Source organism: Mycobacterium sp. (genome assembly GCF_047975165.1).
Lineage (GTDB): Bacteria > Actinomycetota > Actinomycetes > Mycobacteriales > Mycobacteriaceae > Mycobacterium.
This window is the reverse complement of sequence record NZ_JBKECZ010000039.1, coordinates 1-57,671: the sequence shown is the minus strand read 5'-3', so window position 1 is coordinate 57,671 and position 57,671 is coordinate 1. Positions and strand designations below refer to the sequence as shown.

49 protein-coding genes (1 of these 49 running past the window's edge) are annotated in these 57,671 nt (G+C 68.6%); 17 read left to right on the top strand and 32 right to left on the bottom strand.

The features are described 5' to 3' along the window. Positions 1 to 830 carry the 5' portion of an anthranilate synthase component I gene (locus ACK5M9_RS03785; RefSeq protein ID WP_416891861.1) on the bottom strand. It extends 706 nt beyond the left edge of the window, so the window shows 830 of its 1,536 coding nt (coding positions 1–830); its start codon is at positions 828 to 830; its stop codon lies beyond the left edge, outside the window. Between the two features lie 371 nt (positions 831 to 1,201). Between ACK5M9_RS03785 and ACK5M9_RS03780 the strand changes: the two genes are divergently transcribed. Then, positions 1,202 to 1,657, top strand: coding sequence for a peroxiredoxin (locus ACK5M9_RS03780; protein WP_416891860.1), 456 nt, complete (start codon positions 1,202 to 1,204; stop codon positions 1,655 to 1,657). A 95-nt stretch (positions 1,658 to 1,752) separates the two neighbouring features. On the opposite strand, the gene ACK5M9_RS03775 is transcribed toward ACK5M9_RS03780, so the two are convergent. Genes ACK5M9_RS03775 through hisD form a run of 9 tightly spaced genes read right to left on the bottom strand, consistent with a single transcriptional unit; the run spans position 1,753 to position 9,304 of the window. Continuing rightward, positions 1,753 to 2,907, bottom strand: a complete 1,155-nt coding sequence (locus ACK5M9_RS03775; RefSeq protein WP_416891859.1) for a calcium:proton antiporter — start codon at positions 2,905 to 2,907, stop codon at positions 1,753 to 1,755. Between the two features lie 10 nt (positions 2,908 to 2,917). Beyond that, positions 2,918 to 3,265: a phosphoribosyl-AMP cyclohydrolase gene (hisI, locus tag ACK5M9_RS03770; RefSeq protein WP_416891858.1), complete on the bottom strand. Its 348-nt coding sequence runs from the start codon at positions 3,263 to 3,265 to the stop codon at positions 2,918 to 2,920. Next, positions 3,262 to 4,050 carry an imidazole glycerol phosphate synthase subunit HisF gene (gene hisF / locus ACK5M9_RS03765; RefSeq protein WP_416891857.1) on the bottom strand — a complete coding sequence of 263 codons (789 nt, stop codon included), beginning with the start codon at positions 4,048 to 4,050 and terminating at the stop codon, positions 3,262 to 3,264. The genes hisI and hisF overlap by 4 nt, the downstream gene beginning before the upstream one ends. Then, on the bottom strand, positions 4,050 to 4,862 hold the full coding sequence (locus ACK5M9_RS03760) for an inositol monophosphatase family protein (protein WP_416891856.1): 813 nt from the start codon (positions 4,860 to 4,862) through the stop codon (positions 4,050 to 4,052). The genes hisF and ACK5M9_RS03760 overlap by 1 nt, the downstream gene beginning before the upstream one ends. 6 nt (positions 4,863 to 4,868) lie before the next feature. Then, positions 4,869 to 5,615, bottom strand: a complete 747-nt coding sequence (priA, locus tag ACK5M9_RS03755; RefSeq protein ID WP_416891855.1) for a bifunctional 1-(5-phosphoribosyl)-5-((5-phosphoribosylamino)methylideneamino)imidazole-4-carboxamide isomerase/phosphoribosylanthranilate isomerase PriA — start codon at positions 5,613 to 5,615, stop codon at positions 4,869 to 4,871. Positions 5,616 to 5,617: 2 nt separating this feature from the next. Beyond that, positions 5,618 to 6,238: an imidazole glycerol phosphate synthase subunit HisH gene (gene hisH, locus ACK5M9_RS03750; RefSeq protein WP_416891854.1), complete on the bottom strand. Its 621-nt coding sequence runs from the start codon at positions 6,236 to 6,238 to the stop codon at positions 5,618 to 5,620. After that, on the bottom strand, positions 6,235 to 6,861 hold the full coding sequence (gene hisB / locus ACK5M9_RS03745) for an imidazoleglycerol-phosphate dehydratase HisB (RefSeq protein WP_416891853.1): 627 nt from the start codon (positions 6,859 to 6,861) through the stop codon (positions 6,235 to 6,237). Before hisB ends, hisH begins: the two co-directional genes overlap by 4 nt. After that, positions 6,858 to 7,991, bottom strand: a complete 1,134-nt coding sequence (locus tag ACK5M9_RS03740) for a histidinol-phosphate transaminase (RefSeq protein WP_416891852.1) — start codon at positions 7,989 to 7,991, stop codon at positions 6,858 to 6,860. Before ACK5M9_RS03740 ends, hisB begins: the two co-directional genes overlap by 4 nt. After that, on the bottom strand, positions 7,988 to 9,304 hold the full coding sequence (hisD, locus tag ACK5M9_RS03735; protein ID WP_416891883.1) for a histidinol dehydrogenase: 1,317 nt from the start codon (positions 9,302 to 9,304) through the stop codon (positions 7,988 to 7,990). Before hisD ends, ACK5M9_RS03740 begins: the two co-directional genes overlap by 4 nt. Positions 9,305 to 9,409: 105 nt before the next feature. On the opposite strand from hisD, the gene ACK5M9_RS03730 reads away from it, so the two are divergent. Then, a complete protein-coding gene (locus tag ACK5M9_RS03730) occupies positions 9,410 to 9,823 on the top strand; it encodes a nitroreductase family deazaflavin-dependent oxidoreductase (RefSeq protein WP_416891851.1) in 414 nt (137 codons plus the stop codon). A gap of 25 nt (positions 9,824 to 9,848) precedes the next feature. Here ACK5M9_RS03730 and nadC read toward each other — a convergent pair whose 3' ends face one another. The 3 genes from nadC to nadA are packed head-to-tail and all read right to left on the bottom strand — an operon-like array spanning position 9,849 to position 13,386. Further along, complete coding sequence (gene nadC / locus ACK5M9_RS03725; RefSeq protein WP_416891850.1) at positions 9,849 to 10,706, bottom strand: carboxylating nicotinate-nucleotide diphosphorylase; 858 nt, start codon at positions 10,704 to 10,706, stop codon at positions 9,849 to 9,851. After that, positions 10,706 to 12,340, bottom strand: a complete 1,635-nt coding sequence (locus ACK5M9_RS03720) for an L-aspartate oxidase (RefSeq protein ID WP_416891849.1) — start codon at positions 12,338 to 12,340, stop codon at positions 10,706 to 10,708. The genes nadC and ACK5M9_RS03720 overlap by 1 nt, the downstream gene beginning before the upstream one ends. Continuing rightward, a complete protein-coding gene (nadA, locus tag ACK5M9_RS03715) occupies positions 12,337 to 13,386 on the bottom strand; it encodes a quinolinate synthase NadA (RefSeq protein WP_416891882.1) in 1,050 nt (349 codons plus the stop codon). Before nadA ends, ACK5M9_RS03720 begins: the two co-directional genes overlap by 4 nt. A gap of 46 nt (positions 13,387 to 13,432) precedes the next feature. On the opposite strand from nadA, the gene ACK5M9_RS03710 reads away from it, so the two are divergent. Beyond that, entirely contained in the window at positions 13,433 to 14,146 is a 714-nt protein-coding gene (locus ACK5M9_RS03710; RefSeq protein ID WP_416891848.1) for an NUDIX hydrolase, read from the top strand. Between the two features lie 218 nt (positions 14,147 to 14,364). Then, positions 14,365 to 15,714, top strand: a complete 1,350-nt coding sequence (locus tag ACK5M9_RS03705; protein WP_416891847.1) for a lipase family protein — start codon at positions 14,365 to 14,367, stop codon at positions 15,712 to 15,714. Here the strand turns inward: ACK5M9_RS03705 and ACK5M9_RS03700 are convergent. The 7 genes from ACK5M9_RS03700 to ACK5M9_RS03670 all read right to left on the bottom strand — a co-directional run bounded on the left by ACK5M9_RS03700 (position 15,680) and on the right by ACK5M9_RS03670 (position 21,868). Next, positions 15,680 to 16,378, bottom strand: a complete 699-nt coding sequence (locus ACK5M9_RS03700; protein WP_416891846.1) for a DUF2567 domain-containing protein — start codon at positions 16,376 to 16,378, stop codon at positions 15,680 to 15,682. The genes ACK5M9_RS03705 and ACK5M9_RS03700 overlap by 35 nt on opposite strands. Beyond that, complete coding sequence (locus ACK5M9_RS03695) at positions 16,375 to 16,632, bottom strand: hypothetical protein (RefSeq protein WP_416891845.1); 258 nt, start codon at positions 16,630 to 16,632, stop codon at positions 16,375 to 16,377. Before ACK5M9_RS03695 ends, ACK5M9_RS03700 begins: the two co-directional genes overlap by 4 nt. A 14-nt stretch (positions 16,633 to 16,646) precedes the next feature. Continuing rightward, positions 16,647 to 17,708: a biotin synthase BioB gene (gene bioB, locus ACK5M9_RS03690; protein WP_416891881.1), complete on the bottom strand. Its 1,062-nt coding sequence runs from the start codon at positions 17,706 to 17,708 to the stop codon at positions 16,647 to 16,649. 427 nt (positions 17,709 to 18,135) lie between these two features. After that, the gene (locus tag ACK5M9_RS03685; RefSeq protein WP_416891844.1) at positions 18,136 to 18,639 is read right to left on the bottom strand and encodes a 2'-5' RNA ligase family protein; all 504 of its coding nucleotides are present in this window, start codon (positions 18,637 to 18,639) and stop codon (positions 18,136 to 18,138) included. Further along, positions 18,639 to 19,412 (bottom strand): ATP-dependent dethiobiotin synthetase BioD, encoded by a 774-nt coding sequence (bioD, locus tag ACK5M9_RS03680; protein WP_416891843.1) that lies wholly within the window; start codon positions 19,410 to 19,412, stop codon positions 18,639 to 18,641. The genes ACK5M9_RS03685 and bioD overlap by 1 nt, the downstream gene beginning before the upstream one ends. Further along, a complete protein-coding gene (locus tag ACK5M9_RS03675; RefSeq protein ID WP_416891842.1) occupies positions 19,409 to 20,578 on the bottom strand; it encodes an 8-amino-7-oxononanoate synthase in 1,170 nt (389 codons plus the stop codon). Before ACK5M9_RS03675 ends, bioD begins: the two co-directional genes overlap by 4 nt. Before the next feature lie 6 nt (positions 20,579 to 20,584). After that, entirely contained in the window at positions 20,585 to 21,868 is a 1,284-nt protein-coding gene (locus ACK5M9_RS03670; protein ID WP_416891880.1) for an adenosylmethionine--8-amino-7-oxononanoate transaminase, read from the bottom strand. Positions 21,869 to 21,985: 117 nt separating this feature from the next. Here ACK5M9_RS03670 and ACK5M9_RS03665 point away from each other — a divergent pair, with 117 nt between their 5' ends. The 6 genes from ACK5M9_RS03665 to treZ all read left to right on the top strand — a co-directional run bounded on the left by ACK5M9_RS03665 (position 21,986) and on the right by treZ (position 32,070). Next, positions 21,986 to 22,390: a hypothetical protein gene (locus ACK5M9_RS03665; protein ID WP_416891841.1), complete on the top strand. Its 405-nt coding sequence runs from the start codon at positions 21,986 to 21,988 to the stop codon at positions 22,388 to 22,390. A 377-nt stretch (positions 22,391 to 22,767) separates the two neighbouring features. Beyond that, positions 22,768 to 23,535: an NlpC/P60 family peptidoglycan-binding protein RipD gene (gene ripD, locus ACK5M9_RS03660; RefSeq protein ID WP_416891840.1), complete on the top strand. Its 768-nt coding sequence runs from the start codon at positions 22,768 to 22,770 to the stop codon at positions 23,533 to 23,535. 76 nt (positions 23,536 to 23,611) lie between these two features. After that, complete coding sequence (locus tag ACK5M9_RS03655; RefSeq protein WP_416891839.1) at positions 23,612 to 25,783, top strand: acyltransferase family protein; 2,172 nt, start codon at positions 23,612 to 23,614, stop codon at positions 25,781 to 25,783. Between the two features lie 61 nt (positions 25,784 to 25,844). Next, entirely contained in the window at positions 25,845 to 28,031 is a 2,187-nt protein-coding gene (glgX, locus tag ACK5M9_RS03650; RefSeq protein ID WP_416891838.1) for a glycogen debranching protein GlgX, read from the top strand. A gap of 3 nt (positions 28,032 to 28,034) precedes the next feature. Next, complete coding sequence (gene treY / locus ACK5M9_RS03645; RefSeq protein WP_416891837.1) at positions 28,035 to 30,335, top strand: malto-oligosyltrehalose synthase; 2,301 nt, start codon at positions 28,035 to 28,037, stop codon at positions 30,333 to 30,335. After that, positions 30,328 to 32,070, top strand: coding sequence for a malto-oligosyltrehalose trehalohydrolase (treZ, locus tag ACK5M9_RS03640; RefSeq protein ID WP_416891836.1), 1,743 nt, complete (start codon positions 30,328 to 30,330; stop codon positions 32,068 to 32,070). Before treY ends, treZ begins: the two co-directional genes overlap by 8 nt. A 179-nt stretch (positions 32,071 to 32,249) precedes the next feature. On the opposite strand, the gene ilvA is transcribed toward treZ, so the two are convergent. The 4 genes from ilvA to fadD11 are packed head-to-tail and all read right to left on the bottom strand — an operon-like array spanning position 32,250 to position 37,828. Continuing rightward, positions 32,250 to 33,533: a threonine ammonia-lyase IlvA gene (ilvA, locus tag ACK5M9_RS03635; RefSeq protein ID WP_416891835.1), complete on the bottom strand. Its 1,284-nt coding sequence runs from the start codon at positions 33,531 to 33,533 to the stop codon at positions 32,250 to 32,252. Positions 33,534 to 33,566: 33 nt separating this feature from the next. Further along, positions 33,567 to 34,004, bottom strand: a complete 438-nt coding sequence (locus tag ACK5M9_RS03630; protein WP_416891834.1) for a nitroreductase family deazaflavin-dependent oxidoreductase — start codon at positions 34,002 to 34,004, stop codon at positions 33,567 to 33,569. 57 nt (positions 34,005 to 34,061) lie between these two features. Then, on the bottom strand, positions 34,062 to 35,954 hold the full coding sequence (locus ACK5M9_RS03625) for a lysophospholipid acyltransferase (RefSeq protein ID WP_416891879.1): 1,893 nt from the start codon (positions 35,952 to 35,954) through the stop codon (positions 34,062 to 34,064). Positions 35,955 to 35,968: 14 nt separating this feature from the next. Further along, entirely contained in the window at positions 35,969 to 37,828 is a 1,860-nt protein-coding gene (fadD11, locus tag ACK5M9_RS03620) for a fatty acid--CoA ligase FadD11 (RefSeq protein WP_416891833.1), read from the bottom strand. A 147-nt stretch (positions 37,829 to 37,975) separates the two neighbouring features. Between fadD11 and ACK5M9_RS03615 the strand changes: the two genes are divergently transcribed. Continuing rightward, positions 37,976 to 38,281, top strand: coding sequence for a hypothetical protein (locus ACK5M9_RS03615; RefSeq protein WP_416891832.1), 306 nt, complete (start codon positions 37,976 to 37,978; stop codon positions 38,279 to 38,281). An 8-nt stretch (positions 38,282 to 38,289) separates the two neighbouring features. Beyond that, the gene (locus tag ACK5M9_RS03610; protein WP_416891831.1) at positions 38,290 to 38,589 is read left to right on the top strand and encodes a type II toxin-antitoxin system PemK/MazF family toxin; all 300 of its coding nucleotides are present in this window, start codon (positions 38,290 to 38,292) and stop codon (positions 38,587 to 38,589) included. Between the two features lie 48 nt (positions 38,590 to 38,637). Here the strand turns inward: ACK5M9_RS03610 and dnaE are convergent, their stop codons facing one another. The 5 genes from dnaE to lspA all read right to left on the bottom strand — a co-directional run bounded on the left by dnaE (position 38,638) and on the right by lspA (position 45,719). After that, a complete protein-coding gene (gene dnaE, locus ACK5M9_RS03605; protein WP_416891830.1) occupies positions 38,638 to 42,183 on the bottom strand; it encodes a DNA polymerase III subunit alpha in 3,546 nt (1,181 codons plus the stop codon). 119 nt (positions 42,184 to 42,302) lie between these two features. Beyond that, a complete protein-coding gene (locus tag ACK5M9_RS03600; RefSeq protein ID WP_416891829.1) occupies positions 42,303 to 43,106 on the bottom strand; it encodes an SDR family NAD(P)-dependent oxidoreductase in 804 nt (267 codons plus the stop codon). Between the two features lie 4 nt (positions 43,107 to 43,110). Then, positions 43,111 to 44,127 carry an SDR family NAD(P)-dependent oxidoreductase gene (locus ACK5M9_RS03595; RefSeq protein ID WP_416891828.1) on the bottom strand — a complete coding sequence of 339 codons (1,017 nt, stop codon included), beginning with the start codon at positions 44,125 to 44,127 and terminating at the stop codon, positions 43,111 to 43,113. An 87-nt stretch (positions 44,128 to 44,214) separates the two neighbouring features. Continuing rightward, a complete protein-coding gene (locus tag ACK5M9_RS03590) occupies positions 44,215 to 45,141 on the bottom strand; it encodes an RluA family pseudouridine synthase (RefSeq protein WP_416891827.1) in 927 nt (308 codons plus the stop codon). Then, complete coding sequence (lspA, locus tag ACK5M9_RS03585; RefSeq protein WP_416891826.1) at positions 45,138 to 45,719, bottom strand: signal peptidase II; 582 nt, start codon at positions 45,717 to 45,719, stop codon at positions 45,138 to 45,140. The genes ACK5M9_RS03590 and lspA overlap by 4 nt, the downstream gene beginning before the upstream one ends. 233 nt (positions 45,720 to 45,952) lie before the next feature. Between lspA and ACK5M9_RS03580 the strand changes: the two genes are divergently transcribed. Continuing rightward, a complete protein-coding gene (locus tag ACK5M9_RS03580; RefSeq protein ID WP_416891825.1) occupies positions 45,953 to 46,885 on the top strand; it encodes an asparaginase in 933 nt (310 codons plus the stop codon). On the opposite strand, the gene ACK5M9_RS03575 is transcribed toward ACK5M9_RS03580, so the two are convergent. Continuing rightward, positions 46,850 to 48,241, bottom strand: a complete 1,392-nt coding sequence (locus ACK5M9_RS03575) for a DNA polymerase IV (protein ID WP_416891878.1) — start codon at positions 48,239 to 48,241, stop codon at positions 46,850 to 46,852. The genes ACK5M9_RS03580 and ACK5M9_RS03575 overlap by 36 nt on opposite strands. 58 nt (positions 48,242 to 48,299) lie before the next feature. Between ACK5M9_RS03575 and ACK5M9_RS03570 the strand changes: the two genes are divergently transcribed. The 3 genes from ACK5M9_RS03570 to ACK5M9_RS03560 all read left to right on the top strand — a co-directional run bounded on the left by ACK5M9_RS03570 (position 48,300) and on the right by ACK5M9_RS03560 (position 50,038). Then, entirely contained in the window at positions 48,300 to 48,872 is a 573-nt protein-coding gene (locus tag ACK5M9_RS03570; protein ID WP_416891824.1) for a class I SAM-dependent methyltransferase, read from the top strand. Between the two features lie 285 nt (positions 48,873 to 49,157). Then, entirely contained in the window at positions 49,158 to 49,511 is a 354-nt protein-coding gene (locus tag ACK5M9_RS03565; RefSeq protein WP_416891823.1) for a helix-turn-helix transcriptional regulator, read from the top strand. Continuing rightward, entirely contained in the window at positions 49,508 to 50,038 is a 531-nt protein-coding gene (locus tag ACK5M9_RS03560; protein WP_416891822.1) for a hypothetical protein, read from the top strand. Before ACK5M9_RS03565 ends, ACK5M9_RS03560 begins: the two co-directional genes overlap by 4 nt. Positions 50,039 to 50,337: 299 nt before the next feature. Here ACK5M9_RS03560 and ileS read toward each other — a convergent pair whose 3' ends face one another. Together ileS and ACK5M9_RS03550 are read right to left on the bottom strand one after the other, a co-directional pair. Continuing rightward, on the bottom strand, positions 50,338 to 53,535 hold the full coding sequence (gene ileS, locus ACK5M9_RS03555; protein WP_416891821.1) for an isoleucine--tRNA ligase: 3,198 nt from the start codon (positions 53,533 to 53,535) through the stop codon (positions 50,338 to 50,340). Between the two features lie 341 nt (positions 53,536 to 53,876). Further along, complete coding sequence (locus ACK5M9_RS03550; protein WP_416891820.1) at positions 53,877 to 55,631, bottom strand: AMP-binding protein; 1,755 nt, start codon at positions 55,629 to 55,631, stop codon at positions 53,877 to 53,879. Between the two features lie 395 nt (positions 55,632 to 56,026). On the opposite strand from ACK5M9_RS03550, the gene ACK5M9_RS03545 reads away from it, so the two are divergent. Further along, positions 56,027 to 57,671 (top strand): beta-ketoacyl synthase N-terminal-like domain-containing protein (locus ACK5M9_RS03545; RefSeq protein WP_416891877.1); only part of this gene is annotated, 1,645 nt, incomplete at its 3' end.

Genomic DNA, 57,671 nt, shown 5'->3' with positions numbered 1-57,671 from the left:
TTGGTCACCCGCAGCATGCGGTACACGTCGATCGGGTCGACGGCGGTGTCCATCTCGAACCGTTGCGAGGGCACCACCTGAAACGCCTCACCGGCTCCGATTTGTTCCACCAAGTGGTCGACGATCCCGCTGTACTCCTCGATGGTGCGCTGTGACCGATAATCCGGTTCGGGTCTGCTGAAGGTGGCGACCGTCGACGGCAACGGCTGGCCCAGGGCGGTGGTCATCACGTCGAGGCGTGCGACGGCGTCGTCGTAGGCCTCGTCGACACGCGTGGCCGTGCCGTTCCAATTCACCGCGTTGGCGATCAGGGTTATCGTGCCCTCGTGGTGGTCGACGGCAGCCACATCGGTGGCCAGGAGCAACAGCATGTCGGGTAATCGCAGGTCATCGACGGCCAGCGCGGGTAGGCGTTCGAGTCGCCGCACCATGTCGTAGGCGAAGAAGCCGACCATGCCGCCCGACAGCGGTGGCAGGTCCGGCATCGGCGCGGTGGCCAGCACGTCCAGCGTCGAGCGCACTGCTTCCAGCGGATCTCCGCCGGTCGGAGCGTCCTTGGGAGCGGCGCCCAGCCATCCGGCATGCCCGTCGCGCACCGTCAAGGCGGCCGGCGCACCCGCTCCGATGAACGACCAGCGTGACCAGGAGCGGCCGTTCTCCGCCGATTCCAGCAGAAACGTTCCCGGACGGTTGGCGGCGAGCTTGCGGTAGGCCGAGAGTGGAGTTTCGCTGTCGGCCAAGACCTTGCGCGTCACCGGAACCACCCGGTGCTCCGCGGCCAGCACGCCGAAATCCTCCCGCGTGGTGGTGGCAGCGAGGTTGGCGGGCACCGAACCATCCAATCAGATGCCCCGCGGCGCACTCCCGCTGCTGCGCCGGGCCTTCCCGCCGAGTGTGCCTCCACAGTCACGTTGGACGCTCAACGCGACTGTTTGGACGCCGACCGCGACTGTGCAGTCACGTTGGACGCCCAACGCGACTGTGCAGTCACGTTGGACGCCGAGCGCGAGTGTGCCTCCACAGTCACGTTGGACGCTCAACGCGACTGTTTGGACGCCGAGCGTGACTGTGCAGTCACGTTGGACGCCGAGCGCGACTGTGGAGGCACGCTCGGCGGAGGGAGGCAGTGGGCAGTGGGCAGTGGGTAGTGGGCAGTGGGCAGTGGGCGGCGGGGGCGGGGTCCGGGGCGTAGCGTGGCGGCATGAGAACCGGTGACACCGTGGCCGACTTCGAGCTCCCCGACCAGAACGGCACTCAACGCAAACTCAGCGACCTACTTTCGGCCGGGCCGGTCGTGCTGTTCTTCTACCCGGCCGCGATGACGCCGGGCTGCACCAAGGAGGCCTGCCACTTCCGGGACCTGGCCGCCGAGTTCGCCGCCGCCGGCACCCAGCGGGTCGGTATCAGCACCGACGCGGTGGACAGGCAGGCCCAGTTCGCCGAAGCCCAGAAATTCGACTACCCGCTGTTATCCGACGGCGACGGCGCCATCGCCACCCGGTTCGGCGTCAAGCGCGGGCTGCTGGGAAAATTGATGCCGGTCAAGCGCACCACGTTCGTCATCGACACCGACCGCACGGTGCTCGACGTGATCTCCAGCGAGATCAGCATGGACACCCACGCCGACAAAGCCCTGGAAACACTGCGCAACCGCTGAGGTCGTGCCCGAAGGCCGAAGGCCGATGACGGGGGCTGGGGGCTGGGGGCTGGGGGCTGGGGGCCAGGATTCGCGGGCCGGGAGCCGATACGGTGCTACGGGCTGATCGCCATGAAGAAGAACGCGGCCAGCACCACCAAGTGTACTTCACCCTGCAGCCGCGTCGCCCGGCCCGGAACCACGGTCAGCATGCTGACCACGACGGTCAACGTCAACAGCACCAGTTGCATGGGGCCCAGACCCAGCACCAGCGGCCCGGGACTCCACGCCGACGCCAACGCGATGGTGGGGATGGTGAGTCCGATGCTGGCGATCGCCGACCCGTAAGCCAGGTTGAAGCTGATCTGCATGCGACCGCGCCGCGCCGCGCGCACGGCGGCAATCGTTTCCGGCAGCAACACCAGCGTCGCGATCACCAGGCCGACGAACGAATGCGGGAAGCCGGCCGCGGCGACCATGCGTTCGATGATCGGCGACTCCACCTTGGCCAGCCCCACCACGGCGACCAGGGCGACGAACAGCATCCCCAGGCTGAACAGCGCAGGTGTGGCGGCCGGCCGGCCGGCGTGGTTCTCTCCGGCGGCACCGTCTGCCGGAGTCCGGTCCCCCGCGGCCCGGTGCTCGGCGGCCCCGCCCGCAGCGGCGTCGTCTTCGGCGGCCATCGCCGGCGCCACCGGCAGGAAGAAGTCGGGATGCCGGGTGGTCTGGGTCAACACGAACATCAGATAGAGAGCCAGCGAGGCCACTGCCGCGAACACCAGCTGGCCTGGTGAAAACCGGGGACCCGGATGGGTGGTGGTGAAGTTGGGCAGCACCAGGCTCAGCGTTGCCAATGTGGTGACGGTCGCCAGTGCCGAGCCGCTGCCGTCGGCGTTGAAATGCGTTACGCCGAAGCGCCGGGAGCCGACCAGAAGCGACAGACCCGCGATCCCGTTGGTGCTGATCATGACGGCCGCGAAGACGGTGTCGCGGGCCAGCGAAGCGGCCTTGTCTCCGCCCGAGGCCATCAGCGTGACGATCAGCGCTACTTCGATGAGCGTCACGGCGACCGCCAGCAGCAGCGATCCCAGAGGTTCGCCGACCCGGTGGGCTACCACTTCGGCGTGGTGAACGGCGGCCAGCACTGCCCCGGCGAGCAGCAGCGCCTCGACGGCGCCCACCACCGGACCGATGTCCTCACCCCAGGTGAACACCAGCGAGACGACGGCGAACAGCGGCACCGCCACGTTCCACGGAATCCGGTTGTGCATCAGCCGAGCCTCACACTTCGGGCTCGAGCAGCACGGCGGCATCGAAGCAACTGTGGTCGCCGGTGTGGCAGGCCGCACCCACCTGATCGACGGTCACCAGCACGGTGTCGCCGTCGCAGTCCAACCGCACCGAGCGCACATGCTGGGTGTGCCCGGACGTCGCGCCCTTGATCCACTGCTCGCCGCGAGATCGCGAAAAATACGTGGCCTCACGGGTTTCCAGAGTCCGGGCCAGTGCGTCGTCGTCCATCCACCCCACCATCAGCACCTCTGCGCTACCGTGTTCCTGCACGACGGCCGCGATCAGCCCGTCGGAATTGCGCTTGAGCCGCGCGGCGATCTGCGGGTCGAGGGTCATCGCACCGTGATTCCTTCCGCGGCCATCGCCGCCTTCACCTGGCCTATCGTCAATTCCCGGAAGTGGAAGACGCTGGCCGCCAACACCGCGTCGGCGCCGGCAAGGACCGCCGGCGCGAAATGTTCCAGCGCCCCGGCCCCACCGCTGGCGATCACCGGAACGGCTACCGCGGCGCGGACCGCACGCAGCATCGCCAGGTCGAATCCGGCCTTGGTGCCATCGGCCTCCATCGAATTGAGCAGGATCTCCCCCACGCCGAGCCCGGCGCCGCGTGCGGCCCATTGCACGGCGTCGACACCGGTGCCGCGGCGGCCCCCGTGCGTGGTGACCTCCCAACCCGACGGGGTCGGGGCCGAGCCGGCCGGCACCGCGCGCGCGTCGACCGACAGCACGATGCACTGCGAACCGAATTGCCGTGCCAACTCGGCCAGCAGGTCCGGGCGGGCGATCGCGGCGGTGTTGACCGAAACCTTGTCCGCGCCCGCACGCAGCAGCACGTCGACATCGGCCACGGTGCGCACGCCGCCCCCGACCGTCAGCGGGATGAAGACCTGTTCGGCGGTGCGCCGCACCACCTCCAGCATGGTGGCCCGGCCCGACGAGGACGCCGTCACGTCGAGGAAGGTCAGTTCATCGGCGCCCTCGGCGTCATAGGCCGCCGCCAGCTCGACGGGATCGCCGGCGTCCCGGAGGTTTTCGAAGTTCACCCCCTTGACGACGCGCCCGCCGTCGACATCCAGGCACGGAATCACCCGCACCGCAAGGTCATCGGGATTGTTCAACATCAGTACTCCCCCGGCTCCCCCGCGGTGCGCAGGATCTCCAACATCTCCTGGTGCACACCCGGGGCGGCGGCCAGGGCCGAGCGGGATGACGGGGTCCATGGCCGGCCCGCCAGGTCGGTGACGATGCCGCCGGCCGCCCGCACCAGCACTGCGCCGGCGGCGTGGTCCCAGGCGTATCCGCCGAAACATACGGCGCCACCGAGGATCCCATCTGCCACGTAGGCCAGGTCGAGTCCGGTGGAGCCGTGCATACGCAACCGGGAAGACACCCGGCTGAGGTTCTCCAGAACCGCCAGGCGATACCGGCCGGGGAAACGGCCGCGGCCGTCGGCGCTGAAGGACCCGGCGCCCACCAGCGAGTCGGCGAGCCTGGCGGGGGCAAGGGCGGGCTGCGCGACACCGTTTTTGAGCAGCGCGCCACCAGCAACCGCGGTGTACCGCTGGTCGAGAAACGGTAGCCAGGTCAGGCCGGCCACCGGTTCGCCGTGGTGCAGCAGGCCCAGCAGGATCCCGGCCATCGGCGAGCCGGCGGCGTAGTTGAAGGTGCCGTCGATCGGATCCAGCACCCACACCCACTGTGCGTCGAAGCCGGGGCCGCCGAAGTCCTCGCCGTGCACCTCGATCCCGGTCGCCGCGACCAGCGCGTCGACCACCTGGCGTTCGATGGCGAGGTCGACTTCGGTGGCAAAGTCGTTGCCCTTCTTGCGCACCGCGGAATCCGCGCGGTGCCCGGCCAGGAACTGCTCACAGACCTTGTCGAGGATGGCCGACGCCTGCTCCACCAGCGGACCCGCCACGCTGTCCAGATCCATGCCGCGCTACTCCCGTACGGCGGCAAGCGCTTGCGGCAACGTGAACCGCCCCGCGTAGAGGGCTTTGCCGACGATGGCGCCCTCGACCCCGCTGCCGGTCAGCGTCGCGATGGCACGCAGGTCATCGAGGCTGGACACGCCACCGGAGGCGATCACCGGCGCCTCGGTGCGGTCGGCTACCCGGGCCAGTAGGTCGAGGTTGGGGCCGCCTAGCGTGCCGTCCTTGGTGACGTCGGTGACCACGAAACGCGAGCATCCTTCGGCGTCGAGGCGATTGAGCACCGGCCACAGGTCGCCGCCGTCGGTCTCCCAACCGCGTCCGCGCAACCGGTAGCCGCCCTCGCCCGCACTCGGGTCGACCAGCACGTCGAGACCCACCGCGACCCTGTCTCCGTGCTCGGCGATCGCGCGGGCACACCACTGCGGATTCTCCAGCGCCGCCGTGCCCAGGTTGACCCGGTTGCAGCCGGTCGCCAGCGCTGCGGCCAGCGATTCGGAGTCACGGATTCCGCCGGAGAGCTCCACCTGCACGTCGAGCCGGCCGACCACATCGGCCAGCAGCTCCCGGTTGGACCCACGCCCGAAGGCCGCGTCCAGGTCGACCAGGTGAATCCAGTCGGTGCCGTCGCGCTGCCAACCCAGCGCCGCATCCAGGGCCGAACCGTACTCGGTTTCGCTTCCGGCCCTGCCCTGAACCAGGCGAACGGCGCGACCGGAGACCACATCGACGGCCGGCAGCAGAATCAGCGACACCGCTACAGCCCCTCGACCCAGTTGCGCAGAACGGCGGCGCCGGCGTCGCCGCTCTTCTCGGGGTGGAACTGGGTCGCCGACAGCGGCCCGTCCTCGATGGCTGCCAGAAACGGCACCTGATGCGTTGTCCACGTCAACATCGCCTCTGCTGGGCCTTCCCACCGCTGGGCGGCATAGGAGTGTACGAAATAGAACCGGGTGCCGGGGCTCACGCCGCGGAAGAGACCACTGTCGGGCGGGGTGTGCGTCACGTTCCAGCCCATGTGCGGGATTACCGGCGCCTTCAACTTGGTTACCGCACCGGGCCATTGGCCGCAACCCGTTGTCTGCACACCGAATTCGACACCGTGCGTGAACAGGATCTGCATGCCCACGCAGACACCCAGCACGGGGCGGCCGGCGCCGACGCGTTCGGCGATGATCCGCTCGCCGCCGATGGCCCGCAGGCCCGCCATGCAGGCCTCGAAGGCGCCCACACCGGGCACCACCAGCCCGTCCGCCGCCCGCGCGGCATCGGCATCCGAGGTCAACTCGACGTCTGCTCCGGCCCGTTCCAGGGCGCGCTGAGCCGACCGCAAATTGCCCGAACCGTAGTCCAGGACCACCACCGATTTACCCGTCACAGAACACCTTTGGTGGACGGCACCCCCGAGACCCGCGGATCGGGCTCCACGGCCTGACGCAGCGCGCGGGCCACCGCCTTGTACTGCGCCTCGGTGATGTGGTGAGGATCGCGGCCGTAGAGCACCCGGACATGCAGCGCAATCCGGGCGTTCATGGCCAGCGACTCGAACACGTGCCGGTTGATCACGGTGTGATAGGGCACCGAGCTACCGGCGATCGTGCTGTGCCGCAGGTGATCCGGTTCCCCGGTGTGCACGCAGTAGGGTCGTCCGGAGACGTCGACCGCAGCATGCGCCAGTGTCTCGTCCATGGGGATGAATGCGTCACCGAACCGGCGGATACCCGTCTTGTCGCCCAGCGCCTGCGCCAGGGCCTGCCCCAGAGCGATAGCGGTGTCCTCGACACTGTGGTGTGCTTCGATGTCGACGTCGCCCTGGGTGCGCACGCTCAGATCGAAGCTGGCGTGGCTGCCCAGTGCGGTGAGCATGTGGTCGAAGAACGGTACGCCGGTGGCGATGTCGACTTTTCCGGTGCCGTCGAGATCGAGTTCGACTACGATGTCGGATTCGCGGGTGCGCCGTTCGATGCGGGCACGCCGGTCGGGTAATTCGGCTGCTGTCACGATGCTCCTATCGGACTGGAAGTGACCGGCGCCAATTCGGTGGTGGCCACCTGGGCGCTGGCACGCAGGAAGACGTCGTTCTCGTCGGCCAATCCGGTGGTGGCGCGCAGGTGGCCGGGGATGCCGACGTCGCGGATGAGCACGCCGGCGTCCAGATACTGTTGCCAGGCAGCCTGCGCATCGGCGAATTCTCCGAACAGCAGGAAGTTCGCGTCACTGGGGACAACGCGAAAACCCATGCCGGCCAATGCCGCCGATACCCGTTGGCGTTCGGCTATCAGGGTGGCAACGCTAGCCAGGGTGTCGTCGGCGTGCCGCAAGGCCGCACGGGCGGCGGCCTGGGTGACTGCCGACAGGTGATACGGCAGCCGCACCAGCAGCATGGCCTCGATCACCGCGGGGGTGGCGACGAGGTACCCGAGCCGTCCGCCGGCGAACGCGAACGCCTTGCTCATGGTGCGGGTGACGACAAGCCTGCCGGGGTACTCCCCGACCAGTGCCACCGCGCTGGGTTGCAGGGAGAATTCGCCGTAGGCTTCGTCGAGGATCAGGATTCCCGGAACTACATCGAGCAACCTCCGCAGATCCGGCGGTGAAACGCTCTGTCCGGATGGGTTGTTGGGACTGGCGATGAACACCACGTCGGGTTTGTGTTCGACGACGGCGGCAACCGCGGCGTCGATGTCGAGGCTGAAATCACCGGCCCGGCGGATCTCCAGCCATGCGGTGCGGGTGGCATCGGCGATGATCGGATGCATCGAGTACGACGGCGCAAAGCCGATCGCGGTGCGGCCGGGGCCGCCGAAGGCCTGCAGCAGCTGCTGCAGAATCTCGTTGGAACCGTTTGCCGCCCAGATATTGTCCAACCGCACCCCGATGCCAGTCTGCGATGTCAGATAGGCGGCCAGGTCGGTCCGCAACGCCATCGCATCCCGGTCGGGATAGCGATTCAGCCCGGCGGCCGCTTCCCGCACCGAGCGGACAACGTCGTCGACGAGTGCCGGGGTCGGCGGGTGCGGATTCTCGTTGGTGTTCAACCGCACCGGGACATCGAATTGCGGTGCCCCGTAAGGCGATTTACCGCGCAGGTCCGCACGCAGCGGAAGGTCGTCGAGCGTGGGCCGGGTCATTGCTCGAACCTCCGCCGCACCGCTTCCCCGTGCGCGGGCAGGTCTTCGGCGGTGGCCAGTGCGATCACGTGGCCGGAGACATCCTTGAGCGCCGCCTCGGAGTAGTCGACGACGTGGATGCCCCGCAGGAAGGTCTGCACCGACAGCCCGCTTGAATAGCGGGCGGAACCCGCGGTGGGCAACACGTGGTTGGAGCCCGCGCAGTAGTCGCCCAGGCTGACCGGCGCGTACGGGCCGACGAATACCGCACCGGCCGAACGGATCCGGCGGGCAATGGCGGCCGCGTCGGCGGTCTGGATCTCCAGGTGCTCGGCGGCATAGGCGTTGACCACCCGCACGGCGGCGTCGAGGTCGTCGGTCAGGATGATCGTGGATTGCGGACCGGTCAGTGCGGCGGTCACCCGGTCGCGGTGAACGGTGGTCGGCAGCTGTCGGGCCAGCTCGGCGTCGGTGGCGTCGGCCAGCTCGGGGCTGGGGGTGACCAGGACGCCGGCCGCCATCTCGTCGTGTTCGGCCTGGCTGATCAGGTCGGCGGCCAGGTGCGCGGGGTCGGCGGTGTGGTCGGCCAGGATGGCGATCTCGGTCGGGCCCGCCTCGGCGTCGATGCCGGCCCGGGAGCGGCACAGCCGCTTGGCGGCGGTGACATAGATGTTGCCGGGGCCGGTGATCATGTCCACCGGGGTCAGCTCGGCGCCGTCGAGGTCGGTTCCGCCGTAGGCCAGCAGCGCCACCGCCTGCGCTCCGCCGACCGCCCAGACCTCGTCGACATCCAGCAGCTTGGCCGCGGCCAGGATGGCGGGGTGGGGCAGCCCGCCGAACCGGGCCTGGGGTGGACTGGCGACCACCAGCGACCCGACGCCGGCGGCCTGGGCGGGCACCACGTTCATCACGACGCTGGACGGGTACACCGCGTTGCCGCCGGGCACGTACAACCCGACCCGGTCGACCGGCACCCAGCGTTCGGTGACCGTGGCGCCGGGACCCAGGGTGGTCGTGGTGTCGGTGCGGCGCTGACTGGCGTGTACCGCCCGGGTGCGCTCGATCATCACTTCCAGCGCGTCGCGAACGTCGCCGTCGAGCCCGTCCGGTGCGGCCTCCAGGTCTGCCCGGGGCACCCGCACGGCGGGCGGGCGCACCCCGTCGAACGATTCGCCGTAGTCCAGCGCGGCTTCGGCGCCGCGCTCGGCGACGGCCTGCACGATCGGGCGGACCTTCGGCAGCACGGAGTCCACATCGACGCCCGAACGCGGCAGCACCGCACGTAGCCGCGCGGCCGTCAACTCGCTGCCCCGCAGATCAAGGCGGGTCAATATCGGCGCGTTCGTCACTGCACCATTGTTCCAGAGCTGCTCAAGTCAATATCGGCCCGGTACAGTCGATCGGGCAAGAGGACGGCGCTACCGCGGAGGAGCCAGGCAATGCCCGCACGGGATCAACACCCCAACAACGCCCCAGGTGTTCCGATGCTCTTTCCGGTGTGGTTCGAGAATATTCAAGTCAAATACCTCAACGCGGTTCTCAAACCGTTCGCCCGTTTCCTGCCCGGCACCGCGACCATCGACCATCGCGGCCGCAAGTCGGGAAAGCCGTACAAGACGATCATCACCGCTTACCGCAAAGGCGATGTGCTGGCGATCGCGCTCGCTCACGGAAAGACCGACTGGGTGAAGAACGTGCTGGCCGCCGGCGAGGCCGACGTGCATTTCCTGCGCACGTCGGTGCACATCACCAATGTCCGGATCCTGCCGGCCGGCTCCGAGGGCGAAGGTCTGCCCAGGATCGCGGGGACGCAGCTGCGGCGGATGGCGGTGTTCGTCGGCGAGATCGCCTGACGTCCCGAAGGCCGATGCGCGTCCGCTACACATCCAGGCCGACGTCGAGCACCCGCACCGAGTGCGTCAGCGCACCGACGGCGAGATAGTCGACACCGGTTCCGGCGTAGGTTGCGGCGGAGTCCAGGCTCAGCCCGCCGGAGGATTCCAGCAGGACCTCCGGCGCCTGCGCGTCTCGCCGCTGCACCGCGGCCTGGGTCTGCCACACCGCGAAGTTGTCCAGCAGGATCAGCTCGGGCTTCTCCGGAAGCACCGAATCCAGCTGCTCCAGCGAGTCCACCTCCACCTCGCAGGACAGCTCCGGTGCTGCCGCGCGTACGGCGCGCAACGCCGCCACCACCGACCCGGCTGCGGCGACGTGATTGTCCTTGATCAGCGCGGCGTCCCCCAGGCCCAGCCGGTGGTTGACACCGCCGCCGACCCGGACCGCATACTTCTGCAGGGTGCGCAGGCCGGGCAGGGTTTTGCGGGTATCGCGGATGCGGGCCTCGGTGCCGCTGACGGCCGCCACCCAGGCTGCGGTGGCCGTGGCGATGCCCGACAGATGGCACACCAGGTTGAGCATGGTCCGTTCGGCGGTCAACAGGCCGCGGGTGGGGGCCCGAACAGTGAGCAGTGGTGCGTCCGGGCCCACCGGAGTTCCGTCTTCGACGCGGTGCAGCACCCGGTAGTCGCCGTCACCGATCACCTCATCGAGCACCAGCAATGCCACCTCAACACCGGCGGCCACCCCGTTCTCGCGCGGCACCATCGACGCGGTGACGACCGCGCCGGCCTCGACGGTCGCCACCGTGGTGGCGTCGGGTCCGTAGCGCAGGTCCTCGGTGAGGCCGCGCCGGATGACCTCGCGGGCGTCGGTGCGCTCGGAGTCGTCCAGGAACATCAGCCCACCGCCGCGGCCGCCGGCGCCAGCGCCCGCACCACCACCGTGTCGCCGGCGCTCTCGCCGGCGCCGGCGTCGTGCACGGCGAGCCGACCCAGGTTCGGGCGGGCCCGGGCCGGGTCGGCCGACGGAAAATCGGCGCGGTGGTGGCAGCCGCGGCTCTCGGAGCGGGTCAGCGCCGCGGCGGTCAGCGCCCGCGCGGTCAGCGTCAGCGCCACGTCCTCGGCATCCCGACGGGACGTGACCCGGAGCACCGGTGCGGCCTCGAGGATGCCGGCCAGCCGGTGCAGGCCAGCGGCGTCGCGGACCACGGATGCGTCGCGGCTGACGGCGCCCCGCAGCTCGGCCCGCGGCACGGCGGTGTGGACGATGGGCTCGGGCATGGCGGCTCGCGGATGGCCCGCCTCGGTCGCGTGCAGCGATGCCGCTGTACCCGCCCGGCCTCCGACCACCAGGCCTTCCAGCAGGCTGTTGGACGCCAACCGGTTGGCGCCGTGCATCCCGGTGCGGGCCACCTCGCCGGCCGCGAAGAGGCCGGGCAGTTCGGTGCGGCCGTGCACGTCGGTGACGACGCCGCCGCAGCTGTAGTGCGCGCCCGGGACGATCGGAATGGGCTGCCGGACGGGGTCGATGCCGGCCGCCCGGCAGGCGGCGGTGACGGTGGGAAACCGGGATTCGAACCCGGCGATGCCGCGAGCATCAAGGTAGGCGCACCGGTCGCCGGTGGCCTTGAGCCGGGCGTCGACGGCGGCCGTGACGACGTCGCGGGGGGCCAGGTCGCCCAGTGGGTGCACCCCGGCGGTGATCGAGTCTCCGCGGCTGTCGATCAGGACCGCGCCCTCGCCTCGAATGGCCTCGGTGATCAGCGGCCGCCGGCCGTCGTCGCGACCGTGCGGGCCGGAATGGAGCATCGTGGGATGGAATTGGACGAACTCCAGGTCCGCCACCGGCAGACCGGCCCACAATGCCAGCGCGATGCCGTCCGCGGTGGAACCGGCGGGGTTGGTGGTCGCACCGTAGAGCTGCCCGAGGCCCCCGGTGGCCAGGATCACCGAAGCGGCGCTGATGATGCCGGGGCCGTCCGGGCCGGCCACCAGCACACCGCTGACGGCCGGGGTTCCCAGCGCGTCGTCGTGCAGCACCCGCAGCGCGACGTGGCCGGCGCGGATGTCCAGGGCTCGGGCCGCGCGGTCGAGCGTGCGCTGGATCTCGGCCCCGGTGGCGTCGCCGCCGGCGTGCACGACGCGCCGGCGGGAGTGGCCGCCTTCGCGGGTGACGTCCCATCGGCCGGGGGCCGCTTGGTCGAATCGCGCTCCGGACCCGGCCAATCCGGACACGGCACGGTAGCCGTCGGCGACGATCGAATACACCGCGTCGGGGTCGCACAGGCCCGCGCCGGCGGCCAGGGTGTCCGCCACGTGGGCGTCGATCGAGTCGTCGCTGTCCGGCAGCACCACCGCGATACCGCCCTGGGCGTAGTGAGTTGCGGTCACCTCGCGGGTCCGGGCCGCCTTGTTGAGGACGACGGTGCGCCATCCCGCGCGATGTGCCGCCAGGGCGGCGGTCAGACCGGCGACACCCACGCCGACCACTACCACATCTGCGCGGTCGGACCAGACCGGCGCCATCGTCATTCGCCGCCGCCCGGCTGCCCGATTTCGATCATCCGCGCCACGCTGCGCCGAGCCGCTGCGGCGGTGTCGGGATCGACGTGCACCTCGTCGGCCCCGTCGACGAGGCAGCGCAGCAGGGCCGCCGGGGTGATCATCTTCATGTACTTGCACGACGCACGGTCGTTGACCGCCTGGAACTCGACTTGCGGTGCGGCCCTGCGTAGTTGGTGCAGCATACCGACCTCGGTGGCTACCAGTACCTTTTGCGCGTGTGTGTGGCGCGCTGCGTCGAGCATGCCGCCGGTGGACAGGATCTTGACCCGGTCGTCGGGGAACGCCCCTTCGCCGGCCAGGTACAAAGCAGAAGTGGCACAGCCGCATTCGGGGTGGACGAACAGGTCGGCATCGGGATTGGCGCGCGCCTGGTCGCGCAGTTCGTCGCCGTTGATCCCGGCGTGCACGTGGCATTCGCCGGCCCAGATGTGCAGGTTCTGCCGGCCGGTCACCCGGCGCACGTGGGCGCCGAGGAACTGGTCGGGGCAGAACAGCACTTCGCGGCCGGGATCGATGGACGCCACCACGTCCACCGCGTTCGACGACGTGCAGCAGATATCGGTGAGCGCCTTCACCTCCGCGGTGGTGTTCACATAGGAGACGACGACCGCCCCCGGGTATTCGTCCTTCCACGCGCGCAGCTCTTCGGCGGTGATCGAATCGGCCAGCGAACAGCCGGCCCGCTGATCGGGAATCAGCACCGTCTTGTCCGGGCTGAGGATCTTGGCGGTCTCGGCCATGAAATGCACGCCGCAGAACACGATGGTGTCCTCGGGGGCTTCGGCCGCGATCCGGGACAGCGCCAGCGAGTCCCCGACGTGGTCGGCGACCCCCTGGATCGCCGGCAACTGGTAGTTGTGGGCCAGCACCGTGGCACCGCGCAAGCGGGCCAGCCGGCGGATCTCGCCGGCCCACTGCTCGTCGCCGTCGACGCCGGTGTAGCCGGTGGGTGTGTCGACGACGCGGGCCGACAGCTCCCCGGCGAGCGTATCCGTGGGATTCGCGACCGACATGGCGGGTCCTTTCACGCCAGCAGGTTTTCGACTTATAATCGAAAACATGCCCAATGGTAGCACTCGCCACGAAGTGCTCGCCGTCGTATTCCAGGTTCGCCCCGATGCCGCGGCGGCCGGCGGACGGGGCGCAAACAAACCGCGGCTGCACGTGCTGTTGTGGCAACGGGCCCGGGCTCCGCACAGGGGGGCCTGGGCGCTGCCGGGCGGCCAGCTGCGCACCGACGAGGACATGAACACCTCGGTTCGCCGCCAGCTGGCCGAGAAGGTGGATCTGCGCGAGCTGGCCCACCTGGAACAACTCGCGGTGTTCTCCGACCCTCGACGGGTGCCGGGCGCGCGGGTGATCGCCTCGACCTTCCTGGGGCTGGTGCCCTCCCCCGCCCGGCCGGAACTGCCCGAGGACACCCGCTGGCATCCGGTCGGAGCGCTGGGGGACATGGCCTTCGACCATGCACCGATGGTGACCCACGCGCACGCTCGACTGGTCGCCAAGATGTCCTACACCAACATCGGATTTGCCTTAGCCCCAAAAGAATTCGCATTGTCGACCCTGCGTGATATTTACGGCGCCACGCTGGGACACCAGGTGGACGCGACCAATCTGCAACGGGTGCTGGCCCGTCGCAATGTCATCACCGCGACCGGCACCATCGCGCGGTCGGGTCGCAGCGGCGGACGTCCGGCGGCGCTGTACCGGTTCACCGACTCGCACCTGCGGGTCACCGACGAATTCGCCGCCCTGCGTCCCCCCGGCTGATCCGCGCCGCTGTGCGGCCGGACCCGGTTGTGACCGGAAGCACGTGGTGCCGCACCTTCAAATCGCAGCTCAGACCCTGTACCTTATGTCTAAGAGTTAACTAAGAAGCTTCGGTATGCGGAAAGTTCCTCCGAAGCCGTGTCATGACCGGCTCCGGTGGCAACATGAGCGTCGGGCAGGGAGTTCGCCGGAGCGGGGAGACCCCGAAGGGATTCGTGATGGCAGAAATTGCCAAGACGGCAGACGCGACGAGCGCGGACGGGCTGCGCTGGATCGGTGCGGCCCCGCACGAGGAAATGCAGCGCAAAGTACGCCCGCTGTTGCCGTCGGACGACCCGTTCTACCAGCCGCCGAGCGGTTTTCAGCATGCCGAACCCGGAACCGTGCTGCGCTCCCGGGAGGTCGAACTGGCGTTCCTGGGCGTGATCCCGCAGTCCATGACCGCCACCCAATTGCTGTATCGGACCACCGATCTCAACGGCAACCCGGAGGCGACGGTGACCACGGTGATCATGCCCGTGGAGGTGGCCCCCGGCAGCGCCCTTCCGCTGCTGTCGTACCAGTGCGCGATCGATGCCATCGCATCGCGCTGCTTCCCGTCGTATGCGCTGCGGCGCAGGGCGCGGGCCATCGGCTCGCTGACCCAGCTGGAGCTGGTGCTGATCACCGCGGCGGTGGCCGAGGGCTGGGCGGTGTCGGTTCCCGACCACGAAGGCCCGCAGGGGCTGTGGGGCGCACCGTATGAACCCGGGTACCGGATCCTGGATGGCATCCGGGCTGCCCTGACGTCGGATCGCCTCGGGTTGTCTTCGGCGGCGCCGGTCGGCCTGTGGGGTTATTCCGGCGGCGGGCTGGCAAGCGCGTGGGCGGCCGAAGTCTGCAGCGAATACGCACCCGAGTTGAACATCGTCGGCGCCGTGTTGGGGTCACCGGTCGGCGACCTGGGGAACACCTTCCGCCGGCTCAACGGTCGCCTGTTCGCCGGTCTGCCGGCGCTGGTGGTCGCAGCCCTGACCCACGTCTATCCCGGACTCAACGAGGTGATCAAAGGGCACACCAGCGATGAGGGGCTCGACCTGCTTGCCCGACTGGAGCAGATGACCACCGCCGAGGCGGTGGTCCGGATGGCGCGCCTGGATATGGGCGACTACCTCGACGAACCCCTGGAGGAGACCTTGGCCCGGCCGGCGGTCGCCGAGGTGTTCGAGAGCATCAAGCTCGGGACCGCCGCGCCGAGGCCGCCGGTGTTGCTGGTGCAGGCCGTCCACGACTACCTCATCTCGGTCGACGACATCGACGAGTTGGCCCATACCTACATCGCCGGCGGGGCGAACGTGACCTACCACCGGGATGCGTTCAACGAGCACATGGCCCTGCACCCGCTGTCGGCGCCGATGGCGCTGCGCTGGCTCATCGACCGCTTCGCCGGCCGTCCGCTGACCGACCACATGGTCCGCACCACCTGGCCGACCGTGTTCAACCCGGTGACCTACAGCGGGATGGCGAGGCTGATCGCAATCGCGGCCAAGGTTGTCACCGGCCGGAGGATCCACCGTCGGCCGCTGTGACGTCCTGCGGTGCGCTTGCCGGCGCCGACCGGGTCTGGGGCGGGTAACCACCCAGATCGTCCCGTGCCGTCCCGGCGGTCAGCAAGGCGTAGATCATTGATGCGGCGGCCGCGGGAGACAACAGTGCGGCGACGATCTGCAACGGTGCGTGACTGAAGAACACCGGTGGCGCCTGCACCACATAGGTTGCCGAATGCTCTCGGGACGACAATGCGACGGTATCGAAATCCAGTGTGCCATAACGTATTATGACCAATAGTGCGCCGACGGCCGCGGCTGCGGCGGCAGCGCCGATCAGCCCCGCCGAGAGTCCGGCCGCCATCCGTGGACCCCGGTGGTCACGCCACTGCCAGACGGCCACCGCCGCCACTACCGCCAGTACGCCGAGGAATCCCAGCAACATGAACGGCGCGATGAAGAAGTTCTGCGACTCACCGCCCAGGTAGTCGTGGACGCGCTCGCCCTTGCGGGAGACCGCGACTATCGCGTGAACCGGCGGCGCGATCCATGCCCACAGCGCGCCGACCGCCACACCGGCGACCGTCAGGCCGGCAACCACGATGCGGATCGCCCGTCGCCGCGGTGTGCGCGGGGCGTGCGCGGGCACGGGGACCCGGGCCGGATCGTCCGGGGCGCCGACGTTGGGCGGCGTCTCCTCGTTCATCGTCGCGCCTCCAGGTCGGCCGAATCGGCCTCACCGTGCCGCGAGCACCGCGCCCGCCAGCCGTCGGGGCGGACCTGTACGACCATCCGGCGTCCGCATTCGGCGCAGAACCGGGGTGGCTCCAAACCCAGCCGGGCCGCAGTTGGAGTGGCCGATCCCGCCGGTTCGCCGGTGTAGACGTTGTAGATACCCGCGCCAACCGGTCCCCCCCGGCCACGGTCCCCGGCACCCGCGCCGCCCGGCCGTTGCGTCACGATTCCCGCTGTACTCACAGGCTTGCGTTGAGCGCCTTGAGTGGCATCTGCACGTCGTCCAGCAACTCCAGATCCGCCTCGGCGGGCCGGCCCAGGGTGGTCAGGTAATTGCCGACGATGACGGCGTTGATGCCGCCGAGGATGCCCTGCCTGGCGCCGAGGTCCCCCAGGGTGATCTCGCGGCCGCCGGCGAACCGCAGAATGGTGTGCGGCAGCGCGAGCCGGAACGCGGCGACCGCTTTGAGCGCTTCGGTGGCCGGTAATACCTCCAGGTCGCCGAACGGGGTACCGGGGCGGGGGTTGAGGAAGTTCAGCGGCACCTCGTCGGGCCCCAGCTCGGCGAGTTCCGCGGCGAACTCGGCCCGCTGCTCCAGCGTCTCCCCCATGCCGAGAATCCCGCCGCAGCAGACCTCGATTCCCGCGTCGCGCACCATTGACAGTGTTTGCCAGCGCTCTTCCCAGGTGTGGGTGGTGACGACGTTGGTGAAGAACGAGCGGGAGGTCTCCAGATTGTGGTTGTAGCGGTGCACGCCCATGGCAGCCAGTTGCGCCACCTGCTCGGCGCTGAGCATCCCAAGTGAGCAGGCGATGTTGATGTCGACCTCGTTGCGGATCGCCTCGATACCAGCGGCGACCTGGGAGAGCAGGCGCTCATCCGGCCCACGGACCGCGGCCACGATACAGAATTCGGTCGCCCCGGACTTGGCGGTCTGCTTGGCCGCCTCCACCAGGCTGGGCACATCCAGCCAGGCGCTGCGCACCGGGGACTGGAAGAGACCGGACTGCGAGCAGAAGTGGCAGTCCTCCGGGCAGCCACCGGTCTTGAGGCTGATGATGCCCTCGACCTCGATCTCGGGACCGCACCAGCGCATCCGGACCTCGTGGGCCAGCCCCAGCAGTTCCTCGAGCCGATCCTCCGGGAGTTGCAGCACCTGAAGTACCTGGCCCTTGCTCAACCCCTCGCCCTGTTCGAGCACCTGGTGCCGAGCCAGGGCCAGAATGTCGGCGGGGCCGGCCGACGTCGCCGTGCCGTCCCGGCCGGTGCGGCCTGTGGGTCGAGTTGGTGCTTGCGCCACCGGGTACTCCTGCGTCATCGCTGAATCGTTCCTGCGTCGTTGTCGTGTCCGGCGTTGCCGGACCACACTTACCTGCCCGGCGGCGCGCATCGGGCAGCCGGGAATCGGTTGTTCTTCAGGTTAGGGTAGCCGCCGGCAGCCCCCCGCACGGTCCTTGGCTGCCCCGTCCGCCCGTAGGACCTCGTCCGGCTCGCTCGGCGGGGCGTCGATTGTGAGGTCAGGGCGTCGACTGTGAGGTCAGGGCGTCGACTGTGAACACAGGGCTTTCACTGTGAGTCCAGGGCGGAGTTTTCGTCCAGATCGCGCCCTGTGTTCACAGTGAAAGCCCTGTGTTCACAGTGAAAGCCGTGTGTTCACAGTGAAAGCCGAAACGCAATACCGGACCCCGGCGCTCACCCCCGAGAACGATGCGCCTATCGAGCTGCCGTCATTCCAACAGGTACTCGGCACGATTGTCGCCGTCCCACCGGCGCAGGCCGGTGAAGCTGCCGCCGATCCGGCCGGGGTGTCCGGCGATCCGCACCGCGGGGGCCAGGCGCCCCATACCTACCCGGCGGGCCAGTGTGACGTGCGGTGTCCACTGGCCCGGGAGGCTGTTGGGCATCGGCTTGAGGTACCCCCGGCAAAGCCGGTGCACCTCGGTGTGGAAGTCCAGCAACTCGCTGCTGGGGACCACCAGCCGGGCCAGTATCGCGCCGGTGTGGCCGAACAGCACCGGGGCGCCGACCACGCACGGAAGCGGTAGCCGCCGCGCAAACCGGGTGAGCACCTCGTCGATCCCGCTGTCGATGTGCTCGGAGGCGACCAGTGTGACGTGGGGGCGGCCCACCGCCGCCCTGCCGGACAGTCCGGCCCTGCCGAGTTCGGCCCAGATGCGCCGCACCGCGTCCTCGGTCCGGTCATCGAAGAGCAGTTCGAGCGAATGCGCCATCAGTGCACCAGGGTCCGCACCCAATCGCGGTCAAAGGCCGCAGCGCTCATGGCCGCGAAGCCGGTCATCGAGCCGGCTCCGGCGGGCAGCGCGGCCCGCACCGGGGCCATCCGTTCCAGTGCCACCCGGTTGGTGGTTTCCACCGGGCCGGGGCACTGCGGCCAGCTGCCGATCACCAGGCCTGCACAGGCGACCCCGCGAGCCGCAAGAGCTTCCAGTGTCAGTGCGGTGTGGTTGAGGGTGCCCAGTCCGGCGCGGGTGATCACTATCGCGGCGGCACCCAGGTCGACGGCGATATCGCGCAGGGTGACACCTCCGGCGGCGAGCTCGACCAGTAGCCCGCCGGCTCCTTCGACCAGTGTCAACCGTCCCGGACGATCCAGCTCCCGGATCAGGCGCACCACTTCGTCGCGGCCGGGCAACTCCAGCCCGGCCTGCTCGGCGGCAGCCGCGGGTGCCATCGTCAGTGGATAGCGGGCCAGCCCGGCCAGCTCGGTCTGCCCTGCCCCTCCTGCCCCTCCTGTCCCTCCTGCCGCCCCTGCAAATCCCATCAGCCGGCCGACTTCGGCGAGATCGTCGTCGCCCGAGCCGTCCACCGAGCTGTCCACCGAGCCGTCCCCCGAGCCGTCCCCCGAGCCCTCCGCGGTGCCGGTCTGGGCGGGTTTGCACACTGCGACGCCGAAACCCGCCTGCCGGGCGTGCGAGGCCAGCGCGGCCGTCGCCACCGTCTTGCCGACGCCGGTGTCCGTTCCGGTAATCACCAGGACGGTCAACGGCGCCTCTCCGCGAGGTTGCCCAGCACCCCGGCCAGCACCCGCCGGGCGAGCTCCAGCTCCACGTCGCCCAGCGACGCCCGCGCGGTCAGGCGCAGCCGTGAGGTCCCGGCTGGGACGGCGGGCGGCCGGAAGCAACCCACCTTCACCCCGGCGTCCAGGCATGCGGTCGCCGCGGCCAGCGCCACATCGGGCTCGCCGAGGATCACCGACACCACCGCCGATTCCGGGACCCGTGGCACGCCGCAGGCCTGTGCCAGCTCGGCGGCGTGGGCCAGCACAGCTTGCGGCCGCCACGGTTCGGCCCGCAGGACACCCAGCGCGGCGAGTGCGGCGCCGACGGCCGCGGGCGCCAGTCCGGTGTCGAAGATGAACGGACGCGCCGCATCGATCAGGTGCGCCCGCACCGCCGCGGGTCCGAGCACCACGCCGCCCTGACTGCCCAGGGCCTTGGACAGCGTCGTGGTCATCACCACGTCGGGCGAGCCGGCCAGCCCCACCTCGTACAGCAGCCCGCGTCCCCCGCCGCGTACCCCGAGGCCGTGCGCCTCGTCGACGATCAGCAGGGCGCCGCGGCGGCGACACACCTCGTGCAGCTCGCGCAGCGGCGCCAGCGTCCCGTCGGCGCTGAATACCGAGTCGGTGACCACAACCGCGCGCCGCTCCGAACGCGCGGTCAGTGCCTCCTCGACCGCGCCGATGTCACGGTTGGGGGTCACCACCACCCGTGCGCGCGACAGCCGGCAGGCATCCACCAGCGAGGCAGGCGAGCAGGCGTCGGACACCAGCAGCGAACCCGGACCGGACAAGCCGGCGACCGCGCCGAGGTTCGCGGTATAGCCGGAGGAGAACACCAGCCCCGCGGCCGCGCCGACGTAGCCGGCCAACTCGGCCTCGAACTGCCCGTGCAGTTCGGTGTCCCCGGTGACCAGCCGGGACCCGGTGGTCCCGGCGCCCCACACCCGCAACGCCTGCACACCGCCTTCGATGACACCGGGATGTTGCGAAAGGCCGAGATAGTCGTTGGAGGCCAGGTCCAGTTCTGTGCTCACCGGTGACCGCGGCCGCAGCGAACGGCGCAGCCCGGCCTTGCGGCGCTCGGCCTCCACCGACTCCAGCCAGGCCAGCGGCGAGTCCCGGATCGGCGACTTCGGGGAAGCCTTCATGGGGTTTCAGCCTACGAGGCTCGCGACCTGCACCATCGCCGAGGTTATCCGTGCGATTTCCGCCGGCGTGCAGATGTAGGGCGGCATCGCGTACACCAGGTTGCGGAACGGGCGCAACCAGACGCCGCAGTCCAGCGCGGCGGGCGTGGCCACCGCCAAGTCGACGGGCCGCCGGCATTCGATGACGCCGATGCCGCCGCATACCCGCACATCCGCCACCGCTGGAAGTGCGCGGGCCGGTTGGAGCCCGGCAGTCAAACCGGCGCCGATCCGCGCGATCCGGGCGCGCCAGTCCTGCCCCAGCAGCAACTCGATACTGGCCGCCGACACCGCGCAGGCCAGCGGGTTCGCCATGAAGGTGGGGCCGTGCATGAGGGCGCCGGGCCGGCCGCCGCTGATTGTGCCGGCGATGCCGGCGGTGCACAGAGTCGCGGCCAGGCTGAGGTATCCGCCGGTGAGCGCTTTGCCGACGCACATGATGTCCGGGGTCACGCCGGCGTGGCCGGCGGCGAACAGTTCCCCGGTGCGGCCGAAGCCGGTGGCGATCTCGTCGAAGATCAGCAGCACGTGGTGGCGGGTGCAGATGTCGCGCAGGTCGGTCAGGTAACGCGCATCGTGGAATCGCATCCCGCCGGCGCCCTGCACGAGGGGTTCGACGACGACGGCGGCCAACTCGCCGGCGTGGGCGGCCAGTTGCTCCTCGAACGCCGCACTGTAGGCGGGGTCGTAGTCGCGGGGTACCTGCGGGGCGAAGACCTGAGCGGCCAGGATGTCGGTCCACAGCGAATGCATGCCGCCGTCGGGATCGCAGATGCTCATCGGTGTGAAGGTGTCGCCGTGATAGCCGCCCCGCCAGGTCATCAGCCGGTGTTTGCCGGGCCGGCCCGCGCTGCGCCAGTACTGCAGGGCCATCTTCACCGCGACCTCGACCGCCACCGACCCGGAGTCACTGAAGAAGACCGTTTCCAGCCCCGCCGGGGTGATGTCCACCAGCAGCCGGGCCAGCCGGGCCGCCGGCTCGTGGGTCAGGCCGCCGAACATGACATGGTTCATGGTGTCCAGCTGGGAGGTCATCGCGGCGTCCAGCACCGGGTGGCCGTGACCGTGGATCGCGGTCCACCACGAACTCATCGCGTCGAGCACCTCGATCCGGCGCCCGTCGCTGATCAGGCTCAAGGTGGCGCCGCGGGCGGCAACCGCCACGACGGGAGCCAGCGCTTCGGCGCCGATGGTGCTGTAGGGATGCCAGAGATGCGCCTTGTCGACGGCGAGGATCTGCTCGGGAGTCATCCCGGACTCCGGCACTGCAGACGCTGGCACGAAATTCGACAGTAGCCCAGCGCGTCGCCGGCAAGACCGTAGCGTTGCGGTCGCGCGATGCCGGCCCATCGGGGAGCATGTGAAGCCATGACCTGTCCCTCCCGGCCCGAGGATTCGCCACCGATGTCCGACGACGAGGTGCGGGTCATCCGGTTGCGGATGGTCCCCTGGGATGTGGCTGCCACGATCGTGCTGCTGGGCGCCCTGATCCTGCTGCTCACGACCACCAGCTGGCCGTCGCGGCTGTTCGCGTTCGTCGACGGCCTGTGCGTGGACGGCGATTGCCCGCCGGCAGCCTTCGGCGCCAACTACTACGTCTACCCGGTGATGTACGGCGGTATCGGTGCGGCCGTGGCGGCCGCCACGCTCGGTCCGCTGGTATCGCTGGTGAAGGGGTGGCTGATGTTCTTCTGGCCGATCGTCGCCGCCGGTGTCCTCACCGTGGCCTCGGTGCTGGGCTATACCCTGGCCGGTGTCGCCCAGATCCGCTGAGCCGCCGTAGCTCCTGCCCCGGCGCGTGCCGGGCAATCAGCACCGCGCCGACGGGTACCCCACGCCCGGCGATGAAAACCGCAATGCGACCCAAATCACAACTGCCGCCCCAGGATTGACCGCCCCAGTCACCGTCCGGTCACGGTACGACAAATAATGCCCCCCAGGTCTGGCGGCCGGTCATCGCTGTTGTCAGAGTGTCCATAGTGACTGGTGTGAATAGTTCGGTATACCCGACCGATTCACCTACCACGAGTCATCCAGCGGCGCGCAGCCGGCAACAGGGCCCGCGCGTGCGGCCTGGAACGGCTGCGAAGGCGCGCGGTCACCGCGTCGACGCACAGACGGGGCACCTGCCCCAGGAGGTGAAGGAACCAATGAGTAGATGGCATCGCGTCTACGCCCTCGCGATCGGTCTCGCCGTGGCGGTAGCGCCGATGGCGACGGCCACGGGCACAGCGTCCGCCGACCCGTCGATCCGGCCGATGGACTACCAGCAGGTTACCGACGTCGTGGTCTCCCGCGCCCTGGCGCAGCGCGGTGTGCCGTTCTCCTGGGCCGGCGGCGGTGTCACCGGACCGACTCGCGGCACCGGCGAAAGCATCAACACCATTGGATTCGACGCCTCGGGCCTGATCCAGTACGCCTATGCCGGCGCCGGGCTCAAGCTGCCGCGGTCCTCGGGCCAGATGTACAGGGTCGGCCAGCGGGTCCTGCCCGCGCAGGGGCGCAAGGGCGACCTCATCTTCTACGGGCCCGAGGGCACCGAGTCCGTCGCCATGTACCTGGGCGACGAGAAGATGATCGAGGTTGGCGACGTGGTCCAGGTCTCGCCGGTGCGCACCAAGGACATGGCCCCGTACCTGGTCCGGATCCTGGGTTCCCAGACCGTACCCGGGGCGCCGGCCCAGACGGTGCCGTCCCAGCGGTTGCCGCTGCAGCAGCTGCCCCGGCAGTATCCGGCTCAGCAGGCCCCGGTGCAGCGGGCCCCGGTGCAGACCCTGCTCCCCCAGCAGGTGCCGACGCAGCAGATCCCGACTCAGCAGGCTCCGGTTCAGCAGGCCCCGGTTCAGCAGGTCCCGACCCAGACGGCGCCGTTGCAGCTGATTCCGGTAGTCCCGCCGGTGTCCATCACAACCCCCTGACGACCCCTTACCGAAAACCGCCGTCCGCTCCGAATTGGGGAGCGGACGGCGGTTTTCGGTAAGTTGTGCGGTGATCATGCTGACCCTGACTCGTTCCACGGCACCGGCATCGCCGCTGACCGGGCAATATCCGGTTGCCGCGACGCGGCCCACCGGCATGGGAACGCGCACGTCGGGCTTCTACCGGCACGACCTCGACGGCCTGCGCGGCATTGCGATCCTGCTGGTAGCGGTGTTTCACATCTGGTTCGGCCGGGTGTCCGGCGGCGTCGACGTCTTCCTTGCCCTGTCGGGATTCTTCTTCGGCGGCAAGATCCTGCGCGCCGGACTCAACGGGTCGCTGGCTCCGCTGACCGAACTGAGCCGGTTGGCCCGGCGGCTGCTGCCCGCGCTGGTCGTCGTACTCGCGGGGTGTGCCCTGCTCACCATCCTGATCCAACCGGAGACCCGGTGGGAGTCGTTCGCCGACCAGAGTCTGGCCAGCCTCGGCTACTACCAGAACTGGGAGTTGACCAACTCGGTCTCGGACTACCTGCGCGCCGGCGAAGCCGTCAGCCCGCTGCAGCACATCTGGTCGATGTCGGTGCAGGGCCAGTTCTACGTGGCGTTCCTGTTCCTGGTCGCCGGATGCGCATATGCGTTCCGGAGACGGCTCGGTACGCACCTGCGGACGCTGTTCATCGTTGTGCTCAGTGTGCTGACGGTGGCGTCGTTCTGGTACGCCGTGATCGCCCATCAGGCCAACCAGGCGACCGCCTACTACAACAGCTTCGCCCGCGGCTGGGAGTTGCTCCTGGGTGCGCTCGTCGGCGCGGTGGTGCCCTACGTGCGCTGGCCGATGTGGCTGCGCACGGTGGTCGCGACGGTGTCGCTGGCGGCGATCCTGTCGTGCGGGGCGTTGATCGACGGTGTCAAGGAGTTCCCCGGCCCCTGGGCGCTGGTGCCGGTCGGTGCGACCATGCTGATGATCCTGGCGGGAGCGAACATCGCCGCCGATCCGGGCAGCCGCGATCACATGCCGCCGCCCAACCGCCTGCTGGCGGTGGGGCCGCTGTTCACGCTGGGCGCGATGGCCTACTCGCTGTACCTGTGGCACTGGCCGCTGCTGATCTTCTGGCTGTCCTATACCGGCCACAAGCACGCCGGCTTCGTCGAAGGAATGGGTGTGCTGGCGGTGTCGGGGCTGCTGGCCCACCTCACTACCCGCCACGTCGAGGATCCGCTGCGTTATCGGGCGTCGTCGCGGCCGGTCGCACAGATCCCGTGGCGCCAGCGGCTTCGCCGGCCGACGATCGTGCTGGGCTCGGGGGTGGTGCTGCTGGGTGTGACGCTGACCGCTACGTCGTTCACCTGGCACGAGCACCTCGTCGTGGAGCGCGCCGCCGGCAAGGAACTCAGTGGGCTCAGTGCGGCCGACTACCCCGGGGCCCGGGCGCTCACCGCGCACGTACGGGTGCCCATCCTGCGGATGCGGCCGACGGTTCTGGAGGTCAAGGGGGACCTACCCTCCTCCACCCGTGACGGCTGTATCAGTGACTTCACCAATCCCGCCGTGGTCAACTGCACCTACGGCGACAGCGACGCTCCGCGGACGATCGCCCTGGCGGGCGGCTCGCACGCCGAACACTGGCTGGCCGCACTGGACCTGCTAGGCCGCCAGCATCGGTTCAAGGTGGTGACATACCTGAAGATGGGCTGCCCGCTGTCCACCGAGCAGGTTCCGTTGATCATGGGCAACAACAGGCCCTATCCGCAGTGCCGCAGCTGGGTCGACAAGACGATGGCCAAGCTGGTCGAAGATCGTCCGGACTACGTGTTCACCACCTCGACGCGGCCGTGGAACATCAAACCCGGTGACGTGATGCCGGCGACCTACATCGGAATCTGGCAGACACTGTCGGACAACGACATTCCGATCCTGGGGGTGCGGGACACCCCGTGGCTGGTCAAGGACCGCCGGGCATTCAATCCTTCGGATTGCCTGGCGAAGGGCGGCAGCGGGCAATCCTGCGGGATAGAACGCTCCGCAGTGCTGTCCGACCGCAACACCACGCTGGACTTCGTCAAGCGGTTCCCGCTGCTCAAGCCGCTCGACCTGTCCGATGCGGTCTGCCGCCCCGACTACTGTCGCGCGGTCGAGGGCAACGTGCTGATCTACCGCGACACTCATCACATGACCTCGACGTATGTCCGGACCTTGGCCCCGGAACTGGGCCGCCAGATCGCTGCGGCCACCGGCTGGTGGTAGCCGGCCGGTAGCGGCCCGTATCGCCGCCGGCGGCCGGACCCGGCACCGATAGGGTTGCCGGATGGCTGGGACCGGCACCGAGGGTGCCTTCGACGGTGCCGACGACTCCCCGTCGCTGGCCAGGGTGTGGCCCGGCGCGCCGTATCCCCTCGGCGCCACCTACGACGGCGTCGGCACCAATTTCTCATTGTTCTCCGAGGTCGCCCAACGCGTCGAGTTGTGCCTGATCGACCGCGACGGCGTCGAAAGCCGAATCGAACTCGAAGAAGTCGACGGTTATATCTGGCACGGCTACCTGCCGACCGTCACCCCCGGTCAGCGCTACGGGTTCCGGGTGCACGGGCCGTTCGATCCGGCCGCCGGTCACCGCTGTGACCCGAGCAAGCTGCTGCTCGACCCCTACGGCAAGTCCTTCGTCGGCGACTTCTCGTTCGACCAGGCGCTGTACAGCTACGCCCGCGAGGATCTCGCCGAGAGCTCCGCGGGCAACGGCATTCTCCCGATGGTCGACTCGCTCGGGCACACGATGACCAGCGTGGTGATCAATCCGTTCTTCGACTGGGTCTCGGACCGGGCGCCGGCCACCCCGTACCACGAGACGATCATCTACGAGGCACACGTCAAGGGGATGACCCAAACGCATCCGGGTATTCCCCAGGAACTGCGCGGCACCTATGCCGGGCTGGCGCACCCGGTGATCATCGAGCACCTACAGTCGCTCAACATCACCGCCATCGAGCTGATGCCGGTCCACCAGTTCCTGCACGACGAACGACTGATCGACATGGAGCTGCGAAACTACTGGGGGTACAACACATTCGGATTTTTGGCTCCGCACTACCAGTACGCGGCCACCCGCACACCCGGCGGTGCCGTCGCAGAATTCAAGTCGATGGTCCGAACGTTCCACGAGGCCGGCATCGAGGTCCTGCTCGACGTGGTCTACAACCACACCGCCGAGGGCAACCACCTCGGGCCGACGATCAACTTCCGCGGTATCGACAATGCGGCCTACTACCGGCTGGAGGACCCGGACCTCAGTCAGTACAAAGACTTCACCGGAACCGGTAACAGCCTCAATGTGCGGCACCCGCACACCCTGCAGCTGATCATGGACTCGCTGCGCTACTGGGTGCTGGAGATGCATGTCGATGGCTTCCGGTTCGATCTGGCGTCCAGCCTGGCGCGCGAATTCTACGATGTCGACCGGCTTTCGGCGTTCTTCGACCTGGTGCAACAGGACCCGGTGGTCAGCCAGGTCAAGCTGATCGCCGAACCGTGGGATGTCGGCGAGGGCGGTTACCAGGTCGGCAATTTCCCGGGTCTGTGGACCGAATGGAACGGCAAGTACCGCGACACCGTGCGCGACTACTGGCGGGGCGAGCCGGCGACCCTGGGCGAGTTCGCGTCCCGGCTGGCCGGCTCCTCGGACCTCTACGAGGAAACCGGGCGACGCCCGAGTGCCAGCATCAATTTCGTCACCGCCCACGACGGCTTCACCATGGCCGATCTGGTGAGCTACAAAGACAAGCACAACGCGGCCAACGGCGAAGACAACCGTGACGGCGAAAGTCACAACAGGTCCAGTAATTACGGCGTCGAAGGCCCCACCGACGACCAGGACATCACCGAGCTGCGCGCTCGGCAGGTGCGCAACTTCTGGGTCACCCTGATGGTCAGCCAGGGTACCCCGATGGTTTCCCACGGCGACGAGATCGGGCGTACCCAGTTGGGAAACAACAACGTCTACTGCCAGGACTCCGAACTGGCCTGGATGGACTGGTCGCTGGCCGAACAGAACGCCGGCCAGTTGGCGTTCGCCCGCAGGGTGACGCAATTGCGCCGCGATCATCCGGTGTTCCGGCGCCGTCGCTTCCTCACCGGCCGGCGAGTGCACAGCGATGCCGCGGTACGCGACATCGCCTGGTTCACACCGGCGGGGCACCAGATGACAACAGCGGACTGGGACAACGACTTCGGTAGGGCCATGGCCGTATTCCTCGATGGACAGGCGGTGGCCGAACCCGACCGCCGGGGGGAACGCGTGGTCGACGATTCATTCCTGCTGTGTTTCAACGCCCACGACGAGGAGGTCACCTTCGTCATGCCGCACGACGCCTATGCCCGGCAGTGGACGATGGAGTTGGACACCGCCAACCCGGCTGCCGAGGTCGAACAGACCGTCAACGCCGGCGAACAGCTTGTGCTACCCGGCCGCTGCGTGTTCGTACTCCGCAAGACCCAGTGACACATGGGTTTTCCGGTGTCGGCCACCTACCGGCTGCAGCTGCGCGGCGCGGCCAGTGGGTTCGCGTTCACCCTTGCCGACGCCGAGAACCTGCTTGACTATCTCGACGACCTCGGGGTGTCGCACCTGTACCTATCCCCGGTCCTGACCGCCGTCAGCGGGTCGTCCCACGGTTACGACGTCACCGACCCGACGACGGTGTCGGCCGAACTCGGCGGCCCGGATGCACTGGCCCGATTGGCGTCCGCGGCCCGGGAGCGTGGGATGGGGCTGATCGTCGACATCGTGCCCAATCACGTCGGTGTCGACAAGCCCCGGCAGAACCCCTGGTGGTGGGATGTGCTTCGGCACGGGAAGGCGTCGCCCTACGCCCGATTCTTCGATATCGACTGGAACCTCGACGATTCCGGACGAATCCTGCTGCCGCTACTGGGTTCGGCCGAGGACGTGGCAGGGCTGAACGTCGACGGCGACGTGCTGCGGCTGGGTGACCTGGAGCTGCCGATCGCGCCGGGAACCGGAGCGGGCAGCGGATCCGAAGTGCATGACCGCCAGCACTACCGGCTGGTGGGCTGGCGTGACGGTGTGTGCGGGTACCGCCGTTTTTTCTCCGTCACCTCGCTCGCCGCGCTGCGCCAGGAGGATCCCGCGGTGTTCGCCGCAAGCCACGTCGAGGTGGCCCGCGGGTTCGCCGAGGGACTCGTCGACGGCGTGCGTATAGACCATCCCGACGGATTATCCGATCCCGTGGGCTATTTGGGCCGGCTTCGGGAACTGTTGGGGCACCGAGCCTGGATCGTGATCGAGAAGATCCTGGCGGCCGGCGAAGCATTGGAGCCGACCCTGCCGATCGCCGGTAGCACCGGCTATGACGCGCTGCATGAGATCGGTGGACTTTTCGTCGATCCTTCCGGCGAGCAGGCCCTCACCGCGCTGGCCGCCTCCGCGGGCCTGGACTACAGCGCGCCGCCCGAGACCGCGCGCGAGCTGAAGATCCGTGCCGCCACCGACACACTGGGCAGTGAACTGGCCCGGCTGCGACGCAGCATCGTGGCGGCTGCCGGCGTCGACGATGAGCTGCTGCCGGACGCGATCGCCGCCCTGTTGACCCACATCGAGGTATACCGTTGCGACTATCCCGGCCTGGCCGCGACCCTGCCATCGGCCCTGGCGAAGACGCAGACGGCCCGACCGGAGTTGGGGCCGGCGTTGCAGGTGCTGGCCACCGCCCTGGCCGCTGGCGGCGAGCCGGCCGTCCGGCTGCAACAGCTGTGCGGGGCGGTCACCGCCAAGGCGGTCGAAGACTGTCTGTTCTACCGCGACGCCCGGCTGGTGTCGCTGAACGAAGTCGGCGGCGAGCCCGGGCGATTCGGTGTCGGCGCAGCTGAATTCCACCAGCGCTCCGCCGACCGTGCCCGCCGGTGGCCACGATCCATGACGACGCTGAGCACCCACGACACCAAACGCGGTGAAGACGTGCGCGCCCGGATCGGTGTGCTGTCGCAGGTGCCGTCGCTGTGGGCGGCGTGCGTCGCACGCTGGGAGCGCCAAGCGCCCTGCCCCGACCCGAACACCGGACTGTTCCTGTGGCAGAACATCTTCGGCGCCTGGCCGGTGGCCGGAGACGTCACCGACGAACTGTGTCGGCGATTGCACGCCTACGCCGAGAAAGCCATCCGGGAAGCCGGCCGGCACACCTCGTGGAGCACCCCGGATAGCGAATTCGAACACGCTGTCCATCGCTGGCTGGATGCCGTGCTCAACGGGCCGGTGGCCGGCGAGCTGACCGAACTCGCCGCCCGACTCGACCCGCACACCACCGTTGACGCTCTGGGCCAGAAGCTGCTGGCACTGACCGTACCCGGCATCCCCGACCTCTACCAGGGCACCGAACTGTGGGACGACAGCCTGGTCGACCCGGCCCACCGGCGTCCGGTGGACTACCGCATCCGGCGGGCCGCGCTGCGCGACATAGGGCATCCCAAGATGCGAGTGGTAGCGACCGCGCTGCGGCTGCGCCGCTCCCGCCCGGATTGCTTCTGCGACGGCGACTACCTTCCGGTGCTCGCTCGCGGCCCGGCCGCCGACCATATCGTGGCGTTCCGCCGGGGTCCGGGAGTAATGGTTGCGGTCAGCCGCTGGACGGTGCGGCTGGGTGAAACAGGTTGGGGTGACACCGTATTGCCGCTGCCCGAGGGCTCCTGGACCAACCGGCTGACCGAGGCCGGCATGCGCGGGCCGACCCGGGCCGCCGACCTGTTCGCCACGCTGCCGGTGGCATTGTTGGAGCATGCCGATGTGTGAATCACCCCGCGAGTACGAGTTCGCGGTATGGGCGCCGACACCCGCGCTGGTGCGCCTGGACATCGACGGCGCAGTGCATCCCATGACCCGCTCGGCCGACGGCTGGTGGCGCACCCGGGCGCCGGCGCCCGCCGATGCCCGGTACGGATTTCTGCTCGACGACGACCCGACCGTGCTGCCCGACCCCCGCTCGCCGCGCCAGCCCGACGGGGTTCACCGGCGGTCGCAGCTGTGGGATCCCGCCGGTGTTTCCTGGACGGACGAACACTGGGCGGGCCGCGCCGTCGACGGCGCGGTGATCTACGAACTGCACATCGGCACCTTCACCCCCGCGGGCACCTTCGGCTCCGCGATCGAAAAACTGGACTATCTGGTTGATCTCGGTGTCGACTTCGTCGAGCTGATGCCGGTCAACTCATTCGCCGGCACCCGCGGCTGGGGCTACGACGGTGTGTTGTGGTACAGCGTGCACGAACCCTACGGCGGACCCGAGGGCCTCGCGGGACTCGTCGATGCATGCCACGCACGCGGATTGGGCGTGCTGATCGACGCGGTGTTCAACCATCTGGGCCCGTCGGGAAACCATCTGCCCCGGTTCGGGCCGTACCAGGGTACGGGCAGCAACCCGTGGGGTGAGGGCATCAATATCGCCGGAGCCGACTCCGACGAGGTACGCCGGTACATCATCGGGTGTGCGCTGCGCTGGATGCGCGACTTCCACGCCGACGGCCTGCGGCTGGATGCGGTGCACGCGCTGGAGGACACCACGGCCATCCATATTCTGGAGGAGCTCGCCTCCGAGACCGACCGGCTGGCAACGGAGTTGGGCCGTCCGCTGGCATTGATCGCCGAGAGTGACCTCAACGACCAGCGCCTGATCAGCCCGCGCGGCAGCGGCGGATACGGCCTGGCCGCGCAGTGGGACGACGACATCCATCATGCGGTGCACGCCGCGGTATCCGACGAACGACAGGGCTACTACGCGGATTTCGGTTCACTGGCCACTGTGGCCACGACCCTGCGCCGCGGCTTCTTCCACGCCGGCACCTACTCGTCCTTCCGCCGCCGGAGGCACGGCCGTCCGCTGGACACCGCAACGATTCCGGCCACCCGGCTGCTGGCCTACACCTGCACCCACGACCAGGTGGGCAACCGGGCGCTCGGGGATCGTCCGAGCCAGAACCTGACGACCGGACAGCTCGCCGTCAAGGCCGCGTTGATCCTCTGCTCCCCCTATACCGCAATGCTTTTCATGGGTGAGGAGTGGGGAGCGACGACCCCGTTCCAGTTCTTCAGTTCCCATCCCGAACCCGAGCTGGCTCAGGCCACCCGGGACGGGCGCAAAGCCGAGTTCGCCGAGCACGGCTGGGATGCCGACGAAATCCCCGACCCGCAGGACCCGCAGACGTTCCAGAACTCCACACTGCAATGGCGGGAAGCGGACTCCGGCGAACACGCGAAACTGCGCGATCTGTACCGTGCCCTGATCGCGCTGCGCCACACCGAACCCGACCTGGCCGATCCGTGGCTGGACCATCTGGTCGTCGACTACGACGAAGACCGGCGCTGGATCGTGCTGCGGCGCAACCGGATCGCGATCGCCTGCAACCTGGGAACCACGACGGCCGTCATCCCGGTGACCGGTGAGCCGGTCCTGGCCTGGGGCACACCCGACATCGGCCCCGACGCCACCGGGCTGCCCGGACATTCGATGGCGATCCTGCGCACCCGATAGCCCCGCTTGCTCGCGAGCGTAACGCCACGGCGAAATCGGGAGCGTGAAATCGCAGCCCCGTTACGCTCGCGAAGAACTCGCAGCCGAGCCCCGAGCCCCGAGCCCCGAGCCCCGAGCCCCGCGCCGTGTGCCGAGCCCGGGGCGCTGGGGCCCGGGGCGCTGGGCGCTGGGCGCTGGGCCTACAGCAGGTAGCGGTACGCCGGCGACCCCGGACGAAGGGTCTCGGCGTGAATCTCGCTGGCCCGCATCCGGGCCAGCAGGCCGTCAAGGTCGGCCGCCGATCCCAGCTGGACACCCACCAGCGCCTCGCCGGTCTCCCGGTTGTTGCGCTTGACGTACTCGAACAGGGTGATGTCATCGTTGGGGCCCAGCACCTCGTCGAGGAAGCGTCGCAGCGCACCCGGCTCCTGCGGGAAGTCGACCAGGAAATAGTGCTTGAGGCCAAGATGGACCAGCGAGCGTTCCAGTATCTCCCCGTACCGGGAAACGTCGTTATTGCCCCCGGAAATCAGGCACACCACCGTCGACCCGGGTTGCACGTCGGCTTCCAGCAGGCCGGCCACTGACAAGGCGCCCGCCGGCTCGGCGATGATGCCTTCATTCTGGTACAGATCCAGCATCGCGGTGCACACCGCACCCTCGTCCACGGCGGTGATCGACACCATGTCGCCGGCCGCCGCCAGCGCCGCAAAGGTCTGTGTGCCCGCGCGTGCCACCGCGGCGCCGTCGACGAACTGGTCGACATGCTCCAGGGTGACCGGTTCGCCGGCGGCCAGGGCCGCCATCATTGCGGCGGCCCCCGCCGGCTCGATGCCCAGCACGGCGGTGTTGGCGGTCCGCTCCGCCAGGTAGGCGGTGATGCCGGCGATGCATCCGCCGCCGCCGACCGGAACCACCACCAGATCGGGTTCACCGCCTAGGGCCTCCAGGATCTCCACTGCGATGGTGCCCTGACCGGCCATGGTGCGCGGGTCGTCGTAGGGCGGCACCAGGGTGGCGCCGGTGCGCGCAACATCGTTGCGGGCGGCCTCGGCAGCCTGATCGTAGGTCGACCCGCCGACGATCAGCTCGATGAACTGCCCGCCGTGGTAGTGGATCCGGTCGCGCTTCTGCTTGGGGGTCTTGGCCGGCACATAGACCCGGCCGCGCACCCCCAGCGATCGGCAGGCGTAGGCGAAGCCCTGGGCGTGGTTGCCGGCCGAGGAGCATACGACACCTGCGGCCAGCTCCGCTTCGGAGAGCTGCACCAGCAGGTTGTAGGCGCCCCGCAGCTTGTAGGACCGCACGACCTGAAGGTCTTCGCGTTTGAGGTAGACCGTCGCACCGGTGATCTGCGACAGCCGGTCGCTGGGTTGCAGCGGGGTGGGGGTGACAACCGGGGAGATTCGCTTGGCGGCGTCGTCGACGTCACCCGCGCGCAGCGGCGGCGACGGGTTCGCGCTGGAGCTCAGTTCGGCGGACACCGGTCAATGGTGTCATGCCGGAGGAAATCGGGTTCAGTTCGCCGGGGTCAGCACGAACACCGGAATCTGGCGGTCGGTCTTCTGCTGATAGTCCGCATAGTCCGGATACGCCTCGACGGCACGCTGCCACCAGGTCGCCTTCTCGTCGCCGAACACTTCGCGGGCGTCGTAGTCGCCGGTGACCGTTCCGTCCTGCAATTCCACCCGGGGGTTCTTCTTGACGTTGTAGTACCAGACCGGGTTCTTCGGTGCGCCGCCCAGTGACGCGACGGCGGCGTATCGCCCGTCGTGTTCGACCCGCATCAGCGGCGTCCTGCGCAGTTTGCCCGTCTTGGCGCCGACGGTGGTCAGCAGGACGACTGGCATCCCCTTGATATTGACACCCGCGGGTCCCCCGGATTCGATGATTTTGTCGGCCTGGTTGCGGGACCAGTCCCACGGGCTGGGAGCGTATTCACCTGACAGTGGCATACCCAAGACTGTATGCCCGCCACCCGCGCGCCCTGGTGCCCTGGTGCCCCGGTGCCCCTACCCGCCGCCGCGGCCCACCATCGTGCGGGCCAACTCGGCGATCACGTTGACCCGCCGGACCGCCATGGTGATCTCGTCGGCGAACTCCCTGCGCCGTTTGGCCAGATCGGGCTGGTCGGGGCTGTCCAGCAGTTCCCGGTGACGGGCCAGCCGCAGCGCGGTCTTGAACAGCTCCATCGACCTGGACTCGGCGTTGGCGATTCTGTGTTGCAACTCCCACTGCTTGCCCACTTCGAGGCATTCGGCGAGGAACGCCTCCTGGTCCGGCGATTCGTCGTCCAGGGCGGCCAGCCGATCGGCGACGAGGTGGTAGGCGTCCAGGAACGGCCGCAGCACCAGGTGTGCCAGCAGCAGGTCGGTCGACTCCAACAGCGCAATCACCTCGCCGGCCGCGGTGTCCTTCGCCGGGTCCGCTGTCGAACCGATCAGCCGTACCTCGTCGGTGAGTTCCCTCTCGAACTGCGCGCGCCCGGAGAACAGGAACTCGAACTTCAGCAACTCGCGCAATGCCAGCGCTTCGTCCAGCACCGCAGAGGGGGTGACTATCCCGTCCCCGGAAGCGGTGGCGGTTTCGACAGCTGCCAGCAACGCCAGTTCGGCGATGGCGCGATCGACCATGATGTGGATGGCGGTATTGCGATAGAACGCCGCCACCAGATGCTGATCGGGGCCGATACCCCAGACCGCCTCGGTACCGGCGTCGTAGACGCTGACCACACCGGAGTCCACCATCTGGTGCAGTGTCCAGCGGATCGTCGACCGATTGGTCAGGTCTGTCGCGCCGGCCACCGGCCAGTCGCGCGCGGCGATGTAGCGCGCCAGCGGGCTCACCGTGGCCAGCACCTCGTTGATGGACAGCGAGCGGTCGGCGCCCAGCAGCGCCAGGCTCACCACCGCGGTGGGTGTGACGGGTGTGGCGCGGTTGATCCGGTGCTCGACGTCCAGCGCGATGCGCTCGACGACGGTCTCGGTTCCCGACGGGTCGGCGCGCAATTCCTCGAGCCGCTTGCGCAGCGGCAGTGGCTCGCCGAAGTCGAGGTAGGCGCGCCCCAGCCGTTCGCCCTGTTGCCGCGACAGCCGGACCAGGAAGCGGAGGTCCTCGGGGGCTTTCGTCGCGCCGTATGCCTCGGTGGTCATCGCCGCCACTTCGTGCAACTGGTCATAGACGATCGACGTGGGCACCAGATACACCTCGGGGCCGTCGATTTCGTCGACCGCGTCGGCCAGATAGCGCAGGATGCCGAATACCGGGGGGCGCAGCTTGCCGGTCCTGGTGCGGCCGCCTTCGATCGACCAGGTGAGATTGGTGTGGTTCTGCACCAACTGGGCGGTGTAGGCGCGCAACACGAAACGGTAGACCGGAATGTCCTTGGTCTGGCGCCGGATGAAGATCGTCCCGGTGCGCTTGGCGAGGGTGCCCATCGGGAAGAAGTTCAGATTGGCCCCGCCGAATGTGTACGCCGCCGAGAGCCGGTTGGCCGCGATCTCCTCGGGCAGCAGCATGCCGTCCAGATATGACCGGTGCGAGAACGCGAATGCCAAAGTGGCCTTGCGGTCCAGCGACCGCAGTTTCGCGATCTGATCCTCGTCGACCAGCACGTCATAGGCTCGCATCAGCCACCGGCTGAAGCCGCGCCACGCCTGCACGGCACGCTCATCCAGGGACGCCGCCACTTCCCGCAGGTAGGCCGCGGCCTCCATCCGCACGCTCCCGGGGTCGCGGCCGAGTTCGCCGGCCATTTCGTCGAGGCGCTCGCCGAACCACCGGGCATTGAGCAGCTGGGTGACCGCCTCCGGATCGGTGACCAGCGGCGAGGTGGATTCCTCGACCAATCCGGTGCGCTGCAGCAGTTTTCGTACCTCGGCACGCCCGGTCTTTCGTGCGGTCAGTGCATTGATGCGCCTCACGCCGGTTGTCCGATCCCGACATCGGCGGGTTGGTGGATCCCCGGCCCGGGATCGGGGGCGTAGAGCTCCTCGATCTCGGCGGCGTACTTGGCGTTGATGGGCTTGCGCTTGAGCTTCATGGTCAGTGTGATCTCGTCGCCGCCTGGCTCCCACAGGGCGGGCAGGATGCGGAATCGCTTGATCTGTTCGACTCGCGCCAGCTTCGCGTTGCCCTGCGCCACGCCCGCCGCGATCTGCTCGATGACCTCAAGATGCGAGGCCAGCGCCGACGGCGACGGGTCCAGGTTGTGCCGGGCCGCGTGCGGGCCGACGGAGTCTGCGTCGAAAACCATGAGCGCGGTGTTGTACGGCCGCCCGTCGCCAATGGCGATCATGACACCGACCATCGGGCAGGCGGCGACGATGGTGTTCTCGATGTTGGCCGGCGACATGTTCTTCCCCGCGGCATTGATGATCAGCTCCTTCTTGCGGTCCACTATCCGCAGGTAGCCGTCGGCGTCGGTGTCGACGATGTCCCCGGTGTGCAACCAGCCTTCGGCGTCGATCGCCTCGGCGGTCTTGGCCGGCTCCTTGCGGTAGCCCTTCATCACCAGCGGCCCGCGGACCAGGAACTCGCCGTCGTCGGCAACCTTGCCCTCCAACCCCGGCAGCAGCTTCCCGACGGTGCCCAGCCGCAATTCGCGGGGGTGGACGGTGGAGGCCACGCAGCTCAGCTCCGACATGCCCCACACCTCGGAGATCGGGATGCCGATGCCCGCGTAGAAGGCCAGCGTCTCCCGCGGGATCGATGCGGCCCCCGACACCGCCCAGCGCAGTTCGCCGAACCCGAGCTTGTCGCGCATCTTGGACAGCACCGACTCGTCGGCCCTGGCCCACTCGGCCGCGGTCTCGGCCGACATCGGTTCGCCGGCCAGTTCCGCGGCCCCGCGCCGGGCCGCCACCGACATCGCCCAGTCCAGCGCCCGCCGGGTGGCCTCGTCGGGCTCATGGGCGACCATGAACTCGATACCGGCCTTGAGCTTCTCCCAGACGCGCGGTACCGCACCCCACACGGTGGGCCGGGTGTCGGCCAGGGCTGCGGCGATTGCGCGGGCGTCGGAAACGGCGGTGACCTGAGTGCCGAAGATCTCCTGGGCGTACAGGCCGGTCATCCGGTCGGCGATGTGCGCTGACGGCAGGAACGAGGTGACCCGGTCGCCGAAGCGAATTCCCAGCACGTCGTCCAGCCCGTAGCCCTCGAACAGCAGGTTGGTGTGGGTCATCTCCACACCCTTAGGGTTGCCGGTGGTGCCGGATGTGTAGATCAGGGTGACGACGTCGTCGGGCTGCACGGCACGCCAGGTCGCCTCGAAGTCGAAATCCCGCCGAGCCGCTGCATAAAGGTCCGACACCGGCAGCGTTCCCGCCGGGTTGCCGTCGATGCAGATGATGTGCTCGATCGGTGCCCCGCTGGCGCGGATGCGCCCGACGTACTGTTCCTCGCAGATCACCACCTTGGTGCCGGCGTTGCCCAGGACATAGGTCAGCTGCTCGGCGGGCAGTGTGTTGTAGAGCGAAAACGAGGTGGCGCCGGCGTGCTGAGCACCCACCTCCAGCGGATAAAACTCGACCCGGTTGGCCATCATCAGCGAGACGGTGTCGCCGCGGCGAACCCCCAGTCCGTTCAGCCCTGCGGCGACTTTGCGCACCTGTTCGGCGTACTCCCGCCAGGTCAGTGCCGCGGTATTGCCGGGGGCCCGCACCGCGATCGCGTCCGGATCGATCGACGCGGCGCGCTGGAACGCCTCGCATAGCGTGGTCGGACGGTCGGCGTCGGCGTCGGATTCGGCAGGGGCTTCGGCTTCAGCTGGGGTCATGTTCAGGTCTCCTCGACGCCGGTTGCGCGCTTCCAAGTGAGCCTACGTCCGCCGCAATGAGTCACGGAACATGGGCGGGCGGGGGCACGTCGTCGTACCGGGTACTGCGCTGCTTAGTGCATCGGGTATCGGTGTAATCTGTACACCGTGAGCAAGCGGGTAAGCCTCATTCTCAAAGACGCCGACGAAATCGCTATCGCGCCCTACCTCAGCGAAGGCTCCCCTTCTTTCGAGACGCTGCGGCAGTGGGCGGCTCAACGACACGGGGTCACCATCAAATCAGAAGCGGGTGCGCTCAGAGCGCTACTCCAGGCCGGCGCCGAAGCGCTGCGTGACCAGGTCCTCGACGCCGGATACGCACAACTGGCCGAAGAGTTCAACGCCACAGATGCCGATTCCGAGCGGCGGACGGCGCGGGACCGCTATACCCGTCGCGCCGCAGCCCTTTGGTGAATAGCGGAATGCGCGGCCAGGCGTTTCGAGTGGATCTCGGCCATGGTGCAAAACCCTGGGTGATTCTCAGCAATAATTCGCGGAACCGGAACCTCGATACGGTGTTGGCCGCTCGGATCACGACGACGAGCAGAAATGCGCACGTGCCGACGGTGGTACCGCTGGCCGCGGCCGACCCATTGGTCGGATTCGTCCTCGTCGACGACATTGTGCAGCTGTACCACGACGAACTCGCTCATCCGCTGGGCACATTGTCGGTGCCGACCATGCAGGAGATCAGCATGGCTCTGCGGATCGCACTGCCCTGAGTGCACCTCGCCCGGCATCGCCGGCAACCCTCGGCCAGTTGCTGACTGTTACCCGCCCAGGCACCCGGGGCCGAACAACTGCTTGAGGTCGCCCATCAGGGCCGGCGAGGGCGTCACCCGCAGTGACTGGTCCAACTCCAGGGTGGTGATCCGGTCCCCGCTGATCAGCCGCAGATGCACCTGCGAGGTGCCGGGGTGGCGTGCCAGCACCTGCTTGAGCGCGCTGACCTTGTCGACGGTGCACTGGCGGGTGGGCAGGCTGACGGCCAGTGGCCGGTCCGGCAGGGCGCCGGAGAAGTCGGGCACCGCCAAATCCTTGGCGATCAGGCTGATGCGGTCGTCGCGAATGGCGACCTTGGCATTGACCAGCACCACCGCGTCGTCGGTGACCTCGCCACCGTAGCAGGAGTAGGTGTGCGGGAAGAACAGCACCTCGATGCCGCCGGTGAGGTCTTCCAATTGTGCTGACGCCCAGGGCATTCCGTTCTTGTTTACCCGCCGGTTGACCGCGGCGAGGATGCCGCCGACACGCACCTGGGTATCGTTGGGCACGTCGCCGTCCAGGATCGCCGGAATGGCCGTGTCGACCTGAGTCGCCAGCAGATGCGCCACCCCGTTGAGCGGATGGCCGGACACGTAGAGGCCCAGCATCTCGCGCTCCAGGGCAAGCTGGTGTTTGCCCTCCCACTGGTCGTCGGGCACCTTGATGGTGAATACCGGGTCGGCGGCACCGTCGTCGGCCCCGCCGAACAGGTCGAACTGGCCCATCGCCTCGGCCTTCTTGGTGCCCAGCACGGAGTCCACCGCGTCGGTGTGCACCAGGAACAGGCCCTTGCGGGCGTGGCCGAGCGAGTCGAAGGCGCCGGCCTTGATCAGCGACTCGGTGACCCTCTTGTTGCACGCCGAGATGTCGATCTTGTTCAGGTAGTCGGAGAAGTCGGTGAACTTGCCCTTGGTGCGGCGGGTGCCGATCAGCGACGACACCACGTTCGCGCCCACGTTGCGCACCGCGCCCAGGCCGAAGCGGATGTCGTCGCCCACCGAGGCGAAGTTGTGCACCGATTCGTTGACGTCCGGCGGCAACACGGTGATGCCCAGGCGCCGGCAGTCGGCGAGGTACACCGCGGCCTTGTCCTTGTCGTCGCCGACCGAGGTCAGCAGGCCCGCCATGTATTCACCCGGATAGTTGGCCTTCAAGTAGGCGGTCCAGTAGGACACCAGCCCGTAGCCGGCGGCGTGGGACTTGTTGAAGGCGTAGCCGGCGAACGGAAGGATGGTGTCCCACAGGGCTTTCACTGCGCGCTCGGAGAACCCGTTGGCGGTCATGCCCTCGTGGAAACCCTTGTACTCGGCCTCGAGCACCTCCAGCTTCTTCTTGCCCATCGCCTTGCGCAGTGCGTCGGCCTTGCCCATCGTGTACGAGGCGACCTTCTGGGCGATGAACATGATCTGTTCCTGGTAGACGATCAGGCCGTGGGTCTCGGACAGGATCTCGCGCAGCGGTTCTTCGAGTTCGGGATGGATCGGTTTGATCGGCTGCCGGCCGTTCTTGCGGTCCGCGTAGTCGTTGTGGGCGTTCATGCCCATCGGCCCAGGCCGGTACAGCGCCAGCACCGCGACGATGTCGTTGAACTCGGTGGGCTGCATGCGGCGCAACAGGTCGCGCATCGGCCCGCCGTCGAGCTGGAACACCCCCAGGGTGTCGCCGCGCCCCAGCAGATCGTAGGTGGGGCCGTCGTCAAGCGGCAGAGATTCCAGGTCGACCTCGATGCCCCGGTTGGCCTTGATGTTCTCGATGGCGTCGCCGATGATCGTCAGGTTCCGCAGCCCCAGGAAGTCCATCTTGAGCAGGCCGATGTCCTCACACGACGGGTAGTCCCAGCCGGTGATGATGGCCCCGTCCTGCGGCCGCTTCCACAGCGGGATGGCGTCGGTGAGCGGTTCGCTGCTCATGATCACCGCGCACGCGTGCACGCCGGCGTTGCGGATCAGGCCCTCCAGGCCGCGCGCGGTCTGGTAGATGGTCCGCGCGTCCGGGTCGGACTCGATCAGCCCGCGAACCTCTGCTGCCTCCTTGAACCGCTCGTGGTCGGGGTCGGTGATGCCCGACAGCGGAATGTCCTTGGCCATGATCGGCGGCGGCAACACCTTGGTGATCCGGTCGGCGATGGCGAACCCCGGCTGACCGTAGTGGATTCGCGCCGAATCCTTCAGGGCCGCTTTGGTTTTGATAGTGCCGAAGGTGATGACCTGGGCAACCCGGTCCTGGCCCCACTTCTCGGCCGCGTAGCGCACCATCTCACCGCGGCGGCGGTCGTCGAAGTCGATGTCGATATCGGGTGCCGACGGGCGCTCGGGGTTGAGGAAGCGCTCGAACAGCAGACCATGCGGAATCGGGTCGATGTTGGTGATCCCCATCGCGTAGGCCACCAGCGAACCGGCCGCCGACCCGCGGCCCGGCCCGACCCGGATGTCGACCGAACGCGCATAGTTGATCAGGTCCGCGACGATGAGGAAGTACGACGGGAAGCCCTTGTCGCAGATGACCGTGATCTCGTAGCCGGCCCGGTCGAGATATTCCTGGCCGACGCCGGACGGAAAGCGTCGCGCCAGCCCGGCCATCACCTCGTGACGCAGCCAGGACGCCGGATCGTGCCCCTCGGGCACCGGGAAAATCGGCATCCGGTCGCGCGGGGTCCAGACGTCGGCGTAGGACTGCACCCGCTCGGCGATCAGCAGGGTGGAGTCGCAGGCGCCGGGCACGTCGGTGTCCCAGAGCCCGCGCATCTCGGCGGCGGACTTGAGGTAGTAGCCGTCACCGTCGAACTTGAACCGGTTCGGGTCCGAGAGCGTCTTGCCCGTCTGCACGCACAGCAGCGCCTCGTGGTTGTGGGCGGCCTCGCGGGTGACGTAGTGGCAGTCGTTGGTGGCCAGCGGCGGGATGTCGAGCTTACGGCCGATCTCCAGCAGGCCTTCGCGGACCCGCTGCTCGATGGACAGGCCGTGGTCCATCAGCTCCAGGAAGTAGTTGTCCGCCCCGAAGATCTCCCGCCACCGGGCGGCCGATTCCAGGGCTTCGCGGTCATGGCCCAACCGCAGCCGGGTCTGCACCTCGCCGGACGGGCAGCCGGTGGTCGCGATGATGCCTTCGGCGTGTTCGGCCACCAGCTCGGCGTCCATCCGCGACCACTTACCCAGCTGGCCCTCGAAGGAGGCCAGCGACGACAGCTTGAACAGGTTGCGCAGGCCGGTCGCGTTCTCGGCCACCATCGTCAGATGGGTGTAGGAGCCGCTCCCGGAGACGTCGTCGCTCTTCTGGCCGGGATCGCCCCAGGTGATACGGCGGGTGTCGAAGCGGGAACCGGGCGCCACATACGCCTCGACCCCGATGATCGGCTTGATCCCGGCCTTGGTGGCCGAGTTGTAGAACTCGCTGGCGCCGAACATGTTTCCGTGGTCGGTCATCCCGATTGCCGGCATGCCCAGCCGCTCCACCTCGGCCAGCATCGGGGAGATCTTCGCCGCACCGTCCAGCATCGAATACTCGGTGTGGTTGTGCAGGTGTACGAAGGACCCCGGGGGCGAACCGTTCATAGGGACGCCAGTCTATGACCGGCCACCGACAGTCCTCCGGCGTGTCGCGGGTCGTGTCTCGACGGTGCGTGGCCCGCACCCGGCATCTGCCGGTCCGGAGCCGTTCGCAGGGCCGCCGGTCAGCGCCCGGAACCGCTGCGCAACCTGTTGCCGATCCGGATTGCCGGCAGCAGCACGGCGCGCGGCAACAGCCGGCCGCCGGTGCTCAGGAACTTGGGCACCAAGCCGGGAACCACCCCGCGCTTTCCGGCCAGCATCCCCTCGATGGCCTGCTCGGCAACCTCGCGGGGCGAGACCTGGGCCGCGGCGATGCTGAACCGTTCGGCATTGGCGATCTCCGCCCATTCGGTGGGCACCGGCCCCGGACACAGGGCCGTGACCGACACGCCGGTGCCGCGCAGTTCCTCGTGCACCGCCTCGGAGAACGTCAGCACGAAGGCCTTGCTCGCCGAGTAGACGGCCATGACGGGCAGCGGCTGGAAGCCGGCGATGGATGCGATGTTGAGTACGGCGCCGGCGCCGCGCTCGACCATGCCCGGCAGCACCGCGCGGGTCAGTTCCATCAGTGCCAGCGCGTTGAGCGTCACCTCTTCGCTTTCGCGCTCGGCCGGCAACTCGTGGAAGTGTCCGCTGGTGCCGAAGCCCGCACTGTTGCACAGACCCGCGATCGGATCGGTGGCCAGCCGTTCGCTCAACTGCGCCCGGGAATCCGGGTCGGCGAGGTCCAGTGGGAAGACCTCCACGGTGACGCCGCAGTCCGCGCGCAACGTGTCGGCGAGATCGTCCATCCGCTCTCGGCGCCGGGCGACCAGCATCAGCGGAAAGCCGCGACGGGCCAGGCCCTTGGCCATTTCGGTGCCGATGCCCGAGGAGGCGCCGGTGATGACGATGGTTGCGGTCTTGCTCGGTTTCGGAAGGCTCATGGTGTTACCAATGTATCCCGCGGGTCGCCTGCAGGAACACTTCGCTTCCGGTGTCGAGCTCCCGCGCCGGGGGTGCCTTCTTGGCGCCCTTGGCGGCCGCGGAGTCTTCGAACATGCCGAACGCGCGGTTGCGCACCCGGTCCATGACTGCCGGGTTGACCGCGTCGGCGAACGCGGCGAACTGGCCGAACGGCGAACTCGTCCGCCGCGGCCGATGGATCAGCGCGTCGGTGATCACCCCGGCCGCCTGGTCCGGTGTGAGCGTCGGGAATTTGTCGTACATGGTGGTCGGACTGATCATCGGTGTCCGCACCAGCGCCATGTGAACGGTGGTGAAACGTACATTGTCGCTGACGGTTTCGGCCTGCAGCGCGTCGCACAGACTGTCCAGCGCGGCCTTGCTGGCGATGTAGGCGCCGAACCGCGGAGCCCGGGTCTGCACACCGACCGAGGAGACGTTGACGATGTGTCCGAAATCCCGCTCCCGCATGCCGGGGATGAACTTGAGAATCAGCTGGACCGCACCCAGGTAGTTCAGCTGCATGGTGCGCTGGTAGTCGTGAATCCGGTCGTAGGACAGCGCCAGCGAGCGCCGGATCGACCGCCCGGCATTGTTGATCTGGATGTCGACCCCACCCAGCTCGTCGAGCACGGTATCGGCCATCGCCGCGATCGCGTCCATGTCGGAGAGATCGCACGGGTACACGTGGGCGGTGCCGCCGTCGGCGCGGATGTCGTCGGCGACTTTTTCCAGGTTCTCCGGCGTGCGCGCGACCAGCGCCACCGTGCCGCCGGCCTCGGCGATCTTGTGCGCCGCAGCCTCCCCGATGCCCGATGACCCGCCGGTGATCAGAACCGTCTTGCCGGCGACGGCGTCGCCGAGACTGCGGCCCTGCACCTTGTCGACCACGTTGCGCCAGTAGAACGGCCGGTAGCGTCCGGCGGAGTTCGGCGTATTGATCATGTTCGACATCGCTGCGAACGGTTTCGCTGCCAGGTTGGTGAGGTCATCGAGGTTCATTGGCCGGTGCTTCTGATGGCGGTGCGGATGGTGTGATGGCCGTCATAATGACAAACCGATGGCAGCATCCCCTGGCTGGGGTGCCGGTCAGCCCGGTGCCCGTAGTACGTCCAGGGCGTGTTGCAAGTCCGGCGGGTACGGGCTGTCGATCCGCATGCGCCGACCGTCGGCCGGGTGTGCGAATGCCAGGGATCGCGCGTGCAGCCACTGGCGTTCCAGGCCGAGCGTGGTGGCCAGCCGAGGGTCGGCCCCGTACACCAGGTCGCCGCAGCACGGGTGGCGCAGCGCCGCGAAATGCACCCGGATCTGGTGGGTGCGTCCGGTGTCCAGGTGCACGTCGAGCAGGCTGGCTGCGGCGAACGCCTCCACGGTGTCGTAGTGGGTGACGCTGTGCCGGCCATCGCTGGTGACGGCAAACTTCCATTCCGGGCCCCGATGCCGGCCGATCGGGGCGTCGATGGTGCCGCTGGATGGATCCGGATGACCCTGCACCAGTGCGTGATAACGCTTGTCGACGGTGCGCTGCTTGAACGCCCGCTTGAGTACGGTGTAGGCGCGTTCGGAACGCGCCACCACCATCACCCCGGAGGTGCCGACGTCCAGGCGGTGCACTATCCCCTGCCGCTCGTGCACACCGGAGGTGGAAATCCGGTAGCCCGCGGCGGCCAGGCCGCCCAGCACCGTCGGCCCGGTCCAGCCGACCGACGCGTGGGCGGCGACCGCGGCCGGCTTGTCGACGGCGACGATGTCGTCGTCGGAGTACAGGATCGTCATCCCCTCGATGTCGACCGGGGTGTTCTCCGGGGGCTTGGGGCGTTCGGGCAGCCGCACCTGCAGCCAGGCTCCAGGTGTCAGGCGGTCGGATTTCCCCGCCGGGGCGCCGTCGAGCTCCACACCGCCGTCCTCGGCGATGGCCGCCGCCGCACTGCGCGACATCCCCAGCAGCCTCGCCAACCCGGAATCGACGCGCATGCCCGCGAGCCCCTCGGGGACCGCGATGCTCCGGTCGGTCACCGGCCCCGCTCGGGTTTACGCCGGCCCGCGGTGTCGAAGTCGAAGCCGAGAATGGACAGCACCACCAGCAGGATGGCGCCGCCCACCACCGAAGGGTCGGCGACGTTGAACACCGGCCACCAACCGATCGACAGGAAATCCACCACGTGCCCGCGCAACGGCCCGGGCGAGCGGAAGAAGCGGTCGATGAGATTCCCGGTGGCGCCACCCAGGATCATCCCCAGGCCCACCGCCCACCAGGGTGAAACCAGCCGCCGGCCCATCCAGAAGATCCCGGCGACCACACCGGTCGCGATCAGGGTAAGCACCCAGGTGTAGCCGGTTGCCATCGAGAAGGCGGCACCGGAATTGCGCACCAGCGTCCAGGTCACCGTGTCCCCGATGATCGGCACCGGCTGACCGGGCGGGAGCAGTTTGACGGCCAGCACCTTGGTGACGACGTCGGCCACCAGCACCACCGCAGCGACCGACAGCAGCAAACGCAACCGCCTCGGCGTTTCCGTCGGGGCGGTCGGGGCATCCGTGCCGTCGCCGGTCGTCCTCAGCGGGTCGGCCGGCCCGGTTGGTTCCTCTGGCACCCCACCATCATCCACTAGAGCGATGAGCGGCAGGGGTCCAGCCGGGTGGTGCGGTTCCGCGTCGCCGGTGTACGGCCGCCAGCCCCCGGCCGCCGGTGTACGGCCGCCAGCCCCCGGCCGCCAGCCCCCGGCCGCCGGTGTACGGCCGCCAGCCCTCAGCCGCCGGCCCGCAGCCCCCAGCCCCCAGCCCCCAGCCGCCGGCCCCTGGCCCCTGGTTGGGGGATGATCTGTTCATGGCCCGCGTCACCGTCATCACCACCGGGGGAACGATCTCGACGAGGACGGGCCCGGACGGAGCGCTGCGGCCGGCCGATTCCGGGGCTCAACTGACCGCGGGGCTGGCACCCGGCATCGACGTCGTGGACCTGATGGCCCGCGACAGCTCGGAGCTGGTGCCCGCCGACTGGGACCGGATGGCGGCCGCCGTGCGGTCCGCGGTCGCCGGCGGGACGGCCGGGATCGTCATCACCCACGGCACCGACACCATGGAGGAAAGCGCGCTGTGGCTGGAGCTGACCTACTCCGGCAACGTTCCGGTGGTGCTCACCGGGGCGATGCGCGGAGCCGACGCGCCGGATCCCGACGGCCCCGGCAACCTGCGCGACGCCCTGACGGTGGCGGCCAGCCCCGCGGCCCGCGATCTCGGGGTCCAGGTGTGCTTCGCCGGAAGGGTGCTGCAGCCGCTGGGTATGCGCAAATCCGGTACCGAAGACCTCAGCGGTTTCGCCGGGAGGCTGCTTGGCGCGGTAGCGGCGGACGTGTCCTGGACGGACACCAAAGTGCGGCCGTTCGTCGGTCGGCTTCGCGCCGCCGATGCGCCGCGCGTCGACATCGCCGCGGTGTACCCCGGCGCCGATTCGGCGGCGCTGGACGCTTTTGCCGCCGCCGGTGCGCGCGCGGTGGTGTTGGCGGCGCCGGGTTCCGGCAACGCCGGTGCGGCGGTGATCGACGGTGTCCGGCGGCTGTGCGAGGCCGGGATGGTGGCCGCCGTGTGCAGCCGGGTCGACGGCGCCCGGGTTGGGGCGGGTTACGGCCCGGGGCATGACCTGGTGCGAGCGGGCGCTCTGCTGGTGCCGCGGCTGGGGCCACCGCAGGCCCGGGTGCTGCTGATGGCCGCGCTGGCGGCGGGGCTACCCGTCGCCGAGGTGATCGGCCGCTGGGGCTGAGGCTGACTCGCGGGCTCGCAGTTCGTCGAGGTAGTCGGGCCAGTCCAGGCTAACGACCGGATCCGCCGGGGTGATCGGGGCGGGGTCGCCGGTGCCGAACGTCCGGGCCGGGCCGGGGCCCGTGGCGCGGGTCTCGAACCGCACGGTCACCACCCCGTGACCGGCTCCCTGGACCCAGCCGTGACCCAGATCAGGGTGTGCGACGTCGTCGCCTATCCGCCAGGCCCCGTCCGGCCCGGTCGCCGACGCTTCCCCGGCCGTCTCGACCTCACGGGGGGCGTCGGCAGCCGCATCGGCCAACAGCTCCGCCTCGGCGAACAGCGGTTCCTGCCGCACGTCGGTCAGGCCGGAAAACCCGACGCCCAGCAGGCGCACCGGGCCGATCCGCACCGGGTCGAGCAGCAACCGGCGGGCCACCGCCTCCAGGGCGCGGGGGTCGGCTGTCGCATACGGCAGGGTTGCCGAACGGGTCAGGGTGCTCATGTCGGCCTTCTTCAGCTTCACCGTCCCGGTCCGGGCGCCACGACCGTCTTTGAGCAGGCGCCGGTGCGCGTGTTCGGCGATCGGAGCGATGGCCGCACGCAGCTGGTCGAGGGTGGTCAGGTCGGTGGCGAACGTCGACTCGGCACTGATCTGTTTGGCTTCGGCACGCTCGGCCACCGGGCGGTCGTCGACCCCCCGGGCAAGTCGGTGCAGCGCGGGGCCGACGGTTGCGCCCAGAATGTCGGCCACCTCGGCATCGCTGAGGGCGGCCAGTTGCCCGATGGTGCCGATGCCGAGCCGGTGCAGTTTCTCCTCGGCGACCGGGCCGATCCCCCACAGCTTGCGCACCGGCAGCCCGCTGAGCAGCCGCCCTTCCTCGTCACGGCGAACGATCCGGATCCCGTCGGGTTTGGCCAGCCCGGAAGCGATCTTGGCGATCTGCTTTCCCGAGCCCGCACCCACCGAGGCGATCAGCCCGGTCTCCTGGCGCACCCTTCGTCGCAACCCTTCGCAGAACTCCTCGACCTCGTCGGCGGATGCCCCGGTGAGCTGCGGCGGCTCGCCGAACGCCTCGTCGAAGGAGAGCTGTTCCACCACCGGCAGCACGGCGCGCACCGTCTCGAAGACGCGCCGGCTTGCCACCCGGTACACCGCCCCGCGGGGCGGCAGCACCACCGCGGTCACCCCGATCAGGCGTCGCGCCTGGTGCATGGGCATCGCCGACCGGGCGCCGAAAATCCGCGCCTCGTAGCTGGCGCCGGCCACCACGCCCCGCCCCCCCAGGCCGCCGACCAGCACCGGACGGCCCCGCAGGGTCGGCCGGGTGAGTTGTTCGACGGATGCGAAGAACGCGTCCAGGTCCAGGTGCAGCACCCAACGGGACTCCACGATCGTCGATCGTATTGGGGTCGAGCGACTACCGTTGGCGCCTATGGCAATGAACCTCGTCCACCGTTGGTGCTGCAAGTCGGACACATGGGCCAGGAAGGTCGAAGACCAGATGCTGCCCTGGGCACTCGACGGGGTCGAACTCGGTGACAACACCCTGGAAATAGGCCCCGGATACGGAGCCTTCCTCCGCATCCTCGTCGACCGCACCCCGCGACTGACAGCCGTCGAGCTCGACACCGCGATGGCGCAGCGGCTGCAGGAGCGCTACGGGCCGCGGGCACGCATCATCAACGGCGACGGCACCGACACCGGGCTGGCCGCCGGTGAGTTCAGCTCGGTGCTGGCGTTCACCATGCTGCATCATGTGCCGACTACCGAACTGCAAGACCGGCTGTTCGCCGAAGCCTTCCGGGTGCTGCGTCCCGGGGGCGTCTTCGCCGGCAGCGACGGCGTCCCCTCGCTGCTGTTCAGCCTGCTGCATTTCCGCGACATCTGTAATCCGGTGCCGCCCAAGGAGATGCCGGATAGATTGCGGGCCGCCGGTTTCACCGATGTCGATGTCGACGTGATCCCCGGCCGGCAGCGTTGGCGCGCGGTCAAGCCGGCCGCCTAGGAGCGTGGGCCGGTAGCACACCCGGGGGTGGCCGGTGAGTCTGCGCTCACGGCGCCGACACGCCGACGATCAGCGCCCTGGGCACAGGATGAACTCAATCGCTCCGCTTATCGATGATGGCCGAACCTTGCCGCCGGCATTTGGCCCCGTGGTGTGCCGGGCCCGCGATGATTTCGGTGGGCGCCGGTTCTCCATCGAGAAGGTCGATCAGGTGGTCGTGTTCGCCCGATAATTGAAGTCGCGCGACGGCCCACTTGGCGATACCTGATCGGCTATCGTAGTGGCATGGCGAGTATGGGGCCGACGACCAGCGGCTACGTGGAGCGGTTGGCAGGTAACGTCCTGCGAATAGCGCGGGCACGCGCCGGCCTGTCGCAACGAGAGCTCGCCGACGCCGCCCACGTGCCTCAGTCGACCATCGCCAGGATCGAGTCGGGGGCCCGGCAGCCGTCGCTGCCGGTGCTCGCCCGAATCCTGGCCGCAGCCGATCTCGAGTTGAGGATCAACGTCGCCGAATACGATGCGCACGACGACACCCTCGACGGCGATGTCGCGCGGCTGTCGGCATCACAGCGTCAACACCGGAGCCGAGTGCAGGACGAATTCGTAGCGCAGTTGCGCCCGACGCACCTCTCGTGACCGCGGCCGATCGCTTCGATCCGCGGCGCATTGTCGAAGTGCTCGACCGCCACCGCGTTGAATATGTTCTCGTTGGCGGGTATGCCGCTCAGCTGTACGGTTCCCGACGGCCGACTTATGACCTCGATGTCACCCCCTCGGTGACACCGGACAACCTCGCGCGGCTGTCAAGTGCTCTGCGCGAGTTGCACGCCGGGATCCGCGTCGACCACGAGCCCGAAGGCCTGCCGTTCGACTGCACGGGGGAGTCCCTGCGCGGCATGCTGATGCTCAACCTGCGCACTGCCGCCGGCGACCTTGACCTCACCTTCTTTCCGTCAGGGTTCCCCGATGGCTACGAGGGCCTCCTGCCGGGTGCGCAGGAGCGCATGATCTCCGGAATCGTCGTCAATGTCGCCGGCCTCGATGACGTGATCAAATCCAAGGTGGCCGCCGCTCGGGCCAAAGACCTCGACGCCCTGCCGGAACTGATCGAAATCGCCGAACATGATCGTAACCGCGGCCACGACAATGGCCTTGAGCTCTAAGCCTCAAACCGTGGATCAGTGATTTCGTGTTGTCGTTGACGCGGTAGCGTTGAAAATGGGCCGTGTGGCGAGGCGGGACATGCATCGTCCGTTGGCCTGTACCAGCTTTTCCTTGTCGTGAGGTTCCTCGGGTCGGGCCGGGGAGGGCGGACGGGCACGTTGCTCGGTCCCGGGCAACAGCGGGGTGTCGCCGGCACCCAGCACATTGGCGTCGTTCATGTTGCCCGCAACGCACATCATGGTGGCGATGATCGAGGTCGGCTTGTAGTACTGGCGCCTGGTTCCGGCGGCCGGAGTGGCTATCTCTCGGGTCCGGGCACTCCCCCGGCCGTCCCGGCCCGGGTCATCGCCACCCGCACCCCGTCGCCGATCTCCACGCCGCTGGCAGGTTCGCCGAATTCGAAACTGGTGGCCAGGATTTCACCGGCAATCAGATCGCGGTGGGTGCGCGCCCAATCGGCCCGCTCGGCTGGCACCGCGATCACCACGCCGATCCGGTCGGACACCTCCAGCCCCGTTGTCTTCCGCAACTCCTGAAGCTCCCGAATGCGGTCCTTGGCCCAGCCTTCGGCCTCCAGTTCGGGAGTCACGGCGCCGTCCAGCACCACCAGCCCCGCCCCTCCGGGAAGCGCCGCGGTGAACTCGGGATCCGCGGCCACCAGCCGCGACCTGTATTCGCCGGGCAGCAACACCGCCGGACCCGCCGTCAGCGTGCTGTCCGGGTTGAGGCTGCCCTGCCCCGCCTTGACGGCCTTGATGGCCGCCTGGACGTCCCTGCCGAGCCGCGGCCCGGCGACACGGGCGTCGACGGTGAGTTCGAACCGGCCGTAGGTGTCGATCGCGTCGGTCAACTCGACCCGCTTGACGTTGAGCTCGTCACCGATCAGATCGGTGAACGGCCGCAAGGACTCCGGATCCGCCACGGCCACCGTCAATTTCGGCAGCGGCAACCGCACCCGCAGCTTCTTGGCCTTTCGCAGTGACGAGCCCACCGAACACACGTCGCGGACCTGATCCATCGCGGTCACCAACTCGGCGTCGACTGGTAGCTCTGCGGCTTGCGGCCAATCGGTCAGGTGGACCGAACGCCCACCGGTCAGTGAGCGCCAGATCAGCTCGACGATCAGGGGCAGCAACGGCGCCGCCAGCCGGGTGAGGACCTCCAGCACCGTGTGCAGGGTGTCGATCGCGTCGGCGTCTTCCGCCCAGAACCGTGAGCGCGACCGTCGCACATACCAATTCGTCAATGCCTCGGTGAACTGGCGCAGCTGCTCGCAGGCCCCGGAGATGTCGCACACGTCCAACGAGGCGGTGAGTTCGTCGCGCAGCACCGCGAGTTTGGCCAGGATGTAGCGGTCCAGCACATGGGCCGAATCGGTGCGCCGAGAACCGGGTTTCGGGGCGTAGAGGGCCAGGAAGCTGTAGGCGTTCCACAGCGGCAGCAACACCTGCCGGACACCGTCGCGGATACCCTGTTCGGTGACGACGAGGTTGCCGCCGCGCAGGATCGGCGAGGCCATCAGGAACCAGCGCATGGCGTCGGAACCGTCGCGCTCGAACACCTCGGTGACGTCGGGGTAGTTGCGCAGCGACTTGCTCATCTTCTGGCCGTCGGAGCCCAGCACGATCCCGTGTGCCACACAGGTTTTGAACGACGGGCGGTCGAACAGCGCGGTGGCCAGCACATGCAGGGTGTAGAACCAGCCGCGGGTCTGCCCGATGTACTCGACGATGAAATCGCCCGGATAGTGCGCGGTCGCCTCGTCGCCCGATTCGCCGAGGAACCAGTCGGCGTTCTCGAACGGGTAGTGCACCTGGGCATAGGGCATCGATCCCGAGTCGAACCACACGTCGAGCACGTCGGGGATGCGGCGCATCGTGCTCTTTCCGGTGGGGTCGTCGGGATTGGGCCGGGTCAGCTCGTCGATGTGGGGCCGGTGCAGGTTGTCCGGGCGCACCCCGAAGTCACGCTCCAGCGCGTCGAGGCTGCCGTACACGTCGATTCTCGGATAGGCGGGGTCGTCGGATTTCCAGACTGGAATCGGGGTGCCCCAGTAGCGGTTCCGCGATATCGACCAGTCCCGGGCGCCCTGCAGCCACTTGCCGAACTGCCCGTCCTTGACATGTTCGGGATACCAGGTGATCTGCTGGTTGAGTTCCACCATTCGGTCGCGGAACTGCGTCACCCGGACGAACCAGGACGACACCGCCCGGTAGATCAGCGGGTTGCGGCATCGCCAGCAGTGCGGGTACGGGTGCTCGTAGGTTTCGTGGCGCAGCACCACCGCGGCGTTGGCCGCCGCCGGTCCGCTCTGGTTCTTCAAGTCCCGGATGATCCGCGGGTTCGCCTCGAAGACGTGCTGTCCCCGATAGTCGGGCACGGTGTCGTCGAAGCGGCCCTTGGCGTCGACCGGGGTGACCGCCACGATGCCGGCGGGATCGGTGGTGGCCATGTCGTCCTCGCCGTAGGCCGGGGCCAGGTGGACCAGCCCGGTGCCGTCGTCGGTGGTGACGAAGTCGGCCGGCAGCACAGCAAACGCGTTGGGCGAGTCCATGAAATAGGAGAACGGCGGCAGGTAGCGGGTGCCCACCAGCTCGGAGCCGCGGAATGTCGCGAGCACCTCGGGGTCTTCGCCGAGCTCGCGGGCGTAGGCGGCTAGCCGCGCCTGCGCCAGCACGAAACGTCGATCACCGACCTTTACCTGCACATACGTCACGTCCGGGTGCACCCCGACTGCCAGGTTCGACGGCAGGGTCCACGGCGTCGTCGTCCACACCAGCAGGTGGGCGCCCGCTAGCTCCCCGTCTTCCACCGCGAATCCGACCGTGAGCGCCGGGTCCTGGCGACTCTGGTAGACGTCGTCGTCCATCCGCAACTCGTGATTGGACAGCGGCGTCTCGTCTCGCCAGCAGTACGGCAGCACCCGGTAGCCCTCGTAGGCCAGGCCCTTATCCCAGAGTTGTTTGAACGCCCAGATCACCGACTCCATGTAGTCGAGATCCAGGGTCTTGTAGTCGTTGTCGAAGTCGACCCAGCGGGCCTGGCGGGTGACGTACTCCCGCCACTCGTCGGTGTAGCGCAACACCGATGCGCGGCAGGCATCGTTGAACGCGGCGATCCCCATCGAGTCGATCTGGGACTTGTCGGTGATGCCGAGTTGCCGCTCGACCTCGAGTTCGGCTGGCAATCCGTGGGTGTCCCAACCGAAGCGGCGCTCCACCTTGTCGCCGCGCATGGTGCGGTAGCGCGGCACGATGTCTTTGACGTACCCGGTCAGCAGGTGCCCGTAGTGCGGCAGGCCGTTGGCGAACGGCGGGCCGTCGTAGAACACGTATTCCGGCGCGCCGTCCCGGTGGGCGACGCTCGCCCGGAAGGTGTCGTCGCGCGACCAGTAGTCGAGCACCTGGAGTTCGAGCGTCGGGAAGTCGGGGGCACCGGCGGCCGGCTTCGGATAGGCCGTGCGACCGGCGTCATCGGTCGCGCCATTGGGGGTCACCTGCGTCGTCTCCCGGTCGTCGTGCCAAGTCGGGGACGACGACGCGCCGATGCGCGAACGCCGCGGTACCACCCCGCTTGCCACGCCGGGGCGTGACCGCTCGAAGGGCTGTGACGGGCCTGCCCGTTCGGTTCTACTGGGCCTGCCCGGCCGTTCTTCCGAAAGCTCCCCGGTGATGGCCGGATCGACGCCGATGAACCGAGTCTAGTGGGGAGTGCGGGGGGCGGTGTTGCGGCCCCTCTCGCCGGGCGTGCAACTACTGCGGAAAAACGGCCGATTTCTTGCAGTAGCTACACGCTCGGCGGAAATCAACGCATCGTGCGAGGGTCGCAGCGCCCGGGTCAGCCGTCCAGCCGGGGAAACGTCCCCTGTTGGTAGAGCTCGACCGACTGCTGCCGCCTGATCTTGCCGCTGGTGGTGATCGGAATAGCCCCGGGAGCCACCAGCACCAGGTCGGCCGGGCTCAGGCCGTGCGCGTCGAATATCGCCGCGGTGATATCGCGCTTGAGGACATCCAGCCGCTCGGCGAGATCGCCGTCGGACTCGTCGCTCTTCTTCTTGACCTCGACGATGGCGACCAGCTTCTCGGTTCCGTCGTCGGGGACGGTGATGGCCGCGCACCGGCCCGCGCTGATCTCCTGGATGGTTGCCTCGATGTCGTCCGGGGAATGGTTGCGCCCGTACACGATCAGCAGATCCTTGATGCGGCCGGTGATGAACAACTCGTTCTCGGAGTAGAAGCCCGAATCTCCCGTCCGCAGCCAGGGCCCCTCGGGGGTGCCTTCGGTGGGGTTGACGATCATCCCGCCGAAGGTGTGCGCGCTTTCCTCCGGCTTTCCCCAGTAGGCCGAGGCGATGTTGCCTCCGTGCACCCAGATCTCCCCCACGGTCCCCGACGGGCACTCGATCCGGGTGTCGGCATCGACGATGCGCACCTGCAGCGATTCCGGGGCACCGTAGCTGACCAGGGCTGTGCCGGTGCCGCTTTCACAGCGCACCGCTTTGCCGTCGGGCAGTATGTCGCTGTCGAAGTCGACGATTTCCGGCGGGTCGCCGACCCGACGGGTGGCGATGTACACCACGGCTTCGGCCATGCCGTAGGCGGGCCGCAGTGCCTCCGGTGGAAAGTTGAACGCCGCGAACCGGTCCGCGAACCGCTTCAGTGTGGCCGGCTGCACCCGCTCGCTGCCGTTGAGGACGGTGTGCACCCCGCCCAGGTCGCATCCGGCCAGGTCTTCGTCGGAGGTCTTGCGGGCCGCGATATCGAAGGCGAAGTTGGGGCCCGCCGACACCGTGCGCGGATAGCGGGCCAGCAATTGCATCCAGCGGGCGGGGCGCTGCAGGAAACCCACCGGGGTCGTCAACGTGGTCTGCCGGCCCGCCAGGATCGGCATAATCGCCCCGAGCAGCAGCCCCATGTCGTGATACAGCGGCAACCACGACACCACGCTCATCTCCGCGGTCGGCATGCCCCCCTCGTTGACGAAGAAGTCGGCCATGATCTGCTCGAAATTGGCGAGAATATTGGCGTTCGACACCACGACCCCCGCGGGCGTGCGGGTCGACCCCGACGTGTACTGCAGATACGCCGTCCTCGATCCCTCGTCGGCGGCGGCGCGAGCCGGTCTCGACGACTTCGGCCTCGCGTCCATATCCAGCAGATCGATCTCCACGATCGCCGGCGGGTTGGGCAGGGGTTGGGCCGCAAGACAATCGCTGACGTTGTCGGTTGCCGCCGAGGTGGTCAGAATCGCCGTCGGCGAGGTGTCGGCCAGTACCGCAATGGTCCGCTCGTCGTGGGCGCCCTGAAATGGAACCGATAACGGCACCGCTACCCGTCCGGCCTGCAGGGTTGCCAGAAATCCGACGACGTAGTCCAGCCCCTGCGGTGCCAGGATCAGCACCCGGTCGCCGTCGGCCCCGATCTGTCCGAGAGGCTCGGCGGCGTTGAGCACGCGCCGGTGCAACTGCGACCACGACAGCGTTTCTTCGGCTCCGTCCCACTCCGATTCGAAGTCGACAAAGGTGATGGCGGGGCCATTGGGGTTCAGGCTGGCCCGCTCGCGCAGCATCGCGGGGATGGTAGTGGCGACCACGGCGAGCACACTACCCGCAACACCGGGCCCTCGTGCCCGAACGTTCCGCTGGGACACGGATTGTTTCGATGCAACCGCGACCAACCCAGCACGCTGGCCGTTTGCCGCTATACACCGGGTGATACACCTCGCACCGGGGCTGGGCACTGCTGCGGCGCAGGAGAACTTTTTTTACCGGTCCGCATGATTCCCCGGGACGAGTGCAGCCGAACGGCTACGCTGCTGATCACGCCGACAATGACGTTGTCATTGCAGCATGAGGATCGGTGGGTGCCTCCGCTGCTACGGACCGTCCGATTGCGGGCACAAGGGTCGACAAGCACCGCCCGCGCGGTTTGAGGAGATGAGCAACCACTGTGGATGGGACACGCGTGACGCCGGTTGCCGTGATCGGGATGGCGTGTCGCCTCCCCGGGGGCATCGGCTCCCCGGTGCAGCTCTGGGATGCCCTGCTGCGTGGCGAGGACCTGGTCACCGAGGTGCCACCCGACCGCTGGGACATCGACGAGTACTACGATCCTGAGCCCGGCGTCCCCGGACGCTCCCACTGCAAGTGGGGTGCGTTCATGGACGATCTCGGCGACTTCGATCCCGAGTTCTTCGGTATCGCCGAAAGAGAAGCCATCGCGATGGATCCGCAGCATCGGCTGCTGTTGGAGACGTCGTGGGAGGCGATGGAGCACGCCGGGCTGACCTCGCGGCAGCTGGCCGACTCGCAGACCGGGGTGTTCATCGGGTTCACTCACGGGGACTACCAGTTCGTGCAGGCCGAAACGGGCACCCTGGAGGGGCCGTACGGCAATACCGGTACCAACTCGTGTATGGCTTCCGGGCGGGTGTCCTATGCCCTGGGTTTGCGTGGGCCGTCGGTGACGGTGGACACCGCGTGCTCGTCGGGGTTGTTCGCCGCCCACCTGGCCGTCCGCAGCCTGGGTGACGGCGAGAGCGACCTGGCCTTCGCCGGCGGGGTGTACGCGATGCTGGAGCCGCGCCGGTTCGCCTCCGGGTCGGCCAACGGGATGCTGTCGCGGTCGGGGCGCTGCCACGCCTTCGACGTGGAGGCCGACGGCTTCGTCTCCGGCGAGGGCGCTGTCGTGCTGCTGCTCAAGCGGCTGGAGGACGCCCAGCGCGACGGCGACCGGATCCTGGCGGTCATCCGGGGCACGTCCGCCAATCAGGACGGGCACACCGTCAATATCGTGACGCCGTCGGCAGAGGCCCAGGAAGCGGCCTACCGTGCGGCGTTGAGCTCCGCGGATATCGATCCCACGTCGGTGGGCATGGTCGAGGCACACGGCACCGGCACCCCGGTCGGCGACCCCCTGGAGTATTCGAGCCTGGCCGCGGTCTACGGTATCGACGGGCCGTGCGCGGTGGGATCGGTCAAAACCAACTTCGGGCATACCCAGTCGACCGCCGGTGCGCTCGGGCTGATGAAGGCGGTGCTGGCCGTGCAGCACGGGGTGGTTCCGCCCAACCTGCACTTCAACGAAATGCCCGAGCAGATCGCCGCTATCGACACCAAGCTCTTTGTGCCCCAAGAGGTTACCCAGTGGCCGATCGGCGAGCAGGGCACGCCGCGGCGGGCGGCGGTGTCGTCGTACGGCATGTCGGGCACCAACGTGCACGCGGTGCTGGAGCAGGCACCCCCACAACCCGAGGCGCCGGCGACCGCAGTTCCCGACGACTCCGCCAGCGCCAACGGCCTGTCCGGCACCTTGGTCTTCCCGATCTCGGCCAGCTCGGAAGACGCATTGCGAGAAACCGCCGGGCGGCTTGCCGACTGGGTCGACGAGCAGGACGACCTTGCGTTGTCCGACCTGGCCTACACCCTGGCCCGGCGCCGCGGGCACCGCGCCGTCCGCACGGTCGCACTGGCCGGCGCCGCAGCCGAATTGGGTGCTGCACTGCGGGAGATCGCCGGCTCCGAGGTTCCCCACCCGCCGGCGGTGGGTCTGGACGACAAGGGTCCGGTGTGGGTGTTTTCCGGGCAGGGGTCGCAGTGGGCGCAGATGGGCAAGGATCTGCTGGAGTGTGAGC

Coding starts and splice junctions, on each gene's coding strand:
- ACK5M9_RS03780 (WP_416891860.1), top strand. CDS start 1,202: ATGAGAACCGGTGACACCGTGGCCGACTTCGAGCTCCCCGACCAGAAC.
- ACK5M9_RS03775 (WP_416891859.1), bottom strand. CDS start 2,907: ATGCACAACCGGATTCCGTGGAACGTGGCGGTGCCGCTGTTCGCCGTC.
- hisI (WP_416891858.1), bottom strand. CDS start 3,265: ATGACCCTCGACCCGCAGATCGCCGCGCGGCTCAAGCGCAATTCCGAC.
- hisF (WP_416891857.1), bottom strand. CDS start 4,050: ATGTTGAACAATCCCGATGACCTTGCGGTGCGGGTGATTCCGTGCCTG.
- ACK5M9_RS03760 (WP_416891856.1), bottom strand. CDS start 4,862: ATGGATCTGGACAGCGTGGCGGGTCCGCTGGTGGAGCAGGCGTCGGCC.
- ACK5M9_RS03740 (WP_416891852.1), bottom strand. CDS start 7,991: ATGACCCGGCCCACGCTCGACGACCTTCCGCTGCGTGCGGACCTGCGC.
- ACK5M9_RS03730 (WP_416891851.1), top strand. CDS start 9,410: ATGCCCGCACGGGATCAACACCCCAACAACGCCCCAGGTGTTCCGATG.
- nadC (WP_416891850.1), bottom strand. CDS start 10,706: ATGTTCCTGGACGACTCCGAGCGCACCGACGCCCGCGAGGTCATCCGG.
- ACK5M9_RS03720 (WP_416891849.1), bottom strand. CDS start 12,340: ATGACGATGGCGCCGGTCTGGTCCGACCGCGCAGATGTGGTAGTGGTC.
- nadA (WP_416891882.1), bottom strand. CDS start 13,386: ATGTCGGTCGCGAATCCCACGGATACGCTCGCCGGGGAGCTGTCGGCC.
- ACK5M9_RS03710 (WP_416891848.1), top strand. CDS start 13,433: ATGCCCAATGGTAGCACTCGCCACGAAGTGCTCGCCGTCGTATTCCAG.
- ACK5M9_RS03705 (WP_416891847.1), top strand. CDS start 14,365: ATGGCAGAAATTGCCAAGACGGCAGACGCGACGAGCGCGGACGGGCTG.
- ACK5M9_RS03700 (WP_416891846.1), bottom strand. CDS start 16,378: ATGAACGAGGAGACGCCGCCCAACGTCGGCGCCCCGGACGATCCGGCC.
- ACK5M9_RS03685 (WP_416891844.1), bottom strand. CDS start 18,639: ATGGCGCATTCGCTCGAACTGCTCTTCGATGACCGGACCGAGGACGCG.
- ACK5M9_RS03675 (WP_416891842.1), bottom strand. CDS start 20,578: ATGAAGGCTTCCCCGAAGTCGCCGATCCGGGACTCGCCGCTGGCCTGG.
- ACK5M9_RS03670 (WP_416891880.1), bottom strand. CDS start 21,868: ATGACTCCCGAGCAGATCCTCGCCGTCGACAAGGCGCATCTCTGGCAT.
- ACK5M9_RS03665 (WP_416891841.1), top strand. CDS start 21,986: ATGACCTGTCCCTCCCGGCCCGAGGATTCGCCACCGATGTCCGACGAC.
- ripD (WP_416891840.1), top strand. CDS start 22,768: ATGAGTAGATGGCATCGCGTCTACGCCCTCGCGATCGGTCTCGCCGTG.
- ACK5M9_RS03655 (WP_416891839.1), top strand. CDS start 23,612: ATGCTGACCCTGACTCGTTCCACGGCACCGGCATCGCCGCTGACCGGG.
- glgX (WP_416891838.1), top strand. CDS start 25,845: ATGGCTGGGACCGGCACCGAGGGTGCCTTCGACGGTGCCGACGACTCC.
- treY (WP_416891837.1), top strand. CDS start 28,035: ATGGGTTTTCCGGTGTCGGCCACCTACCGGCTGCAGCTGCGCGGCGCG.
- treZ (WP_416891836.1), top strand. CDS start 30,328: ATGTGTGAATCACCCCGCGAGTACGAGTTCGCGGTATGGGCGCCGACA.
- ACK5M9_RS03630 (WP_416891834.1), bottom strand. CDS start 34,004: ATGCCACTGTCAGGTGAATACGCTCCCAGCCCGTGGGACTGGTCCCGC.
- fadD11 (WP_416891833.1), bottom strand. CDS start 37,828: ATGACCCCAGCTGAAGCCGAAGCCCCTGCCGAATCCGACGCCGACGCC.
- ACK5M9_RS03610 (WP_416891831.1), top strand. CDS start 38,290: ATGCGCGGCCAGGCGTTTCGAGTGGATCTCGGCCATGGTGCAAAACCC.
- dnaE (WP_416891830.1), bottom strand. CDS start 42,183: ATGAACGGTTCGCCCCCGGGGTCCTTCGTACACCTGCACAACCACACC.
- ACK5M9_RS03600 (WP_416891829.1), bottom strand. CDS start 43,106: ATGAGCCTTCCGAAACCGAGCAAGACCGCAACCATCGTCATCACCGGC.
- ACK5M9_RS03595 (WP_416891828.1), bottom strand. CDS start 44,127: ATGAACCTCGATGACCTCACCAACCTGGCAGCGAAACCGTTCGCAGCG.
- ACK5M9_RS03580 (WP_416891825.1), top strand. CDS start 45,953: ATGGCCCGCGTCACCGTCATCACCACCGGGGGAACGATCTCGACGAGG.
- ACK5M9_RS03570 (WP_416891824.1), top strand. CDS start 48,300: ATGGCAATGAACCTCGTCCACCGTTGGTGCTGCAAGTCGGACACATGG.
- ACK5M9_RS03565 (WP_416891823.1), top strand. CDS start 49,158: ATGGCGAGTATGGGGCCGACGACCAGCGGCTACGTGGAGCGGTTGGCA.